Source organism: Halomonas stenophila, assembly GCF_014192275.1.
GTDB classification, from domain to species: Bacteria; Pseudomonadota; Gammaproteobacteria; order Pseudomonadales; family Halomonadaceae; genus Halomonas; species Halomonas stenophila.
Map to the genome: position 1 here is coordinate 56,076 of NZ_JACHXR010000014.1, position 49,597 is coordinate 105,672.

The following is a 49,597-nucleotide window of genomic DNA, read 5'->3' on the forward strand; positions in this document are numbered from 1 at the left end:
TATTGGCGGCCTTGTAGGCCAACGCCAGAGGCGCGCCGCCGAGCAGTGCCCAGAACAGGGGTGCGGTGATGCCATCCACGGTGTTCTCGGCCACGGTCTCCACCGCGCCCCGGGCCAGCTCGGCCTCGTCGAGGTCGGCGGTGTCGCGGCCGACGATCCGGGCCAGCGCCCGCCGGGCCTCGGGCAGGGCGCCGCGGGTCAGGGGAGTGGCCACCGCCCGGGCGGCCTCGGCGAGCCCCCGGCTGGCCAGGGCCGTGGCCAGCAGGCCGAGCTCCACGGCCACCGCCAGCCAGGGGCTGAGCCAGGCGAGAACGGCCAGCAGGCCCGCGCCGAGCGCCCAGGTCCCGCCCACCACCAGCGCCGCCAGCCAGCGGCCGCGACGCCGGCGGGCCGCGGCGGGCCCGTGGTTCCAGGCCCGCTCCAGCCGGGCGATCACCCGACCGATGCCCACCACCGGGTGCGGCAGCCAGGGCGGGTCGCCCAGCACCAGGTCGAGCAGCAGGGCGGCGGCGACCAGGCCCAGCAGCGAAAGGGAGAGGGGCTCAGCCATCTGAAGCGCCGTCGACGCCGGCGTCGGCGAAGGTCGCCATCTCCGCCAGCATGGCCGTGGCCGCCTCGAGCAGCGGGAAGGCCAGGGCGGCGCCGCTGCCCTCGCCCAGGCGCAACCCCATGGCCAGCAGCGGTTCGCCGTCCAGTGCCGCCAGGGCCCGGCCATGGCCGGGCTCATCGGAGCGATGGCCGAAGATCAGGTAGGGGCGCAGGGCCGGATCGAGGCGGCAGGCGGTGAGCGCGGCCACGGTGGCGATAAAGCCGTCCACCAGAAGCGGGATGCGTTTCGATGCCGCGGCCAGGTAGGCCCCCACCATGGCGGCGATCTCCAGGCCGCCCAGCCGGGCGAGCACCTCGAGGGGGTCGGCGGGGTCCGGCGCCCGGGCGACGAGGGCCGCCTCGATGACCGCCCGCTTGTGGGCCAGGGCGTCGCCGGCCACCCCGGTGCCCGGGCCCACCAGCTCGGCCACCGGCGCCCCGGTCAGGGCCGCCAGCATGGCGCTGCTGGCGGTGGTGTTGGCGATGCCCATCTCGCCGACGATCAGGCAGCGACAGCCGGCGGCGACGGCGCGCTCGGCGGCGCGCCGGCCGACCTCGATGGCCGAGCCGGCCTCGTCGCGGGACATGGCATCCTGTCGGGCCAGATTGGCGGTGCCGGGGCGCACCCTGTCGTGCACGACCCCGCTCGCCGGCAGCTCGCCGGCCACCCCCACGTCGACCACCTCCAGCCGCGCGTCGAGACGTCGCGAGAAGACATTGATGGCCGCCCCGCCGGCGACGAAGTTGGCCACCATCTGGGCCGTCACCGCCTGGGGAAAGGCCGAGACGCCCTCCTCGGCCACCCCGTGGTCGGCGGCGAAGACCACCACGCCGGGCGGGGTGACGCGCGGGAAGTCCTCGCCGGTGATGCCGGCCAGGGTCACCGCCAGCGCCTCCAGGCGACCCAGGCTGCCGGGGGGTTTGGTGAGGATGTCGAGATAGCGACGGACCCGCTCGGCGCAGGCCGCGTCCGGCGCGGCGATAGGGGGCAGAAGATCGTTCACGGGGCGTCTCCGGGCATCCTTGTCGAGCCGGACATCCTACCAGAGGGGAGCGGGCGAGGCCTGCCCGCGGATCGCCGATCCGCTGCTAAGCTGATTCAAGCCAACACAATCACAACGATGACCCGGCGGGAGACACGCCAGCCGCCCGGCCGGGCGCGCCAGGAGTCAGCACCATGACCCAGACACCGCCACGCACCCGCGGCCTTCATGAGCTCTATGCCGAGGACCCCGAGGCCGCCGACAGGCTGCTGTGGGATCGTGAAGTGGACCCGGTGACCCGCCGCGGCTTCCTCAAGCGCTCCAGCCTGCTGGCCATGGCCGCGGCCGTGGGGGGCAGCATCCCCTTCGCCCACCAGATGCCCGGCGGCCTGATTCCCGCCGCCCTGGCCCAGAGCGAGGAACCCTTCCGCCTGACCGGCAAGGAGGGGCTGACCGTCCTCAACGACCGCCCCATCAACGCCGAGACGCCCCCCCACCTGCTCGACGACGACGTGACCCCCGGCCGGGTCATGTTCGTGCGCAACAACGGCATCCCCCCGGCGGTGGAGGCCATCGACGTCGAGGCCTGGCAACTCGAGGTCGCCGGGGAGTCCTGCGTGAATCCACAGAGCTTCTCCATCGCCGAGCTCAAGCAGACGTTCGAGCACCATACCTACCAGCTGCAGGTGGAATGCGGCGGCAACGGCCGCAGCGAGTACGTGCCCTCGGCGAGCGGCAACCAGTGGACCACCGGCGCCGTGGCCTGTCCACGCTTCACCGGCGCGCGGCTGCGCGACGTGCTGGAGGCCTGCGGCATCGCCGACGACGCCGTCTATATCGGCTACTACGGCGCCGACAGCCATGTCAGCGGCGACCCCGAGCGGGACCCCATTTCCCGGGGGGTCCCCATGGCGAAGGCGCTGGAGGACGAGTCGCTGATCGCCTGGGCGATGAACGGCGAGGACATTCCCTACCTCAACGGCCACCCCCTGCGCCTGGTCTGCGGCGGCTGGCCGGGGTCGGTCTCGGGCAAGTGGCTGAACCGCATCGTGATCCGCAACCAGAAGCACGACGGCACCAAGATGGGCGCGCCCTCCTACAGCGTGCCCAAGCATCCGGTCGCGCCCGGCACCGAGGTGCCGCTGGAGGACTTCGAGACCATCCAGTCCATGCCGGTGAAGTCGCTGGTGACCTTCCCGAAATCGGGCGTCACGCATTCCCTGGACGAACCGCTGACGGTGCGGGGACACGCCTGGGCCGGGGATCTCGCGGTCGAGGCCGTGCATGTCTCCATCGATTTCGGCGCCACCTGGCAGCCGGCCGAACTCAAGGCGGCGCCCAACCGGCTCGCCTGGCAGCGCTGGACGAGCGCGGTGGAGTTCCCCGAACCCGGTTACTACGAGGTCTGGGCCAGGGCCACCGATAGCCAGGGACGCGCCCAGCCGATGGTGGTACCGGGCTGGAATCCCAAGGGCTATCTCAACAACGCCTGCCACCGCATCGCCGTCCAGGTGGCATAGGGGGTCCCATGACGATCACGCTACCCGTGCGGCCGTTGCTGCTGGCCCTGGCCCTGCTCGTTCCCCCGGGCGCGGCCGCCCAGGAGACCGACCCCGAGAGCGGCCTGGTCAAGGCCGAGGGATGGGAGGTGGTCAAGGCCAACTGCACGGTCTGCCATTCCGCCCAACTGGTCACCCAGAACAGCGGCTCGCGCAACCATTGGGAGAAGCTCATCCGCTGGATGCAGGAGACACAGGGCTTGTGGCAGTTCCGACCCGAGATGGAGGCCACCATCCTCGATTACCTGGCGGAGCATTACGGCCCCAAGGAGGGCGCCCGGCGCCCTCCTCTGCCCCGTCAACTGATGCCGGACAACCCCTACGCGTCAGGCGATGATGCCGGCTGATCCAGCAGGCCAGCCTCCAGCCGCTCGGCCGATGGATCCCGGGGCAATCCGGAACCTCGGCGCACTATCGTCTGTCACCGAAGTCGCCTGTCACTGAACTGGCCAGCCGGCGGTATCGCTCCGGGTGATGTTCATACCCTGAGCCAGATCGGATCGTCGGCGGCTGGTTACCATGGAGTCACGATCCCAGGGACGACCACGATGAATCGACGCGACTTCCTGAGAGCCGGCACCATCCTCGGCGGTGCCTTCCTGCCCCTCTCTCCCCTGCTCGCCGCTACTTCACGGCGAATCCCCACCACCGGCCCCCGCGAGCCCTTCGATCATGCCTGGCTCAAGGGCCTGGCCCGTCGCCTCTCCGAGCAGCCCCCACGGGAGGCCCCTCCCGAGTTGCCGGCGACACTCGAGGACCTGAGCTGGGACCAGTACCAGGCCATCGGCTTTCGTCCCGATCACGCCCTCTGGGCCCAGGACGAGGAGGCCCCCTTTCGGGCCCAGCTGTTTCACCTTGGCCGAAATTTCAAGCAGCCGGTAAGGATCTACACCCTTCGCGACGGCCAGGCTCAGGAGATCGCCTACGACCCGGCGATGTTCGACTTCGGTGCCTCCGGCATCGAGGGCGAGAGACTCGACGAGCGCCTGGGCTTCGCCGGCTTCCGGCTCCACCACCGGGACGACTGGCAACGGGATATCGCCGCCTTCCTCGGTGCCAGCTACTTCCGCGCGGTCAGTGACTCCCTGCAATACGGCTTGTCGGCGCGCGGCCTGGCCATCGACACCGCCATGAACCGCCCCGAGGAATTTCCCGACTTCACCCGCTTCTGGCTGGAGCGACCCGGCGACGGAGAGGCCGTCGATGTCTATGCCCTACTCGAGTCGCCCAGCGTCACCGGCGCCTATCGTTTCCGGATCCGTAACCCGGAAGCCGGCGTGGTCATGGACGTGGACGCCGCCCTCTACCCACGCCAGCGCATCGAGCGCTTGGGCATCGCCCCGCTGACCAGCATGTACCTGGTCGGCGAGAACGACCGCGACGCCGGCTGGGACTGGCGTCCCGAGATCCACGACTCCGACGGCCTGGCGATGCACACCGGCGATGGCGAATGGCTGTGGCGCCCGCTCACCAACCCGCGCCAGTTGCGCTTCAATGCCTACGCCGACACCAACCCCCGCGGTTTCGGCCTGGTCCAGCGTGACCACGACTTCGACCACTACCAGGACGACGGCGTCTTCTACGACCGCCGGCCCAGCCTGTGGGTCGAACCCAAGGGCGACTGGGGCGCCGGCTCGGTGCAGTTGACGGAGATCCCGGCCCTCGACGAGACCTTCGACAACATCGTCGCCTTCTGGCACCCCGAGGCCCCCGCCGAACCCGGCCAGGAGATGCGGTTCGGCTACCGCCTGTACTGGCACGCCTACCCGCCACACCAGCCGCCCCGGGCACGCTGCGTCGCCACCCGCACCGGCCTGGGCGGGGTCGTCGGTCAGCCTCGTGAGTACTTCAGCTGGCGCTTCGTGGTCGACTTCCGGGGCGGCCCCTTCCCCCTCGATGACCGGGCAGACCTCGAGGTCGAGCCGGTCATCGAGACCTCCGCGGGCCGCGTCGAGCTCACCTCGGCCCGCCCCCTGGAGGCGATCCAGGGCTATCGGGCGATGTTCGATGTCATTCCCCCGGACGATGGCACCGAGCCGATCAATCTGCGCCTCTATCTGGAGGGCGACGACCAACCGCTGACCGAGATCTGGATCTACCAGTGGACGCCGCCGCCCGCCGAGGAGCGGAAGCTTCACAACCCCGCCCACCTGTGAGGGCCACGCTTGCCCGACCGGCCGGTAGCGGGGACTCGTGACCTGGCACTGGGGGCTTGCCTTTGGCCCCGGGCGAGCCTTCGGCTTGCAGACAGAGGTGCCGCCTTTATACTGCATATAGATACAGATAATGAGCGACGCCGCCATGGCCATTCGTCATCCCTCGCTGCCGCACAAGGGTCGCGGTGCCACCTATGACCCCGCCAATCGTTTCGCGCCGTCTCACAGCGAGGCGATCGACGACGGCTGGTGGCAGGAGGCCACCCCGCCGCGGCTGGCCACCGAGGTGGCGGAGGAGCGCGCGCGCAGCGCCCTGGCGTGGAACACCTCACCGGACCTGCCCTTCGACCGTTCCCTGAATCCGTACCGCGGCTGCGAACATGGCTGCATCTACTGCTACGCCCGGCCGAGCCACGCCTACTGGGACCTCTCTCCCGGGCTGGACTTCGAGACCCGCCTGATCGCCCGCTCCGGCCTGGTCGAGCGGCTCGAGGAGGAACTCGCCAGGCCGGGCTACGTCTGCCGGTCGATCAACCTCGCCGGCAACACCGATGCCTACCAGCCGCTGGAGGCCGAGCGTGGCACGACCCGCCGGGTACTGGCCTTCCTGCTGGAGTGCCGCCACCCGGTCACCCTGGTCACCAAGAGCGCGCTGATCCTGCGTGACCTCGACCTGCTGTCGGCGCTCGCCGAGCGCCGGCTGGTGCGGGTGATGGTCAGCCTGACCAGCCTCGATCGCGACCTCAAGCGTGCCCTGGAGCCGCGGGCGGCGGCGCCGGAGGCGCGCCTCAAGGTGATCTCGCGGCTGGCCGGCGCCGGCGTGCCGGTGGGGACCCTGGTCGCCCCGGTGATTCCGGGGCTCACCGACCATGAGCTGGAACGGCTGATGACGGCCGCCCGGGAGGCCGGCGCGACCAATGCCGGCTGGATGCTGCTGCGCCTGCCCCGGGAGGTCGCCCCGCTGTTCGAGGCCTGGCTGGCCGAGCATTACCCCGAGCGGGCGGCCAGGGTGATGAGCCTGATCCGCCAGTGCCGGGGCGGACAGGCCTACGACGGCCGCTTCGGGCACCGCATGCGCGGCCAGGGCGTGTTCGCCGAGTTGCTCGAGCAGCGCTTTCGCAAGACCTACCGCCGGCTCGGCTTCCCCGGCGATGCGCCGCTGGATACCACGACCTTCCGGCCGCCACGGCGCCAGGGGGAGCTCTTCGAGTGACCCTGTCCGCTGTCGCGACGCGGCCGGCGAGGGAGTACGTCACTCGCGCTTGCCATCGACCAGGCGGCTCAGGTTGAGGGGATTGTCATCCCGCAGGGCCTCGGGCAGCAGGCCCTCCGGCAGGTTCTGGTAGCACACCGGGCGCAGGAAGCGCCGGATGGCGGCGCTGCCCACCGAGGTGGTGCGGCTGTCGGACGTGGCCGGGAAGGGCCCGCCGTGGACCATGGCATGGCACACCTCCACCCCGGTCGGCCAGCCGTTGACCAGCACCCGGCCGGCGCGGCGCTCGAGGGTCGGCAAGAGGGCGCGGGCGGCCTCCAGGTCGGCGTCGTCCATCTGCAGCGTGATGGTCAGTTGGCCTTCCAGTTGCTCCGCCACGGCACGCATCTCGTCGAGGTCCTCGCACTCGATCACCAGCGACGACGATCCGAAGACCTCGGCCTGCAGCGCCTCGCTGGACAGGAAGTCCGCCGCGCGGGCCGAGAACAGCGCCGACTGGCCCTCATGGGGGCCCACGGCGGGGACACCCCGCGCGATCTCGCGTGCCACGGCGGCCAGCTGACTGACGCCATCCCCGTAGGCGGCGTGAATCCCCGGGGTAAGCATGGTCTGGGCAGGACTCTTCTGCACGACCGCCCCGGCGGCGGCAACGAACGCCTCCAGCGCCTCCCCCTTCACGCCGATCACCAGGCCCGGGTTGGTGCAGAACTGCCCCGCGCCCAGGTTGAGCGAGGCGACGAAGCCGGACGCGATGTCCTGTCCGCGCGCCTTGAGCGCCTCGGGCAGCAGGAACACCGGGTTGATCGAGCTCATCTCGGCATACACCGGGATCGGCTGGGGGCGCGCCTGGGCGGTGGCCATCAGCGCCAGTCCCCCGGCACGCGAGCCGGTGAACCCGACGGCCTGGATGTGCGGGTCGGCGACCAGCGCCTGGCCAATCTCGTTGCCCGCGCCGAACAGCAGCGAGAACACGCCCTCGGGCAGCTCGCACTCGGCCACGGCGGCCTGCACGGCGCGACCGACCAGCTCGGAGGTACCGGGATGGGCGGCATGGGCCTTGACCACCACGGGACAGCCGGCGGCCAGTGCCGACGCCGTATCTCCCCCGGCCACGCTGAAGGCCAGCGGGAAGTTGCTGGCCCCGAAGACCCCCACCGGGCCCAGGGCGACATGGCGCTGGCGGAGGTCGACCCGTGGCATCGGCTGCCGCTCGGGCTGCGCCGGGTCGATCCGCACATCCAGCCACTCGCCGGCCCGTACCACCGAGGCGAACAGGCGCAGCTGGCCGCAGGTGCGTCCCCGCTCGCCTTCCAGGCGCGCCTGGGGCAGGCCGGTCTCGGCCATGCCGCGCTCGATCAAGGCATCGCCCAGCGCCTCGATCTCGGCGGCGATAGTCTCCAGGAAGCTCGCGCGGGCTTCCAGGGAGCTCTCGCGATAGTCATCGAAGGCCTCCCAGGCCAGCCGGCAGGCCCGGGCCACCTCTTCCGGATCGAGACCGGGATAGTCGGGGGCAATGGGGACGCCGGTCGCGGGATCGATGGTGCGGATGACGGCCTGGCCGCCGGTCACGGCCTTCTGGCCGATCAAAGAGGTACCTTGGGGTATCATGCGGGTCTCCCTTGGTTTTCCTGATACTGCTCATACAGGTGCCGGGCATGCTCTCGCTCAGTTGTTCGAAGAACCGATCGAAGAAGGGATTCTGCGTCGCCTGGGCGATGGCTTGATGAAACTCGAAGTCCTCGACTCTCGCCTGGGACTTGGCGGCATGCGCCCCGAGCTGATCGGCGACATGCACGGCCAGGCTGCCCTGGCCTGAGGTGATCCGGGTCACCAGCGACTCCAGCCGGGCGCTGTCCGCCTTCCGGGACGCCTTCTCGCTCACGGCCTTTCTCCTGTCGATCGATACGCATCGCGCATGGTCACTCCCCTTTCTCGAGACGATTCTCGAGACGATTCTCGAGACGATTCTCGAGACGGTCATCGTTGCGTATCAGCCCCCGCGCCACCTCATCACAGCAACATGAGCCAGATGATGAGGCCGGTGGCCACCAGGCCGGCGATCTCCGGCCAGAAGCCGAAGCGGAACTGGTTGACCTCTTCCGGTGAATCGCTGATGGTCAGCTCGTCGTCCTGGCGGGTCAGGTCGTCGTTGCGCATCTTCATGATCGATACCTCCTAGCCGAACATCAGGTTGGGTAGCCACAGCGCCAGTTGCGGGAAGAACAGCACCAGCGCCATGCCGACCACCTGCAGGGCGATGAAGGGCAGCACCGCGCGGAAGATGTGCTGAAGCTCGACGCCCTCGGGCGCCACGCTCTTGAGGAAGAAGCAGGCCGGGCCGAACGGCGGCGAGAGGTAGTAGATCTGGATGTTCATGGCGAACAGCACGCCGAACCACACCGGGTCATAGCCCAGGCCCACCACCACCGGAGCGAAGATCGGCACGGTGATGAAGATGATCGCGATCCACTCGAGGAAGGTCCCCAGCACCATGACGATCAGCATCATGATGGCGATCACGGCCAGCGGCGGCACATCGAGGCCCTGCAGGAAGTTGGTCAGGAAGCTGACGCCCCCGATCAGATTGTAGATGCCCACCAGGCTCACCGCCCCGAGCACCAGCCAGATGATCGAGCCCACGGTCAGCGCCGTCTGGCGCATGGCATCCCGGATCATCCGGTAGGAGAACTGCTTGAGGATCGCGGCAACGATCATCGCCCCCACTGCGCCCATGGCGGCGGCCTCGGTCACCGTGGTGATGCCGGTGTAGATGGCCCCCAGCACGCAGCCGATCAGGATGAACGGCAGGACCGCCCCCTTGAGATACTTGAGGCGCTTGTACAGCGGCAGCGCGGTCTCGGGGATGTCGTTGATCGGTGCCAGCGCCGGATTGAGGCGGCAACGGATCAGGATATAGGTGATGTAGATGGCGGCCAGGACCATGCCCGGCACGGCGCCGGCAGCGAACAGCTTGGTGATCGACACCTGGGCGGCCAGGCCGTAGACGATCATCACCACCGAGGGTGGAATCAGCGTGGCCAGGGCGCCGGCGGCGCAGATGATGCCGATCGACAGGTTGCGGTCGTAGCCCAGGCGCAGCATCTGCGGCAGGGCGATCAGGCCCAGCATGACGATCTCGCCGCCCATGATGCCGCTCATCGCGGCGAGGATCACCGCGACCACGCAGGTCTGCACGGCCACCGAGCCGCGTGCGCGCCCCCCGAGGATCGACATGCTGTCGAACAGCGAGTGGGCGATGCCCGAGCGTTCCAGCACGTTGGCCATGAACACGAAGAACGGCACCGCGACCAGCTCGTACTTCTCGAGCACGTGATAGACGTTGGACGCGACCAGGAAGAGGCCATCCGGGCCGTAGTAGATCAGCGCGGTGACCACCGACACCGTCAGCGTGGTGACCCCCAACGGGATGCCGAAGGCCATCAGCGCCAGCAGGGCCAGCACGATCAACAGGGTGACGGCTTCGATACCCATTATTCGGCCTCTCCCTTGGCCTGGTCCTCGAACCAGTGGACCACGTTGGCGAGCAGCTGCAGGAGATAGAGGAAGGCTCCCACCACTAGGGTCGGCTTGAGGTAGGCCGGCAGCAGCGGGTTGAACGAGCTGCCGCTGCGCTCGCCGCCATGCAGCGCCATCATCGCCGGTTCCCAGGTGGCCCAGATCAGCGCGGACAGGGCGAAGATCGCCACCCCCAACGAGACCAGCTCCATCTTCTTCCACACGTGGGCGGGCACCACCAGCTCCATCATGGTGATGGCGATGTGCCGCTTGCGCTGGGTGACATAGCCGCTGGTCATCACCCAGCCGGTGGCACACAGTGCCATGACCGTCTCGAAGGTCCATTGGGTCGGCGCATCGAAGACATAGCGCATGACCACCTCGAGGGCGGACAGCACGATGCAGGTGAAGAACAGCACGGCACAGGCATAGCCGATGAAGGCACTGATCCGGTCCATGCCCGCCGCCAGTCGGCTGAGTAGTCGCATAGCAGACTCCAGTCAGAAAAAGGACCACGGCAACGCCCGTTGCCGTGGTCCGGAGGGTAAGGTGTCAGTCCTGCTGGTCCTGAGACGCCTCGGCGACGTCCACCTCGGCACCGTCCTCGAGAAGACCTTTCTCTTTCATGTACTCGAGATGAGCCTGGAGGGCCTGCTGCGCCAGCTCGCTCTTCTCGCCGAAGGCCTCCCAGGCGCCGCGGGCGATCTCGCGGAACTGGTCGCGCTCTTCCTGCGCCCAGTCGATGACGGTCATGTCATCCTTCTGCTTGTCGCGGGCCACCAGCTGCTCGTCCTGCTCCTTCACCGCGTCGGCCAGGTCGTGGAAGGCATCGTAGAACCACTGGCTAAGGGCCTGCTGGTCCTCCTCGCTCAGCGACTCCCAGGTTTGCTGGTTGAGGGTGAACTGCTGCGACGACATGCTGTGGATGCCCGGATAGATCGGGTACTTGGCGATGTCGTGAAGGCCCGAGGCGTCGTTGTTGACGTAGGCCGAGGCATCGGCCGCATCGACCACGCCCTGCTGCAGCGAGGTGTAGACCTCGGAGAAGGGGATGTTGACCGGGGTCGCTCCGGCACGCTGGAAGACGGCCGCCGCCAAGCCCTCCGGCGAGCGGATCTTCACGCCCTGAAGATCCTCGACGCTGCGGATGGGGACCGCGGCCACCAGGGCCTCGCGCTTGTAGGGGCCGCAGCCGACCACCTGTACCTTGTCGCCGACCTGGGCGTCGATGGCATTCTGAAGGACCTCTTCACCGCCGCCGTTCTGGCAGAAGTCGAGGAACTGCGAGGGCTCGTCGTAGCCGGCGATCAGGTCGCCCATCAGGGCAAAGGCCGGATCCTTGCCGGTGAAGTAGGCCGGGGCGGTCATGTCACCATCCAACAGGCCCATGGCCACGGCCTCCATGGTCTCCTTGTAGGGCACCACGCTGCCGGTGGGCATCAGGTTGATGGTGACGTCCCCACCGGTCATCTCCTCGAGCTTGGGTACCCAGTTCTCCTGGAGGTACTGGTAGGCGAAGTCCCCCGAGTTGAAGGACGTCTGGACCTTCAATTCCTCTGCGGCCTGGACGGTACCGGCGAACGCCAGGGCGGCAGTTGCCAGGGTGACGGAATGAGCCAAGGTGCGAATCTGCATGTTGGTGTCCTTGTAGCTATTGTCGGTTCAACATCGGAATGCCTCACATGAGGCGTCAGAAGCGAGGTACTTTCCCGGTCCAGCTGGGCTCGTACTTCTGCATCTCCTTCACATCGTTGCGCGAACGAATGCCACACTCCTGAAAGTTGCGCGCCAGTTGTTGCAGGGCGTCTCGATCCAGCTCGACGCCCAGCCCGGGCGCCTCGGGGACGCGCACGCTGCCGTCCTCGAAGGCGATCTTGCCGCCCACGATGACTTCTTCCTCCTGCCAGGGATAATGGGTGTCGCAGGCATAGGTGAGGTTGTTGATCGCCGCGGCGGCATGGGTCATGGCCATCAGGCTGATGCCCAGGTGGGAGTTGGAATGCATGGACAGCCCCAGCCCCCAGGTCTCGCAGACGCGGGCCAGATCCCGGGTCGCCTGGAGCCCGCCCCAGTAGTGGTGGTCGGAGAGGATCACGTCCACGGACTGCTTGGCGATGGCCTCGGGGAAGTCGAAGAAGCCGATCACGCACATGTTGGTGGCCAGCGGCATGGTGGCCGACCGGTGGACCTCGGCCATGCCGTCCTTGCCGGGGGCGGGATCCTCGAGATATTGCAGCAGCCCCTCCATCTGCGGGAGCAGGCGCTTGGTGGTCTCGGGCGTCCAGCCGCCGTTGGGGTCGATGCGCAGCGGATGCTCGGGGAAGGCCTCGCGCAGGGCGCGGATCGCCGCCAGCTCCTGCTCGGGCTCGAACACCCCGCCCTTGAGCTTGATCGACTGGAAGCCGTACTGGTCGATCATCTGCCTGGCCGAGCGCACCACGTCCTCGGGGGTCAACACCTCGCCCCAGGCATCGACCCAGTCGTCCTGGCCGAACCGGTGATGGCCGTACTTGTAGAACAGGTAGGCGCTGTAGGGCACAGCGTCGCGCACCTTGCCACCCAACAGGTCGCAGACGCTGCGCCCGGTGATCTTGCCCATCAGGTCGAGGAAGGCGACCTCGAAGGCAGCGAAGATGCGCGGCACCGTGGTGGCCTGGTTGGTTCCCGGCGCCAGCTCAATGCCACCCTCTTGAGACTTGCGGGAAACGGACTGCTCGACGATGGCCTTCAGCTCGTTGAGATGGAAGACATCGACGCCCTCCAGACGGGAGGCCACCTTCTGCAGTTGTGACAGCGTCTGCTCGTCGCCATAGGACTCGGAGAGGCCATAGCGGCCGTCCTCGGTGATCACCTCGATGATCGAGCGCAGCGCCCAGGGTTCATGGATGCCGCTGACGTTGAGCAGGGGCGGATCGCGGAAGGCGATCGGGGTGACGACGACGGATGCGATGCGGGACATAACCTTCTCCGGGGGAGGCGAGAAATGATGAAACGAGCGGTTACCGGCCTTCGGCCACCTCGATCAGCGAGGCGAGGGTCTCGCGCTCCTCGGCCGTGGGCATGCAAAGTGGCGCGCGCACGCTGCCCGCCGGGCGGCCGATGAGCTCGGCGCCGGTCTTGATCAGGCTGACGGCATACCCAGGCTGCCGATCCCTGAGCTCCACGAAGGGGAGGAAGAAGTCGAGGGTGATTCGCTTGACCGCTTCGCTATTGCCCTTGCGCAGTTCCTTGTAGAAGGTCACCGCCATGTCGGGGACGAAGTTGAACACCGCGGAGGAATAGGTATTCACGCCGATGGACAGGTAGGCCTCGGCGATGATCTCGGCGGTGGGCACACCGCCCACGTACACCAGCCGATCCCCCACGGTCTTGACGATCCTGTTGAGCGCCTGGATGTCGCCCTTGCCGTCCTTCAGGCCGATCAGGTTCGGGCACGCCTCGGCCAAGGCCTGGACGGACTCGGCATTCAGTAAGCCGTTGGCCCGGTTGTAGTAGATGATGTTTAGATCGGTCGAATCGCAGATCCGCCGCGCATACTCGACCAGGCCCTCCTGGGGGCACTCGGTCAGGTAGGGCGGCATCAGCAGGAGGCCGTCGGCGCCGGCCTCCTGAGCGGCGGCGGCGAAGGCCTTGCCGCTCTCGACGCTGAGGCCGGCGCTGGCGATCACCGGCAGCTTGCCGTCCACCGTCTCCACGGCGAGGCGAACGATCTCCCGGAACTCGTCGAGAGCGAGGTTGAAGAACTCCCCGGTGCCACCCGCCACGAACACCGCCGAGATGTCATGGCTGACGAACCATTCCAGCCGCCGCCGGTAGCTCTCCGCGTCGAAGCGGCCCTGATCGTCGAAGTCCGTGATGGGAAACGACAGCAGGCCGTCCCCGATCGCTTGTACCACTGCTTCTCTGGAAAACTTCACGCAACGTCCTCCTGCCTGCCTGGGCCAGGGGTCCCGACCGCCTCAAGATCTAGGCCAACAGCCCTTTTTTGTCATACATCATACAAACACAAAGCTAATCACGGATTCCGAGTCGGGCAAGCCCGATAGCGCAAATTACAACCAAAGTACAAGACGCTCTGCATGAGCCGACATGCGGCCTCGAAGCAACGCTCGATCGCGCCTGAGCTTGGGACAGGTAGCGCGACGTCACCATGGCGGTCCAGATGCCAGACATCCACTTAGAACGCAGGAAAAGGGGCCACCACCCAGGAAACCCGCACTGCCATGCCCAGCGCACCGTGGACAACCCGATCCTGGCCCTGAAGGGCGGGCGCCCGATCAACCCGGTCAACGGACCGGCCAGGCGGCCGACACGACGCGACCGACGGGAGGGGCTTCACCTGACGGCGCCCTCAGGGCACCAGCACGGCGGCGCCGGAGAGCCTGCCGGCGCGCAGATCGTCGAGGGCCCGGTTGGCGTCCGCCAGTGGGTAGGCGCGTGTCTCGGTACGAATCGGCACCGTCGGGGCCAGCGCCAGGAACTCCTCGCCGTCGCGGCGAGTGAGGTTGGCCACCGACGTCAGGTGGCGCTCCTCCCACAGCAGGCGGTAGGGAAAGGACGGGATGTCGGACATGTGGATGCCGCCGGAGACCACCATGCCCCCGGGACGCACCTGGGCCAGGGCGGCGGGCACGAGATCGCCCACCGGCGCGAACAGCAGGGCGGCATCCAGCGGCGCCGGGGGCGTCTCGTCGCTGCCGCCGGCCCAGGCCGCGCCGAGACGCCGGGCGAAGGCCTGGGCCTCGCGGTCGCCGGGCCGGGTGAAGGCATAGACGGTCTGGCCGCGGGCCAGGGCCAGTTGGACGAGGATATGGGCCGCGGCGCCGAAACCGTAGATGCCCAGCCGTCGCGGCGTGTCGCCCCCGGCGAGCCGCCAGGTGCGATAGCCGATCAGCCCGGCACACAGTAGCGGCGCGGCGGCCTGGGCATCCTCGGCCGGCAGCGGGAAGCAGTAGCGGGCATCGGCGACGCAGTACTCCGCGTAGCCGCCGTCCCGGGTGTAGCCGGTGAAGGCGGCCCGCTCGCAGAGGTTCTCGCGGCCGGCCCGGCACTGGGGACACTCGCCGCAGGTCCAGCCCAGCCAGGGCACGCCGACCCGCTGGCCGGCCGTGAGTTCCGAGACGCCCTCGCCCCGGGCATCGACCTCGCCGACGATCTCGTGGCCAGGCACCAGCGGCAGCTTGGGACGCTCGAGCTCGCCGTCCACCACGTGCAGGTCGGTACGACAGACGCCACAGGCCAGCACCCGAACCCGCACCTCGCCGGGGCCGGGCTCGGGGATGGGAATAGACTCGCAACGCAGCGGCTGATTCGAGCCGTGCAGGCGCATGGCGCGCATCTCGCTCATGGGACGCTCTCCCTCTGGAGGATCACGTCCCGAGCATAGTCCACCCCTTGGGCACCAGGTGTTTCTTGCCCACTCGACGAAAGCGATGAGCTTTTCCGGCGCCAAGCCGGGCTTGTCTGGCTGGAACTCCTGAAATGAGCTCTACGCCTCTACCGCCACCTCGTAGCCGGTGAACTTGCGCAGGTTGATCACGCCGCTATCGAGGATCAGGTACTGGCCCTTGATGCCCAGCAGGGTGCCGGCCACCTCGGGCGACTTGTCGAAGTTGTGGGAGACCACCTTGCGGGGGTGTTCGAGCACCGGGTACTCGAAGGCGCGCGGAGGGGCGTCGAGCAGGCGGATGGCATCATCGCCGAAGCGCTCGCGCAGGTTGGCGAGGCCACCGGCCAGGGCGTCGAGCAGGCGGTCGCGCTCGGCGGCCAGGTCCAGCGCCTCGGCCTCGCCCTTGAGCATGGCCCGCCAGTTGGTGCGGTCCGAGACCTGCTCCTTGAACAGCACCTCGACGAAGCCGGACTGCTGGCGGGAGTCCACCTCGAGGATGGGCAGCGCCTGCACCGCGCCCTGGTCGAGCCAGCGGGTCGGCACCTGGGTGGCCCGGGTGATGCCGACCTTCAGCCCCGAGGCATTGGCCAGGTAGACCACATGGGGCTGGAAGCAGTGCCGCTCCCCCCAGTCGGGCTCGCGGCAGGTGCCCTGGAAGAAGTGGCAGAGTTCCGGCTTCATGATGCAGGTATCGCACTGGGCCAGCGTCTTGAAACAGGGATAGCAGTGTCCCTGGCCGAAGCTCTTGCGGGTCGCCCGGCCGCAGTGGGTACAGGCGATGGCACCGGTCCAGGTCAGGCGCAGGGACTGGCCGAGGCGGGCATTGAGATCCAGGCGAGCCTCACCGGCCCGCAGGGTGTAACGGGCCGGCGAGCCCGGCTCCACGGCCATCTTGGTCAGGCAGCCCTGCAGGGTCGTCGTCTCAGTCACGGCTGGCATCCCGGGCCAGGCCGGCCAGCGTCGGCGAGACGTTGGCGCCGCTGCTGTCCGCGCCACAGGTGCGGCGCTCGAGATAGCCGACCCGGGCCGGCTCGGGCACGCCGTTCTCCACCTCGTAGCGCATCACCGCCTCGAGGCACAGCTCGGTCTGCTCGGCCGTCAGGAAGCGGCCATCCGGCCACTTGCGCAGCGAGACCGCCTGCTTGAGGCTCTCGTAGATGGCAGGGGTCATCTGCTGGATCATGCGCTCGAAGGTCATATCGCTCATGGCGGACTCCGGGGATACGGGCTCAACGGGGGGAACGGACACGGCGGGAATGATACCAGCCCAGCACGAGCCCCACGACCAGCCCCCCCACATGGGCCTCGTTGGCCACGTTGCCGAAGCCCACCACGGCGGCCATGTCGGTCATGGTGAAGACCATCCAGCCGAGCATGAACACCACCAGCATCTGCGGCACGAAGAAGCCGTCGCCGGGACGGCGGCGCGACATCAGCCAGACATAGCCGAGCAGCGCGAAATCGACGCCGGACATGCCGCCGAACAGCACGGTGCCGGTGGCGTACTGGGCCAGGTTGCCGCCGATGCCGGCCGCCAGCAGCAGGGTGAGCATGCGCCCGCGGCCATGCAGCGACTCCACCTGGCGGCCGAAGAACCACAGCCACAGCATGTTGAAGATCAGGTGCATCCAGCCGAAGTGCAGGAAGGCCGGTGACAGCAGCCGCCAGACCTGCCCCGAGGCCAGGGTCTCCGCCAGGCTGCCGAAGGCCAGCTGGCCCTTGACCACCCCCACGGGCACGATGGTCAGGGCGGCGATCACCAGGTCCCCGAGCACGCCCATCACGGCGAAGACCGCGAGGCACAGCGCCAGGGCCGTGGCGGTCACCGGCGCCTGGCGAAAGGGGATCCGCCACGCCGGCAGGGCCCGACGGGGCCTATGCCGCGCCTCGGGCATCAGGGACTCGCCCCGCTGCCAGCGCTCCACCAGGCGCTGCATGGCCGCCTGCTGGGCGGGATCGATCAGCCACAGCACCTGGCCCTCGGCCTCCTCGGTGAACAGGTGGCCGATGCGGTGGGCCCAGAGGGCCTGGCGCAGGTCATGGATATCGACGTCATGGGGCAGCAGGATCACCCGGTACATGGTCTCTCCAGCGGTGGACGAAGCGGCTGCGCCGGGCACAAAGAAAAAGTCCGGCGGAGGGGGCCGCCGGACAAGAGCAAGGGATCATTCAAGGGAACACCTACTCAGATAGGGGCGACGGCGGGAAGTTCGGTCCGCGGCGCGAGATTTTCGTAAAGAAATGTATCAATCGAAATCGATCTCCCAGGGCTGGGGGCGGGCCTGTTCCTCCTGCGGCACGCGGATCCACACGAAGTGGTTGGCGTCGAGGCGCGACTCGCCGCTCCAGCGATAGGCCACCAGGCGCCCGAACTTCACCGCACTGTAGTCCAGGCAGGCGATATTGGGCGCCGGCAGGGCCGGGATGCCCTCGCACCAGTAGTGGCCGATGAACAGCGGCGGCTCGTCCGGCCCGTAGAAGCTCAGCCGGGCGCGCTCGACCTCGGTCAGCTCGCGCCCTTCCAGCTCCCCGGGCAGGTTGTCCGGCTGGAACACCACATCGCCCCAGGTCCGGGGGGAGCGCGCCCAGAAATGCGCCCGGAAGCTGCGCCGCGTGAAGCCGTCGCCGGACTGGATCTGGATGCCCTCGGGCAGCGGGATGTGGCTGCCCCGCGTCAGCCGGTCGAGGATACGGAACGCCCGGGTGCCCGGCTGCACGGCGGCGGTCAGGAAATCGATGTCGATCCGGGCATCGGGACGCTCGCTGCGCAGTTCGTCGACCAGCGCCTGATCCCAGCAGGCATGCACCACCCGCAGGCCGTCGCGCTCCAGGCACAGCGGGATGTCCATGAACCAGGCCAGGGCGTCCTCCCACTCCTGGGGATGGTCGCGGTATTGCTCGTGGGTCTCCTTGATGATGCGGTTGTGGCGCGGCGTATGCTCGCGCAGCCACTCCCGGCCGAGGCCCGGCGGGGCTCGGTGGCTGTAGGCCAGGGCATTGACCTCGTGGTTGCCCATGACGATCAGCGCCTCGCCCTCCTCCACCATGCGCCGGGCGATGGTGACCGCCAGGCGGATCCGCGGCCCGCGGTCGATCAGGTCGCCGAGGAAGATCACCTTGCGCCGGGGATGGCGATAGACGCCGCCACGCTGATGATAGCCGAGACGCTCGAGCAGCGACGCCAGGGTCGCGCCACAGCCGTGGACGTCGCCGATCAGATCATAGCCTTCGAAGACGGCTTTGCTCACCTCAGTCTCCCAGGCGGTTGCTCCAGCCCAGCTTGCTGCGCAGGACCTCGTAGAAATTGTGCCCCAGCGGATGCACCAGCTGCACGCGCTGGGGCTTGCGACGGATGACCAGCACATCGTCGGGCTTGGCCACGGCCCGGGTCTGGCCGTCGCAGCTGATATGGGGGTAGGTCTGGTTGGTCTCGCCGATATGGATGCGGATCTCGCTGGCCGCGTCGATGGCGATGGGCCGACTCGACAGGGTATGCGGGAACATCGGCACCAGGGTGATCACCTCGAGCCTGGGGTGCATGATCGGTCCGCCGCCGGAGAGCGCATAGGCCGTGGAGCCGGTCGGCGTGGCGATGATCAGGCCGTCGCTGCGCTGGCTGTGGACGAACTGGCCGTCGATGAACAGCTCGAACTCGATCATGCGCACGGCCTTTCCCGGGTGCAGCACCACCTCGTTGAGGGCGTCGCCGTTGCCCACCAGGGCATCGTCCCGATAGAGCTCGGCATCGAGCAGGAAACGCTCCTCGATCTCGAAGCGCCCCGCGAGCACCTCCCCGACCCGTTCCTCGAGCTCGTCGGGGGAAATGTCGGTGAGAAAGCCCAGTCGCCCGCGATTCACCCCGAGCACCAGGGTGCCGCTGTGGCAGAGGGTGCGGGCGGCGCCCAGCAGGCTGCCATCACCGCCGACCACGATCACCAGGTCACACAGCTCGCCGATCAGGCGACGGCTGGCCTCGGGATGGCCATGGCCCAGCAGCACGGTGGCCGTGCGGTCCTCGATGATCACGTGGTAGCCGGCATCATCGAGGAAGCGGCAGAGCCGCTTGAGGGTCTCGACCACCTTGGCACTGCCCAGGCGGCCGATCAGGCCGATATTCTTGAAGGGTTGCATGCGCGGGTCCTTCGCTTCACGACGGCTCATTATGGCGATACGCCATGAGCCGGGCAAACCGCCCTCAGGCGGCCAGTGGCGCCCGGCGCCGTTGCCACCACTCGTTGAGGGCCAGTGACCCGAGGATGATCGCCCCGCCCAGGGCCAGGCGCGGCAGGTCGGCGTCGCGGTTCCAGATCAACAGGTTGACCAGCAGGCCGGCCGGGACCAGGGCATTGTTCATGATGGCCAGCGCACCGGCATCGACCCGGGTCGCGCCCAGGTTCCACAGGAAATAGCCGAGCCCCGAGGCCACCAGGCCGAGCCAGGCCAGCACCCCCCACTGCACGCCGCTGGTGGGCAGGGCCGTGGCATCGCCCAGCAGCAGGAAGGCCGGGGCGGCCACCGCCAGGGCACCGAGGTAGAACCAGCCGAAGACCGCGAGCCGCGGCAACGCCTCGGGCAGGCCGGCGGAGAGGCGCCGGTAGCCGACCTGGCCCAGGGCGAAGCACAGGTTCGCGCCCTGCACCACCAGAAAGCCCAGCCAGTAGCCGTCGTCGAGCCCGCGGTAGCGGATCACCGCCGCCCCGAGCACCGCCAGCGCGGCGGTGACGAGGTGGAAAGGGGTGAACCGCCGGAACAGGGCGTCGTCGAGCAGGGTGATATAGAGGGGCGTCAGGATGGTGAAGAGCAACACTTCCGGCACCGACAGCAGCAGGAAGGACTGGTAGAAGAAGATGTACATCAGGCCGAGTTGCACGGCGCCCAGCCCCAGCAGTGCCAGCCGCTGACGCCCCCTCAGCAGCGCCGGCCTCAGGAAGGGCAGGAAGACCAGCGCCGCCAGGGCGATGCGGGTCATCACGGCGAAGTAGCTGTCCACCTGGCCGGCCAGGTAGACGCCGATCAGCGAGAACGAAAAGGCCCAGAGGACGGTGATGCCGACGAGGTAGCCCAAGGTCAACTCCAGAGAAAATAAGGGGTTGACGGCGATTATACCCGTGACGTTCGCCCTGCCAAGGATCAGGCCCGACGCAACCAGTGGATCACGTAGACGACCCCGGGCACCCACCCGAGCAGGGTCAGGCCCAGGGCGATGGCCAGGCGACGGGGCCCGCCTCCGGCCAGGCCCATGGCCAGCGGCGGCAACAGGACCGCCAGGGCGACCAGGGCCGCGTAGGGTTCGGGCCGCACCGGGGCCTCGGCGGACGGGGTCACCTCGCTCGGCGCCTCGGCCTCGCCGGGCGTGACGCGGACCCGGTCGCCCGCCCGGGGGGTGAAGTGCTCCACGCCGCCGCCCTCGTGCTCCAGGGCCCGGCGGTGGGCCTCCTGGTCGATCTTCTGCTCCAGGTCCTCGGCGCCCTCGGCGAGGACATCGTGGTAGCGCTCCCAATCTTCCCAGTCATGGGGGGTGCCGGCCCGCGGCCGGTGATCGCTGGCCTCGCGGGCACGGGACCAGGCCTTCTCCTCCAGGGTATTGGGGCGCTCCCGGTCGCGCTCTCCGTCCAGCCCCTTGCGGGCCAGGTATTCGCGGGCATCCATCAGGCGCCTCCATCGGTCGGGGATGCGGCATTGTGGCATATTGGAGTGGATCGTCCGGCACGGGTTCCTGGCTGCAGCACCGTTGGCAGGCCGGCGAGGGTTATCGGGATGGCGACGCTGTCGGTCGGCTATGCTGAACATGAGACACGTCCGGTCCGGCCTCGCGTCGCGCGCCAGCGGGACCACGCGTCACAGGCGACGGGCAACGGGCGAGTCAGGTACCAGCGTTGGCACAAGGAGAACCGCCATGCCCAGCAAGGCTCCCACCATCGTGCGCGAGATCATGTCCCGCGACTGCTACCGGGTCACCGGCAGGACCTCGGTATCCACCCTGGCCGAAGGCCTGGCGCGACACCGCCTGCCCGGCGCTCCGGTGGTCGACGAACACGACAGGCTGATCGGGTTCATCTCCGAGCAGGACGTGCTCGGCAAGGTGCTGGAAAGCTCCTATCTCAACGAGGAGCCCCCGCTGGTGCGGGAACTGATGCGCAACGAGGTACTCGCCGTCTCCCCCACCAAGAGCATCACCGACCTGGCCCAGGAGATGCTCGGCGCCAAGCCCAAGGTCTACCCGGTCACCGAACAGGGCCACCTGGTCGGCATCGTGACCCGCCGTGATGTGCTCAGCGCCATCCTGCGCATGCGCCATTCCTGATCGCCTGCCCCTTTCCGATGCGGCCCCGCCCGCCCCCTTCGCCGGGGGCGGTGTCTGTTCATGCACGGGAGTCACGCAAAGAAAAGCCGCCCCAGCGGGGCTGAGGCGGCAAAGGATCGAATATGCAAGCCAGAACAACAGTGTTAGCGACTGCCATCGCGCTGTTGCCTGCACCTGTTCAGACAGTGTCGGCGGGGAAAGTTCGTCACGCCGAGGAAATTTTTTCACGTTGTACGTCCGGTACGCCGGCACGACCGGGGTTGTAATCATTAACCCACTGGATATACTGGGAAACCTCGCGGGTGTAGCTCAATGGTAGAGCAGAAGCTTCCCAAGCTTAAGACGAGGGTTCGATTCCCTTCACCCGCTCCAGCTCCCCTCGCGCCCTCGGCGTATCCGACCGGTCCACCGCCCCGCTCCCGAGCCCTCCATGGCCCTGTTCCTGACCGTCTTTCTCGTCTGCCTGATCATCTTCGGCGGCATGGTCGCCATCCTGATGCTCTCGCGCACGCCCCGCTACCGCACCGAGCCGGAGCACCTCCTCGAGGTGTTCGACAAGGCGCTGGAGAGCCGGGTCGGCGAGACCGAGTGGAACACCATCGTCGGCTACCCGGTGCGCCACGACGACTACCTGGAGGGCGTGCGACGCCGTGCCCAGCGGCTCATGGACGAACACGGTCGGCATGGCCGAGTCGCCCGCGGCAAGCCGCTGCTGGATGCCGAGGGCCAGGCCGAACTGGCCGCGCTGCGCGATCACCTGGCGGCCCGCACCCGACTCAGGCGCCGACACGCCGACCCGTGAGCGTTGACGCCGTTTCCGGTAGAATGAAGCGGCATGCCCCGACGCCGGAGGCCGACGACGATGGCCAGCGCCATCCGCCAGATTCCCCTCGACACCGCCATCCACCACCATGCCCACGATTTCCACCAGCTCGTGATCGGCCTGCAGGGTCGGGCCGAGTTCGAGATCGAGGGGCTGGGCGGCTCCATCTCGGCGCTCTCCGGCTGCATCGTGCCGGCCAACCACATGCACTACTACGCCGGCACGGGCGACAACCGCCAACTGATCCTCGACCTGCCCCACGACGCCCTGTCGCTGACCGGCCACCACCATGAACTGGCACGGCTGTTCGACGCGCCACGCTTCTTCGACCTGGACGATCCCCTCGAGCGCTACCTGGACTTCCTGCTCCACGAGCTGCGCCTGATGTCGCAGCAGGGATCCCTCCCCGTCGTCCAGCAGGAGCGACTGGCCTCGACCCTGCTGGGCTCGCTGCATGCCCGGCTGGCCGGGGAACCGCCATGCCGGGGACGGAGTCTCGATCTGGCGGCGCTGGACCGGTTCATCGATCGCCATCTCGGCAGTCATCTACGGGTCGCCGACCTGGCCGCGGAGGCCTGCCTGAGCGAGGCTCACTTCACCGAGCGCTTCCGCGCCCAGACCGGCCTGCCGCCCTGGCAGTACGTGATGCGTCGTCGCCTCGAGGCCTCGCGCCGCCTGCTGCACGAGAGCCACCTGCCGCTCTCCGAGATCGCGGCCCTGACCGGCTTCACCAACCAGAGCGCCCTGTCCCGCGCCTTCCGCCGCGCCTTCGGCCAGCCGCCCAGCCAGGTGCGGCGCCGCGGCCGCCAGCGGCTGGCCACTCCCGCCTCCCGGCCCTAGACCAAGGTCGCAGAAAGGTTCCCCCGCCGAGACAACATCCGCGAAATCGACAAATCCCGCCGGGAAATCGACAAGCAGAACCTAATAATCGGCCCTAACCTCATAGGATGCCCTCGGTCCGCGGGCGGCCATGCGCCGGCGGCCGGGACCTTACCCTGTGACGACGGGCTTTCAGCGGGGATTTTCATGCTCAACGCCAACAACATGCTGGATGACGCTACCTGGCGTCAGGATCTCGACACCCTCTTCGCACGGATCAGCGACCACTACGCCGTCGACGAGAACGCCTTCGTCGAGGAACTGATCAAGACCCTCGATGCCGATCGGCAGGACTTCACGCGGATCGCCGACAAGACCGCCGAGCTGGTCCGCGAGATCCGCGAGATGGACACCGCCGTCGACACCATCGACGAGCTGCTCCAGCAATACAGCCTGGACACCCATGAGGGCCTGATGCTGATGTGCCTGGCCGAGGCCATGCTGCGCATCCCCGACAAGGCCACCGCCGACGCCCTGATCGAGGACAAGCTGGGCCCGGCCGACTGGAAGGCCCACGTCGGCAAGAGCGAATCCTGGATGGTCAACGCCTCCACCTGGGGCCTGCTGATGACCGGTCGCGTGGTGACCCTGGACAAGCCCCGGGAGGGCAAGCCCTCGGGCTTCATCAACAAGATGGTCAACCGCATGGGCGAGCCGGTGATCCGCCGCGCCATGGTCGAGGCCATGAAGGTCATGGGCAAGCAGTTCGTGCTGGGGCGTGACATCGACGAGGCCCTCAAGCGCTCCCGGCCCCTGTTCGACAAGGGCTATACCTATTCCTACGACATGCTCGGCGAGGCGGCGCGCACCCGCACCGACGCCCAGCGCTATTTCGACGACTATGCCCGGGCCATCGAGCGGGTCGGCAAGACCAGCCGCTCGCTGTCCGACAGGACGCCGACCCCGTCGATCTCCATCAAGCTCTCCGCGCTGCATCCGCGCTACGAGTTCGGCCGCCGCGAGCAGGTCCTCGAGGAGCTGGTCGGCAGTGTGCGCGAGCTGGCCGGCCTGGCGCGCCGGCTGGGCGTGGCGGTGACCATCGACGCCGAGGAGGTCGATCGCCTGGAGCTGTCGCTGGAGGTGTTCCGCGCCGTCTACGAGAGCGATACCTGCCGCGGCTGGGGCCAGTTCGGTCTGGTGATCCAGGCCTATGCCAAGCGCGCCCTGCCGGTGCTGCACTACCTCAACCGTCTGGCCGAGCGCCAGGGCGACGTGATCCCGCTGCGCCTGGTCAAGGGGGCCTACTGGGATACCGAGATCAAGGAGTCGCAGCAGCTCGGCGTCGACGGCTATCCGGTGTATACCCGCAAGGCCTCCACCGACGTGGCCTACCTGGTCTGCGCACGCTTCCTGCTCTCCGAGGCCACCCGGGGGCGGATCTTCCCGCAGTTCGCCACCCACAACGCCCACACCATCAGCACCATCCTGGAGCAGGCCAACGCGGCGCAGCGCCCGTTCGAGTTCCAGCGCCTGCACGGCATGGGCGAGGCCCTCTACGACGCGGCCCTGAAGCGCGCCCCCGAGGGCACCTACTGCCGCATCTATGCGCCGGTGGGGGCCCACAAGGACCTGCTGCCCTACCTGGTCCGCCGGCTGCTGGAGAACGGCGCCAACTCCTCCTTCGTCCACCAGCTGGTGGACCCCAGGGTGCCGGTGGAATCGCTGTGCGTGCACCCGGTGGAGACGCTGCGCCAGTACGCGACCCTGGCCAACCACCGGATCCCCCTGCCCCGGGACATCTTCGGGCCGAAGCGCCGGAACTCCCGGGGCGTGAACCTGAACATCCGCAGCCAGTACCAGCCGCTGATGGACGCCATGGCCCGGCACATGGACAAGCGCTACGAGGCCCGGCCGCTGCTGGCCTTCGAGGTGGCCACCGACCCGTCACTGGTCCACGAGGTCACCAGCCCCTACGACCGGCGCCAGGCGGTCGGCTCGGTGCTGTGGACCAGCAAGGCGCAGGCCGAGCAGGCCGTGGACGCCGCCTGGGCGGCCTTCCCGCGCTGGGATGCCACCCCCGTGGCCGAGCGCGCCGCCATCCTGCGCCGCTTCGGCGACCTGATGGAAGCGCACATGGCGGAGCTGATGACGCTGTGCTCCCGCGAGGGCGGCAAGCTGCTCACCGACGGCGTCGACGAGATCAAGGAGGCGGTGGACTTCTGCCGCTACTACGCGATGCGCGCGGAGGAGCTGTTCGCCGAGCCGACCCGCCTGCCGGGCCCCACCGGCGAGTCCAACGACCTGATGATGGGCGGCAAGGGCGTGTTCGCGGCGATCAGCCCCTGGAACTTCCCGGTGGCGATCTTCTGCGGCCAGGTGGTGGCCACCGCGGTGGCCGGCAACACCGTGCTGGCCAAGCCCGCCGAGCAGACCTCGATCATCGCCCACCGCGTCATCGAGCTGCTGCACGAGGCCGGCATGCCGCGGGACGTGGTCCAGCTGCTGCCCGGCGACGGCCCCACCGTGGGCAGCGTGCTGACCCGCGACCCGCGCATCACCGGCGTGGTGTTCACCGGCGGCACCGACACCGCCCAGATCATCAACCGCGCCCTGGCCGGCCGCGAGCATGCCCCCCTGCCGACCCTGGTGGCCGAGACCGGCGGCATGAACGCCATGATCGTCGACTCCACCGCCCTGCCCGAGCAGGTGGTGGCCGACGTCATCCAGTCGGCCTTCCAGAGTGCCGGCCAGCGCTGCTCGGCGCTGCGTGTGCTCTATCTCCAGGACGACGTGGCGGACCGGGTCATCGAGATCCTCGAGGGCGCCATGGCCGAGCTGCACATCGGCGATCCCCGCGATCTTGGCACCGACGTGGGCCCGGTCATCGACGAGGATGCCCGCAAGAACCTCCAGGCGCATATCGACAGGCTCAAGGGCGAGGGCCGCCTGCTGGCCGAGACCCGGCTCGATGCAGCCCATACCGCCAACGGCACCTTCATCGCCCCGACGGCGTTCCAGATCGAGGGCATCGATGCCCTGGAGCGGGAGCAGTTCGGTCCGATCCTGCATATCGTGCGCTACCATGCCAGCGATATCGACAAGGTGATCGCCTCGATCAACGGTCGCGGCTACGGGCTGACCTTCGGCGTGCACAGCCGCAACGAATCCTTCGCCGATGAAATAGCGAAGAAAGTCCGCGTTGGTAACGTCTACGTGAACCGCAATATCATCGGGGCCGTCGTCGGGGTCCAGCCCTTCGGTGGGCAGGGCCTCTCCGGCACGGGTCCCAAGGCGGGAGGCCCGAACTACCTGCTGCGGTTTGCCACGGAAAAGACGGTGACCGTCAACACCGCCGCCCTGGGTGGCAACGCGTCACTGCTCGCGCTGGGAGACGAGTGAGCCCCACTCGTCGTCAACGACAACAAACGGAAGGAAGCTTCCCATGATGGAAAACCACGCCAATACGGGCTCGACGTTCCCGCTCTCCCGGATCGTGATGCCACCCAGGGACACGATGGCCGGCATGCGTACCAACAACACGCCGGTTCTACAGCCGGCCGAATAAAAAGGAGACGTTCTCATGGCTATTGGTGTCTGGATCAGTCTTGTTGCTTACTTTGCGCTCATGATCGCCATCGGCTTTTATGCCATGCGCAAATCCACGTCCACGTCTGAGGATTACATGCTGGGTGGCCGAGCCCTCAGTCCACAGGTAGCGGCCCTGTCGGCCGGTGCGTCGGACATGAGCGGCTGGTTGCTGCTGGGTTTGCCCGGGGCACTGTTCGTATCCGGTCTGGGTCAGGCCTGGATCGGTATCGGTCTGCTCGTGGGTGCGTTCTTCAACTGGACGCTGGTCGCACCACGCCTTCGCGAACAGACGGTTCACTATGGTAATGCGATCACCATTCCGGAATTCCTGGCAAACCGCTTCCCGACCCGGGCGATGTCACTGCGAACGGTATCCGCTATCGTCATCGTCGTCTTCTTCGCGGTGTACACGGCGTCAGGCCTGGTGGCGGGCGGCAAGTTGTTCGAAAGCGCGTTTGCCGGAGTCATCAACATTGCTGGCCTGAGTGACTACGCTGCGGGCGTCGTCATCACGCTGGGCGTGGTACTCGCCTATACGGTTGTCGGCGGCTTCCTGGCCGTAAGCATGACGGACTTCGTGCAGGGCTGCATCATGATGCTGGCACTGGTGATCATGCCGGCGGTCGTGCTCTTCGGCGAAGGTGGCGGCGGTTTCGCCCAGGCGTCACAGACCCTGAATGACGTCGATCCCACGCTACTATCGTGGACGGAGGGGCTGACCCTTATCGGCTGGCTGTCTGCGGTGACCTGGGGGCTGGGTTATTTCGGTCAGCCGCACATCATCGTGCGCTTCATGGCCATCCGGACGCTGAAGGATGTTCCCGTTGCCCGTAACATCGGCATGAGCTGGATGCTCATCTCCCTGATCGGTGCGATCTCTCTGGGGGTGTTCGGCCGAGCCTACGCGATCCGCAACGGCATGAATGTCGAAGATCCGGAAACGATCTTTATCATCCTGGCGGATCTGCTGTTCCACCCGCTGATCACCGGTTTCCTCTATGCGGCCCTGCTGGCGGCGATCATGAGCACCATTTCCAGCCAGCTGCTGGTGTCGTCTTCATCCCTGACCGAGGACTTCTACCGCCTGTTCCTGCGTAAGGAGGCGACGGAAAAGGAGACCGTCGGCGTCGGCCGGATCAGTGTCGTACTGGTGGGTCTGGTAGCCGCCGTCATTGCGTCCGATCCTGACTCTCAGGTGCTGGGGCTGGTCAGTAACGCCTGGGCAGGCTTCGGTGCGGCGTTCGGCCCGCTCATCATCCTGTCGCTGATGTGGTCGCGCACGAACGGCGCCGGCGCCATCGCGGGCATGGTGGTGGGTGCCGTCACCGTCATGATCTGGATTTCACTGGGCTGGAACGGAGAGTTCATGGGGGGGCCCGGTGTGTACGAGATCATTCCTGGCTTCATCGCTGCCTTCATTGCCATCCTGGTGGTGAGCAGCGTGACTGCCGATGCCGGTGAATATCAGAAAATCTCTCGCTGAAAGAGCGCGCATAACGCCCTCAAGGTAGTGGAAGGGCTCCTGCGGGAGCCCTTTTTCATGTCCGCTACTACACGGCCAACCGAATCCGTATGGCCGCCGCCCTACCCCCTGTACTGCCCACCCCAGTCGCGCTCCGCCGCGTGATCGCCACCCGGCCTGTGCCGTTGGCGACTCGTGAGTCCGCTGACCGGGTCTCGACGAGAGACGCCGCCTTGGGGCGGCTTCCCTGTTTCCGGCCTCAGCCCCGGACGCCGAGCCCCGCCACCACCAGCGCGAATCCCCACAGGGCCAGGCGACTCCAGCGTGCCCCGGCCTGCCGCCACAGCCAGCCCTCCCCGACCTCGAGCGTCAACGGGCGCACGAAGGCGGCTCCCAGGCCCCAGGCCCCGATGCCGACCAGGGGCCAGCGCCAGGCCGGTGGCAGGGCCTGGAGGGTCTCGGGTCGCAGCAGCAACCAGATGGCGATCCCCGCCGCCAACAGCAGCAGGGTCAGGGGTTGTTCCAGCAGGCCGGGACGCGGCCCGGCGAAGAGAGTCCTGCCACGCATGAGAGGCTCCGCTCGTGTCGTTCCCCCTAAGTGAAGCCGAAACCCGGCCAGCCAGCGAGGCAGGGTGCAGGAAATGTGCAAAAATTGTACAAAACCTGCATCATCGGGCCGGGATGGCGACATGCTCTCATGAATAATGCGCATATGATCCGATAAGCGCCATAGAAAAATTCTACAAGACGTTTAGAAACACTGTTCGCTATGATTGTCATCACTGGTGCGGCGGCGCCGAATGTCTCGGCGTCGGCACCCTGGATGACACAGGGAGGACTCCCATGAAAACGCCCCGTCTTATCACCGCTGCCGCCCTCGCCACGGCCGGCATCCTCGCCACCCAGACCGCCATGGCCTACCAGGCCGGCGACCTCTATGTACGCGGCGGCGTCGCCAAGAGTGAGGTCAAGGATGACAACGGCCAGGCAGCCGGTGGCGACCTGGACATCTCCGACGAGCGCGGCTTCACGTACGGGCTGGGCTACCAGTTCCACGACCAGCTGGGCGTCGAGCTCAACGGCTCCCAGGACATCGAGCACGACCTCACCGTGAGCGGTGTGGACGCCGGCTCGGTCGACCGTCGCCCGGTCAACCTGATGCTCAACTACTACCCGCTGGGTGGCACCGACTCCCGGGTACAGCCCTACGCCGGGGCCGGACTGAACTACACCTACTTCAATGACGAGACCGCCTCGGGCCTCGAGATCGAGGACTCCTATGGTGCCGCCGCCCAGGTGGGCCTGGACTTCGCGGTCACCGACTATCTACTGGTCGGTGCCTTCGCCAACTACGCCGACGTCGACGCCGACGTGGAGGTCAACGGCAGCGATGCCGGCGAGGCCGAGATCGACCCGCTGACCGTGGGCGGCGGCGTGACCTTCCGCTTCTGAGCGAGCACCAGCCCCGACAGACGAAGGCCCGCCGTTCGGCGGGCCTTCCGTCGTGAGGGGTAGCCTAGCGGGGCGTGTGGCGGGACAGCCCCAGCGCGGCCAGGGTGGCATCATCCAGGCCGTGCAACGCCTCCACCCCGGCGAGCCGTGCATGATATTCGCCGCTCAGGAAGGGTTCTCCCGCCAGCAGGTGCTCGAGGTATTCCCGGGCCGGCCTGAGCGCCTCGGCCGTGGTACCGGGGGCGGCGATGTAGACCCAGGCCTCGATGGCCCCGAGCTCGGTATGGATCGGCAGGCGATGCCGGTCATAGTCGTGGGGGTAGCCCTCGAAGGGATCCATCAGGTGGATCTGCTCGGGCGCGACCAGTTCGTAGAGCGCGCCCTCCACCCGCCCCCCGGGAGCGGGCACCACATTGGCATGGCTGATGCCCGCCACCCGGGAGGCCTTGTCGAAGCGCAGCCCGTGATCGGCCAGCATCCCGGGCAGCGCGCGACGGGTCGTGCCGATCCGCGCCTCCACCCGGGCCGGGTTCATGTTGCTGCCATAGGCGAAGTAATAGGACATAGGCGTCTCAGTTCTCGGTGACCAGTCGGTCGATCCGCTCGACCACCTTGCACATCAGCACGCGCTCGCTGGTCCGGGCACCTTCCTGGATCAGGTAGGCGTCCACCGCGGGGGCCACGTCGCAGGTCGACGGCAGCGGTGCGCGCGCCTCCACCAGCGCCTCCAGCCGGGCGATGAACACGAAACGCAGCCACTGGGGCAACGCCATGGTGTCGATGCAGAACGGCTGGGGGCTGTCGAAGGCCTCGGGCTCGGGGCGCTCCATGCGCCACATGTCGGCCGCCTTCATGGTGGACTCGAGTTCGCGCAAAGCCTGATCGAGTTCCTCGTGTACGCTCATGGGATGTCGCTCCGGTCGGTCTGTATTCCCATTATCCCGCCTCGACGCGCCGAGGGCCAACCCGGGTTCAGGAGGGCTGGATGGCGGGCTGGGCGGCCAGGACCTTGCGCAGGAAGTCACGGGTGCGTGGATCCCGGGGCGCATTGAACAGCTGCGACGGTGGTCCCTGCTCGACGATGCGGCCGCCCTCCATGAACACCACCCGGTCGGCCACGTCCCTGGCGAAGCCCATCTCGTGAGTCACCACCAGCATGGTCTGGCGTTCGGCGGCCAGTTGCTTCATCAGCGCCAGGACCTCCTCGACCCACTCCGGGTCCAGCGACGACGTCGGCTCGTCGAACAGGATCACCTCGGCCTGGGCGGCCATGGCCCGGCCGATCCCGACCCGCTGCTGCTGGCCGCCGGACAGCGAGGCCGGATAGGCGTCGGCCTTGTCGGTCAGGCCGATGCGCCGAAGGATCTCCCGGCCCCGGGCATGCGCCTTGGCCTTGGGCCAGCGATTGACCACGATCAGCCCCTCGACGATGTTCTGTAGCGCCGTCTTGTTGGCGAACAGCGCATAGTTCTGGAACACGAAGGCCGTGCGCCGCCGGGCCGCGAGGATGTCGGCACGGGTCGCGCGGGTGACGTCGACGTCCAGGTCGCCGAGGGTCAGCTGGCCGGCATCCGGTCGCTCGAGGAAGTTCAGGCAGCGCAGCAGGGTCGACTTGCCCGTGCCCGAGGGCCCGATCACCACGATGATCTCGCCCTGGTCGATGGCCAGATCGATGCCATCGAGCACGGTGGCGTCGCCGAAGCGCTTGACGAGATTGGCTACCTGGATCATCTGCGATACGCCTCGTTGAGCCGGGTCTCCAGCCGGCGCTGACACCAGGCCAGCAGCTCGACGATGACCCAGTAGAACACCGCCACCGTGATGAAGGCCTCGAAGTACAGGAAGCTGCCGGCCGCCTCCTTCTGGGTCGCCCCCATCAGTTCGGTCACCCCCAGGGTGAAGGCCAGGGAGGTGGCCTTGATCATGTCGATGAAGTAGTTCATCAGGGTGGGCACGGCCACCCGGGTGGCCTGGGGCAGCACGATGCGCCGCATCAGCTGGCCGTTGGTCATGCCGATCGACAGCGCCGCCTCGGTCTGGCTGCGATCCACGCCGACGATGGCGGCGCGGATCGACTCCGCCATGTAGGCGGCGAAGTGCAGGGTCAGCCCCATGATGGTGGCGGTGATGCCGTCGATCTGGGTGAGGAAGGCCAGGACCTGGGGCAGCCCGTAGTAGAAGAGGAACAGCTGGACCAGCAGCGGCGTGCCGCGGAAGAAGGAGATGAACAGCAGGGTCACGCCGTTCAGCCCCGGAATCCCCAGCACCCGGATCACCGCCAGGCCGCAGGCCAGGACCAGGGCCAGCGCCATCCCCGCCGCGGCCATGGCCAGCGTCAGCGGCAGATAGCGCAGCAGGATGGGCACCAGCCCCACCATGTAGTCGAAATCGAGAACGCTCATGTCGGCCGTGGCAGCGGATCAGGGACGGGTGATGTCGTTGCCGAACCAGCGCTCGGAGATCTCGCTCAGGGTGCCCTCCTCGCGCAGCGCGGTGAGGGCCGCATCGACCCGGTCACGCAGGGCACGGTCCGCCTCGGTGTCGCGGAACGGCAGGGCGTTGCGGATCTCGGAGAACGGCTGGCCGGCCAGGGCCAGGGGCAGCGGCTTCTCCTGGATGACCTGGCTGGCGCTGACCCGGTCCATGACGAAGGCATCGACGCGCCCCAGCGCGGTGTCCTGCTCGATGTTGCTCTCGTAGGTGCGGATATCGATCTCGTCGGCATAGGGCAGCTCGCGCAGCAGCTGCTCGTAGTTGGAGCCCAGGTTCACCGCCACGGTCTTGCCGCGCAGGTCCTCGACGCCGCCGATGGCCTCATTGCCTTCCTTGACCACCACCTGGGCGCCGTCGTAGACGTAGGGCTGGGTGAAGACGTATTTCGCCTGGCGCTCCTCGGTGATGGTGATCTGGTTGGCGATGGTATCGATGCGACCGGATTCGAGCATGCCGAACAGCCCGGAGAAGTTGGCGGTCACGAACGCCACCTCGGCGTCCATTTCCTCGGCCACCGCCTCCATGACGTCGACCTCGAAGCCCTTGAGGGTGTCCTGCTCGACGAAGGTGAACGGGAAGTAGCCGCCGGACATGCCGACCTTGAGGGTCTCTTCCTGGGCCTGGGCGCCGCCGGCGATGGCGATGGCGCCGGCGGACAACAGGGGCAGGGCAAGGGAACGTAACATGAGGGAGTCTCCAATGGGACAAGAGCCAGATGGAATAACCGACTAATCTTTATATTCCATATTGACACGCAAGCTAGGAAAAATCCCGGCTCACGGCCAATAGGCATCGATTATGCCTGCTATAGCCGGAGCCCGCAGGACGTTCATTCACAGATACGCTGAACGTCCCTGTGGATAAGCCTTGGAAAGATACCCCATCCGCCGTCGCCACGGGCCCCGCCGGGGACTGGTCAGGAATTGACCAGCCGCCGCCGGACGCCGCCCGTCTCGCGGGCTGACAGGACGCGGGTGCCGCGGTAGAGTGCACGGTCCGAGAGTGGGGAGACAGCATGCAGCCGATCGACAGCCTTCACGACTTCTTCGTTCGCACCGGTGCCGAGGTGAGGCTCTATCACCTGGGCCGGCGCGTCGAACCCTGTCCCCTCGAGGACCTGGCGGCCCTCGAGGCCGGCCAGCGGCCCTGGCCGCAACCCTGGCAGGGCAAGGCCCGCCTGGCCATGGTGTTTCGCGTCGGCGAGCTCGAGGACCCGCTGATCTGGTTCCTGGCCCTGCCGCTGGACGAACAGGGCCAGCTCGACCCGGCCCCGCGGGACGCCTTCCTGCAGCGGCTGCTCGAGACCCTGGGGCGCAACGTCCGGGGCCTGGGCCGCGGGGACGGCGAACAGATCGACAATCTGATGAAGGACAACCCCCTGGCCTTCACGCCCTCGATGCCCTTCCAGGCCGTGCTGCACGCCCGGGCGAGCCTCGACCTGGGCCGCCCGGCGAGCCAGCACCTGGAGCCGGCGGAGGCCTACCTGGAGGGGCAGCAGGCGCTGGACTGGCGCGCCCTGGGGCTGCAGGGCCTGGCCGACTTCGCGGTGCGCATGGACGCCGACCAGGCCAGCCGCCTGGCGGCACGCCTGCCGACCCTGCCCGGCGAGGTCCTCACTGCGCTGTGCTACTGTCTGGAACATGTGGCGATCCCCGAAGGCCTGGCCGCGGTCCTGCGCGCTCGGGGCGAGGCGGCCGCCGAGGCCGGCGATGTCGAGGCCTTCTGCGCCTGCGTGCGAGCCGTCGCCGGTGCCGAGACCCGCCTGGCCGGCGCCTGGTTCGATGCCCTGCTCGACGACGCCGAGGCCTGCGGTCCCGACCTGCTGGCCGCCATGGCGGGACGCGGCTGGCGCCACCTGGAGGACGGCGAGCGGCTGCCGCGTTTCCTGACCCGGCTCGCCGAGGCGCCCCAGGCGGACTTCACCGCCGTGGCCCGGGACCTGGCGCTGATCCCGCGCCTGCGCCTGCCGGTGCTGATGACACTGCGCGAAGCCGCGCCGGATTCCTCCATCGGCCGCCGCCTGGCCGGCCTGTCCCGTTGAGCCGACGCCACGAGGAGTGATGCCATGAAGGAATTGCCCTATCAGGCCAAGGCGGTGATCGGCCGCCGCGAGATGGTCACCCTGCCGGAACTGCACCTGACGCTGTGCGCCAAGGCCGATACCGGCGCCCGCACCTCGTCGCTGCATGCCGAGGACATCGAGTCCTACGAACAGGACGGCCACCTCTGGGTCAGCTTCACCACCCGGGGTGGCGGCCCCGGCAGCCCGGCCCACGTCCACCATATGCACCTGCATGACCGCCGCCGGGTGACCAGCTCCAACGGCCAGGCCGAATGGCGCTACGTGATCCGCACGCTCATGCAGCTCGGCGAACTGGAGTTCCCGGTCGAGCTGACGCTGACCGACCGACGCAACATGCGCCACCCCATGCTGCTGGGACGCCGCGCCCTGCGCCGCCTGCTGGTGGCCCCGGGTGCCGGCTTCCTGCACGGCGAGCCCTGACCCCTTCCCTTTCCAGCCCACGCCACCGGAGACCCGCCATGCACTTCGCGATGCTGTCTCGCAATCGCAACCTCTATTCCACGCGTCGGCTGATCGAGGCCGCCGAGGCCCGGGGGCATACCGCACGGGTGGTCGACACCCTGCGCTGCTACATGAGCATCGCCTCGCACCATCCCTCGATCCACTACAAGGGCGAGGAGCTCGAACACTTCGACGCGGTGATCCCGCGCATCGGCGCCTCCATCACCTTCTATGGTTGTGCGGTGCTGCGCCAGTTCGAGATGATGGGCACCTACGTGCTCAACGACAACGTCTCCATCACCCGCTCGCGGGACAAGCTGCGCTCCCTGCAGCTGCTCTCCCGCAAGGGCATCGGCCTGCCGGTGACGGGCTTCGCCCATTCCCCCGATGACATCCCCGACCTGATCACCATGGTCCGCGGGGCCCCGCTGGTGATCAAGCTGCTGGAAGGCACCCAGGGCATCGGCGTGGTGCTGGCCGAGACCAACCAGGCCGCCGAGTCGGTGATCCAGGCCTTCATGGGCATGAAGGCGAACATCATGGTCCAGGAGTACATCAAGGAAGCCAGGGGCGCCGACATCCGCTGCCTGGTGATCGGCGACAAGGTGGTGGCCTCGATGAAGCGCCAGGCCGCCGAGGGCGAGTTCCGCTCCAACCTGCATCGCGGCGGCAGCGCCAGCGTGATCCGCATCACCCCGGAGGAACGCTCCACGGCGATCCGCGCCGCCAAGGCCATGGGACTGCGGGTCGCGGGGGTCGATCTGCTGCGCTCGAACCATGGCCCGGTGATCATGGAGGTCAACTCCTCGCCGGGCCTGCACGGCATCGAGACGGCCACCGGCAAGGACATCGCCGGGCTGATCATCGAGCACCTGGAGAAGAACGCCGTGCCGCGTCGCAAGACGCCGCCCAAGCCTAAAGGCTAAGCAAATAATTCCCTGGCGGGGGTGGCAAAAGACCGTCGACACCCCCACAATCTGCGTCACCGGAGGAGGTGACCGCCCATGTTTCTCGACAATCGCCAGGTGGCGATGGACAGCGTCCTCGAGGCGCTGGCCGACAGCATCGACTATTTTCAGGACAACCACGAGCGCCTGAAGCCGGACCTGCGCAAGGCCCTGACCCCCTACTTCGAGGCCAGGGACGAGTCGATGCGCGAGTTGCAGGAACTGGCCCGCAAGCACCTCGACCTCCTCCCGCGCGACGCCGATGTGGAGCGCGACGACTACATGTGGCTGTGGAGCCGCCTGAAGAGCTTCGTCGGCGACGACAGCCAGGTGCTGATCAACGAGCTGCTGGAACAGGAACGGGTGCTGATGCAGGCCCTCTCGACCCTGTTCACCCACCCGCTGCCCGAGCCCATCGAGGCGGTCATCGAGGACTGCTGGAAGAACTGTCGCTCGCTGATTCGCGAACTGTATCGGCAACAGAAGCCGCGCCAGCGGCGCTGACCCCCTGCCCCGGCTCGGCGTCCAACGCCTCCTCGCCGGGCACGATGTTCAACGGTTCCCGGGGCCCCAGGAAGTGCGGCTCGCGTCCCCAGAGATAGAGATCCCCCAGGGTCGCCACCCGCGCGACCCATTCGCGTGCCCGCAACTGCAGGGTGCCGTCCGAGGGACGCTCCGGGGCCGCGCAGCCGCGCGCCTCGAGCCCCAGGGCCCGGGCGATGAACAGCGCCCGCGGCAGGTGCCATGACTGGGTGATGAGCAGCGCCCGGCGCACGCCGAAGACGTCCCGGGCCCGGGACAGGGTGTCGAAGGTGCTGAAGCCGGCGTAATCCAGAGTCATGGCCGTATCCGGCACCTGGCGGCCGCGCAGGTCCCGCCACATGGTCACCGGCTCGTTGTAGTAGCGGGTGCTGTTGTCTCCCGAGAGCAGCAGGTGGCTGACCCGGCCGGCCTCGACCAGCCGCGCGGCGGCGAGCATGCGTCCCTCGAAGTGGGGATTGCGGGCGCCGCTGCGCGTCCAGTGGGAGGTGCCGAAGACGATGCCCACCCGCTCGGGCCGGCACTGGGCCAGGGTCGGGTCGATGGCGCCGCGGGTCTCGGCGAGCATCCACAGGTTGGCGCCCACCAACAGCAATGTCGCCAGGAGCGCGAGGGCCCCCAGCGACATCAGCAATCCCCTGAAGCTTTTCCACAGCGTCGCGGACATCGACCTCCCCGGTCAGAACATCCCCAGTTCCAGCTTGGCCTCGTCGCTCATCATCTCACGGCTCCACGGTGGGTCGAAGACGATCTCGGTGTGCACCTGGCGGATCTGGGGCGCGCCGAGGATCTTGTTGCGGGCATCCGCGGCGATGACGTCGCCCATGCCGCAGCCGGGGGCGGTCAGCGTCATGCGGATGGTGACGATGCGCTCGCCGCTGAGCAGCCGCTCGATCCGGCAGCCGTAGACCAGGCCCAGATCGACGATATTGACCGGGATCTCGGGGTCGAAGCAGGTCCGCAGCTGGTCCCAGACGAACTGTTCGATCTCCTCCTCCGAGGCGTCCTCGGCCAGGGTCGGCCGCGGCAGGGCCTCGAGGCCCAGCGCGTCCAGGTTGCTGCCCTCGATGAGATAGAGACGCCCCTCGTGGCCCACGCTGACCGAGCTGCCCTTGGCCTGCATCACGCTGACCTCGCTGTCCTCGGCCAGCGTCACGGTCTTGCCGAAGGGGATGGAGATCGCCTCGACGTCGCGCTGCAGCGGCAGGAGCTGGCCCTTGTGCAGGCCGGCCAACGGGTCGAAATCGCTCATGTGACTCCTTGGTTTCCCTCAGCGCAGCATGCCCACGACCCGCTCGAGGCCCTCGACGAAGACATCGACCTCCTCGGGGGTGTTGTAGGCGGCGAAGGAGGCGCGGCAGGTGGCGTCGACGCCGAACGACGACAGCAGCGGCTGGGCACAGTGGTGGCCGGTGCGGATGGCCACGCCGAGCTGGTCGATCAGCAGGCCGATGTCCTGGGAATGGGCGCCATCGACCACGAAGGACAGCACGCCGGCCTTGTCGGGAGCGGTGCCCAGGATGCGCAGGCCGTCGATGCCGGCCACCCCCTCGGTGGCATGCTGCAGCAGCCGGGCCTCCCAGGCGGTGATCAGCTCCATCCCGATCTCGCCGACCCACTCGAGGGCGCGTCCCAGGGCGATCACCTCGGCGATGGCCGGGGTGCCGGCCTCGAACTTGTGGGGGATGGCGGCGAAGGTGGTGGGCGTCTCGAAGGACACCGTCTTGATCATCTCGCCGCCGCCCTGCCAGGGCGGCATGGCCTCGAGCAGCTCGGCCTTGCCGTACAGCACCCCGACGCCGGTGGGCCCGTAGACCTTGTGACCGGAGAAGGCATAGAAGTCGGCGTCGATGTCGCGCACGTCGACCCGCTGGTGGGGAGCCGCCTGGGCGCCGTCGATCAGGATTCGCGCGCCGTGCTCATGGGCGACTCGCGCCATCTCGGCCACCGGGTTGATGGTCCCGAAAGCGTTGGACACATGGTTGACCGCCACCAGCTTGGTGCGCTCGCCGATCAGGTCGCGATAGGCCGTCTGGTCGAGCACGCCCCGCTCGTCCACCGGGATCACCTTGATCACCACCCCCAGCTCGCTGGCCAGCAGCTGCCAGGGCACGATATTGGAGTGGTGCTCGAGGCGCGAGATCAGCACCTCGTCGCCGGGCCCCAGGTTCGCGCGCCCCCAGCTGTTCGCCACCAGGTTGATGGCCTCGGTGGTGCCGCGGGTGAAGACGATCTCCCGGGCCTCGCCGGCGTTGATGAAGGCCCGCACCGTCTCCCGGGTCCCCTCGAAGGCCGCGGTGGCCTCGTCGGCCAGGGTGTGCAGACCGCGATGGATGTTGGCGTTGTAGCCCCGATAGTAGGCGTCGAAGACCTCGAGCACCTGACGCGGGGTCTGGCTGGTGGCCGCGTTGTCGAGATAGACCAGCGGCTTGCCATGGACCTCCCGATCGAGGATCGGGAAGTCCCGGCGGACCCGGACCACGTCCAGCAGCAGATCGCTGAAATCGGCCATGGACTTATTCCTCGTTCAGGGCCGTGGCGGTTTCCACCAGCCCGGCCAGGTTGAAGCGCTCCGGCAGCTTGCCGGCCACCGTCAGCTCGACCCGCTCGGCGACGGCGTCGAGGTCGACCCGCTCCATGACCTCGCCGGCGAAGGCCAGGGTCAGCAGGCCGCGGGCGGTCTGGGCATCGATGCCGCGGGTACGCAGGGCATAGATGGCCTCCTCGTCGAGCTGGCCGGTGGTCGCGCCGTGGGCGCACTTGACGTCGTCGGCGTAGATCTCGAGCTCGGGCTTGGTGTCGATCTCGGCGCGATCGGAGAGCAGCAGGTTGGCGTTGCTCTGCTCGGCCTCGATCTTCTGGCTGTCGCGCTTGACGATCACCTTGCCGTTGAACACGCCATGGGCCCGGTCGTCGAGAATGCCCTTGTAGTTCTCCCGCGAGGTGGTGTGGGGCGCGTTGTGATTGACCAGGGTGTGGTTGTCCACGTGCTGGCGTCCCTGGCCATAGAAGAGGCCCTGGAACACGGTCTCGGCTCCCTCGCCGTTGAGATCGCTGACCAGGTCGTTGCGCACCAGGCCGCCGCCGAGGTTCAGGTTGAACGAGGTATAGCGGCTGTCGCGGGCCTGTTCCACCTGGATGCTGGCCACGTGACGGTCCTGGCTCGGTGCCTCCTGGAGCTTGTAGTGGGTCAGCATCGCCCCGCGCTCGAGGATGATCTCCTCCACCAGGTTGGTGAAGTTGGCGGCGCCCTCCTCACCCACGTGATGTTCGACGACGGTGGCCTGGCTGCGCCCGCCCGCCTCGATGAGGATACGCGGGTGGCTCATCACCGCCTGCTCCCCGGCCCGGGACAGGAACTGCAGCACGATGGGCTTCGCCACCACGGTACGCGGCGCCAGGCGGACCACGGCGCCCTCCTCCATGAAGGCGGTGTTGAGGGCGGCGAAGGGCGAGAACTCGACCCCGGTCAGCCGGCCCAGCGGCCCGCCGACGGCCTCGTGGTTGTCCTCCAGCGCCTGCGAGAGCGGCATCAGCTGGACGCCGTCGGGTAGATCGCCGAGATCCGACAGGGCCGGGGCGAAGACGCCATCGACGAAGGTCAGGCGGTGGCCGTCGAGCGGCAGGGTCAGGGCCGCCGCCGCGGCCGGCGAAAAGTCGGCATCGCCGGCCAGTGCGAAGTCGTGGCGGGCGATCGCGCGGACGTCGGTGTACTTCCAGTTCTCGATGCGCCGATGCGGAAAGCCCAGGGCCTCGAAGCGGGCCGCGCCGGCCTGGCGGCGGGCGGCGATCCAGGTCGGTTCGGGGCCGCGGGTGGCGTTGCGCTCGGTCAGGCGATCGAGAAAGCGCTGCACATCTTCATTCATGCGGCGGAGCCCTCCAGCAGCCAGTCGTAGCCACGGTCTTCGAGTTCGCGGGCCAGGTCGGCGTCACCGCTCTTGACGATGCGCCCGTCGACCAGCACGTGCACCCGGTCCGGCACGATATAGTCGAGCAGGCGCTGGTAATGGGTCACCAGCAGGATGCCGCGGTCCTCGGCACGCAGCGAGTTGACGCCCTTGGCCACCACCTTCATGGCGTCGATGTCGAGGCCGGAATCGATCTCGTCGAGCATCGCCAGGCGCGGCTGCAGCACCAGCATCTGCAGGATCTCGTTGCGCTTCTTCTCGCCACCGGAGAAGCCCTCGTTGACGGCGCGCTGCAGGAAGCTGGCATCCATCTGCATGAAGGCGATCTTCTCCTTGATCAGCTTCATGAACTCCGGCGCCGGGATCTCGCCCAGCCCCTCGGCCTCGCGCTTGGCGTTGAGGGCCGCCTTGAGCAGGTAGATGTTCTTCACCCCGGGGATCTCCACGGGGTACTGGAAGCCGAGCAACAGGCCTTTGCGTGCCCGCTCCTCGATCTCCATCTCGAGCACGTCGCGGCCCTCGAAGGTGATGGTGCCGTGGGTGACCTCATAGCCGTCCTTGCCGGCGATGACCGCCGAGAGGGTCGACTTGCCGGCCCCATTGGGGCCCATGATGGCGTGGACTTCGCCGGCGCCGATGGTCAGGTTGAGGCCCTTGAGGATCTCGGAACCCTCGACCGTGACATGCAGATCCTTGACTTCGAGCATCTTGACTACCTTTCGATCTTTGGGCCGCCGCGGCGGCTCGCATAAGTTGATTCGTTTCCAGCCCGCACTAGACGCGTCATGGCGCCTTGTCCTGGTGGTGATGAGCTTCCCGGCGCCAAGGTGCCGCGAGGGCGCTGTGAACCCGTCCCTGGGCGCTACCTTTGCCCTCCCTGGCAAAGGACCCTCGCTTCACCTCGTCCCCGGCGCTCATCTCGCCGGTCGCTTGTTTAACCCACAGCGCCTTCGAGGGTGACGTTCAAGAGGGCTTCGGCCTCGACGGCGAACTCCATCGGCAGCTCCTGGAAGACGTCCTTGCAGAAGCCGTTGACGATCATGTTCACCGCATCCTCCTCGGCGATGCCGCGGCTCTGGCAGTAGAAGAGCTGGTCCTCGCCGATCTTGGAGGTGGTCGCCTCGTGCTCCACCGTGGCGGTGCTGTTGCCGATCTCCTGGTAGGGGAAGGTGTGGGCCCCGCAGGTGTCGCCGATCAGCAGCGAGTCGCACTGGGTGTAGTTGCGCGCGCCCTTGGCCCGCGGTCCGACCTTGACCAGGCCGCGATAGGACTGGTCGGAGCGACCCGCGGAGATGCCCTTGGAGACGATGGTGGAGCGGGTGCCCTCGCCGATATGGATCATCTTGGTGCCGGTATCGGCCTGCTGGCGACCGTTGGTCACCGCCACGGAGTAGAACTCGCCGATGCTGTCGCGGCCGCGCAGCACGCATGACGGGTACTTCCAGGTGATGGCCGAGCCGGTCTCCACCTGGGTCCAGCTGATGTGGGAGCGGTCGCCGCGGCAGTCGCCGCGCTTGGTGACGAAGTTGTAGATGCCGCCCTTGCCGTCCTCGTCACCCGGGTACCAGTTCTGCACCGTGGAGTACTTGATGGAGGCGTCTTCCAGGGCCACCAGCTCGACCACCGCCGCGTGCAGCTGGTTCTCGTCGCGCTGGGGCGCGGTGCAACCCTCCAGGTAGGAGACCTGGGCACGGCTCTCGCAGACGATCAGGGTCCGCTCGAACTGCCCGGTGTTGGCGGCGTTGATGCGGAAGTAGGTGGACAGCTCCATGGGGCAGGTCACGCCTTCCGGCACGAACACGAAGGAGCCGTCGGTGAAGACCGCCGAGTTGAGCGCCGCGAAATAGTTGTCGCCCTGGGGCACCACGCTGCCCAGGTACTGGCGGACCAGCTCCGGGTAGTCGCGGATCGCCTCGGAGATGGAACAGAAGATCACCCCGGCCTCGTGGAGCTTCTCCTTGAAGGTGGTGGTCACCGACACCGAGTCGAAGACCGCGTCCACCGCCACGCCGGCCAGCGCCGCCCGCTCGTGCAGCGGGATGCCCAGCTTCTCGTAGGTCTCGAGCAGCTTGGGATCGACCTCGTCGAGGCTCTGGGGACGATCCTCGGGGCGCTTGGGCGCGCTGTAGTAGGAGATCGCCTGGTAGTCGATCGGCGGATAGTCGAGATGCGCCCAGGACGGCGGCGTCATCTTCAGCCACTGGTGATAGGCCTTGAGACGCCACTCCAGCATCCACTCCGGCTCGCCCTTCTTGTTGGAGATGAAGGCGATGGTGTTCTCGTCCAGCCCCGGCGGTACCGTATCGCTTTCGATGTCGGTCACGAAGCCTTCCTTGTATTCGCGACGGACAAGCTGTTCCATTTCCTGACTTGCCATGATGTGTCCCCTCCCGGGCGGTTGGGTCGGCGAGCGGGGCTCGCCTCGGGTGGTGATTCCGATGGTGATCAGGCCTCGGCGGCCAGGCTCACGCTCTGTATGGGCAGCTGCACCGGCAGCTTGATCGGGGTGGTGTCGGCCAGGTGGGCCAGGGTCACGCTGTCGAGCAGGGTACGCACCGCCAGCGAGACGCGCTGCCAGTTGTCGGACACCCCGCAGGTCGCGACCAGCTCACAGTCGCCCTCGGCCTGGCTGCATTCGGTCATCGCCACGGGCCCCTCGATGGCCGTGATGATGTCGCTGGCGGTGATCTTGGATGCCGGCCGGGCCAGGGAGTAGCCCCCCTGGGCGCCACGGCGCGACTCCAGCAGGCCGGCCTTGACCAGCATCTTCAGCGTCTTGCTGACCGTGGGATGCGGCAGCTGCACCGCCTCGGCGAGCTCTGCCGCGGCATGCGGCTGCTCGGGATGGCGGGCGATCTGCGCCATCACCACGGCCGCGTAGTCGGTCAGTCTGGACAGCTTGAGCAATGCCTGACTCCCCGGGGACAGCCCCCTCAAGATCGATTGCGGACCATTTTAGTCCTGTATGATTTCGATGTGAAGCCTTCCGCCCCTTTCCCGCCCGGTCCCCGGAGGTTCGCGGCACGTTCAGTGCCGTTACCATCAAAAACATCAATCATTCTCATTAACCGGGACGATCGCCGCCGGCCCGCGCCTGGGCATGCATCAGAGCCCTGAATTCCTGCCATTGCGTATCGTCATGCTCGGAAAAACAAATAGATAGGAAGCCTTGGTAGGCTAGGCCGTCTCGGCATGCGGCCCCGCGCCTTTCCCCGTGCCGCCGCCAACCAGGCGCAAGCGGCTATGCTTCCTCGGGACAGCCTGCAAGGAGATAGGACGTTGGAACTGATTCGGTACGCACTGGACAACCTCGACCTGCTGACGTCGCGAACCATCGAGCATATCGCCCTGGTCGGGGTCGCCGTGGGCCTCGCCACCCTCACCGGGGTGCCCATCGGCATCGCCATCACCAAGAACGAGAGAGTCGCCAGGGCCGTCCTCTACGTGGCATCGATCATCGTCACGGTGCCCTCCATCGCCCTGTTCGGGATCATGATCCCGGTGCTCTCGCTGATCGGCCAGGGCATCGGCTACCTGCCGGCGGTGATCGCGGTGCTGCTCTACTCGCAGCTGCCGATCATCCGCAACACCTACACCGCCATCCACAACGTCGACCCCGCCCTGCGCGAGGCGGCCCGCGGCATCGGCATGAGCCAGAACCAGCGCCTGCGCATGGTCGAGATCCCGTTGGCGGTCCCGGTGATCATGGCCGGGGTGCGCACCGCGGTGGTGCTCAACATCGGCGTGATGGCCATCGCCGCCTATATCGGGGCCGGCGGCCTCGGCACCTTCATCAGCCGCGGCATCTCCCAGTCCGACCCCCGCCAGCTGATCGTCGGCGCCGTCGCGGTCAGCCTGCTGGCGATCATCGTCGACTACTCGCTGCTGGCCATCCAGAAACGCCTGACCCCCAGGGGCATGGAGCGCGCCGCCGAAACGGCGTGAGCGCCCCGCGCCGGCTGCGACACGGCTAATCGACAAGGACCCCCGGCATGATTCGACTGGATAACCTGACCAAGGTCTTCGACACTCCCAAGGGCCCCGTCACCGCCGCCGACCACATCACCATGGAGGTCCCGAGCGGCGAGATCTGCATCCTGCTCGGCCCCTCCGGCTGCGGCAAGACCACCACCCTGAAGATGGTCAACCGGATCATCCGTCCCACCTCCGGCAAGGTGTTCATCAACGGCGAGGACACCACCGGCCTGGACACCCAGGACCTGCGCCGCAGCATCGGCTACGTGATCCAGCAGATCGGCCTGTTTCCCAACATGACCATCGAGGAGAACATCACGGTGGTGCCCAGGCTGCTGGGCTGGGACAAGGCCAGGTACCAGGAGCGCGCCCGGGAGCTGATGCGCATGATCGCGCTGGAGCCGGACGCCTTCCTCAAGCGCTACCCCAGCGAGCTCTCCGGCGGCCAGCAGCAGCGCATCGGCGTGGCCCGGGCGCTCGCCGCCGACCCGCCCGTGATGCTGATGGACGAGCCGTTCGGGGCCATCGACCCGATCAACCGGGCGGTGATCCAGGACGAGTTCCTCAAGATGCAGCAGGCGCTCAAGAAGACCATCATGTTCGTCAGCCACGACATCGACGAGGCAATCAAGATGGGCGACCGGGTGGCGGTGTTCCGCGAGGGGCGCCTGGTGCAGTACTCCACGCCCGACGACCTGCTCGCCGCCCCCAGGAACGCCTTCGTCGAGTCCTTCCTCGGCGAGGACCGCGCCCTCAAGCGTCTCAACCTGGTCAAGGTGCGCGAGGTGGTGAGCGACGAGATCGGTACCGTGCGTCCCGGCGATACCCTGGAACAGGCGCTCGCCAGGATCGACGACTTCGGCTACCAGAACTCCATCCTGATGGTCAACGACAAGCACCAGCCGGTGGGCCTGATCACCCGGGCCCTGGCGCGGACCACCAAGGGCTATTGCCGCGACCACTTCCAGAACGTGCCGGCCACGGTGACCCTGGAGGACGACCTGCGCAAGGTGGCCTCGCTGATGTTCGCCCAGGACACCACCTGGCTGCCCTGCGTCGACGACGAGGGCCGCGTCTGTGGGCAGATCACCCAGCGCGCCATGACGCACCACCTGGGCTCGCGGTTCCGCCCCACCCAGGAAGACGACACCCCGATCCCCGACGCGGCAACCAGGGAGTGAGCCGATGCCCATTCAGCGTCTGAAAGGGGTCCTGCGCATCCTGCTGCTCATCGCCGTCTTCCTCGGCGGGGTGTGGAGCCAGTCCAGCGGGGTCATCGACGACTTCCGCTTCTACCTGCCCGACGTGCAGTACCTGACCGTCCAGCACCTGTGGCTGACCGCGGTCTCCGGCGGCCTGGCCATCCTGGTGGCCATCCCGCTGGGCATCGCACTGTCCCGGCCGAGCATGGTCCGCTTCGCCGAGTCGGCCATGCAGGTACTCAACGTCGGCACCACCATCCCCACCCTGGCGGTGCTGGCACTGTCCATGAGCTTCCTCGGCATCGGCACGGTGCCGGCGGTGTTCGGGCTGTTCGTGGCCACCCTGCTGCCGATCGCCCGCAACACCTATGCCGGCCTCAAGGGCGTATCGCCGGCCCTGATGGAGGCCGCCGCGGGTATCGGCATGTCGCCGACCCAGCGCCTGCTCAAGGTGGAGCTGCCCAACGCCCTCTACGTGATCTTCGCCGGCATCCGCACGGCACTGACCATCAACGTGGGCACCGTGCCGCTGGCTTTCCTGATCGGCGCCGGCGGCCTCGGCGAGCTGATCTTCACCGGCATCGACCTCTACGACCCGGTGATGATGCTGGCCGGCGCCATCCCCACGGCGCTGCTGGCGATCGTGGTGGACGCCCTGGTCTCCACCACCGCCTTCGTGGTGGTGCCCCGCGGGGTGAACCCGTCCCGCGCCTGACACCATCGACAGCGGTTCCCAAGGCTGCCCCCGGCAGAGCCGTTAACTGCAACAAGAAGGAGAAGCATCCATGAAACGCTTGATGACAACCCTGTCCGGCCTGGTCCTGGTCGGGTCCATGGCCACCGCCCAGGCCGAGGAGATCGTGGTCGGCGGCAAGAACTTCACCGAGCAGCAGCTACTGGCCAGCATGACCACCCAGTACCTCGAGGGCCTGGGCTACGATGTCGAGAGCCGCGCCGGCATGGGCTCCGCCGTGCTGCGTCAGGCCCAGGAGAACGGCCAGATCGACCTCTACTGGGAATACACCGGCACCTCGCTGATCAACTACAACGACGTCACCGAGTCGCTCTCCCCGGAGGAGACCTACCAGCGGGTCAAGGAACTCGACGGCGAGAAGGGCCTGGTGTGGCTGGAGCCGTCCGAGGCCAACAACACCTATGCCCTGGCCATGCGCGAGGAGACCGTCGAGGAGACCGGCATCGACAACCTCTCGAAGCTGGCCGAGGCGGTCAATGACGGCGATGAAGAGCTGACGTTCGCCCTGAATGCCGAGTTCTATGCCCGCGAGGACGGCTGGCGGCCGCTGCAGCAGGCCTATGACTTCCGGGTCAGCCGCGGCAACGTCAAGCGCATGGACTCCGGCCTGGTCTACCAGGCACTGCGCGACGGCCAGGTCGACGTGGGCCTGGTGTTCGCCACCGATGGTCGCATCCCGGCCTTCGACTTCCAGGTGCTGGCAGACGACCAGAACTTCTTCCCCGCCTACGCCCTGACCCCGGTGGTCCGCGAGGAGACCCTGGAGGCTCACCCGAAGCTGGCCGAGCAGATGAATGCCCTCTCCAGCCTGCTCGACGACCAGACCATGGCCGACCTCAACGCCCGGGTCGACGTCGAGCGCGAGACCATCGAGGACGTGGCCCAGAGCTTCCTCGAGGAAAACGACCTGCTGTAACGGCAGGCCGTTGCCGGCACCCCACACGAAGGCCGCCCACGGGCGGCCTTCGCCGTCCCTCCCTGGCACAGGGCCTGACAGGACGGCACCCGCCACCACCGCCCACTGCTACCGTCACGAGAGCCTCGATCATGCACTATCAGGATTCGCTCCATGTCGCCGCCGCCCAGATCAACGCCCGCCTCGGCGAGGTCGACGCCAACCTCGAGCGACACCTCGAGGTCATCGCCGAGGCCCAGGAACAGGCGGTCGAGCTGCTGGTCTTCCCCGAGCTCTCGCTGACCGGCTACGGCCTCGGCGGCGAGGTCATGCAGGTTGCCATGCCCGTGGAGGACCCGCGGCTCGAGCGCCTGGCCCGCGCCGCCGGCGACATGCAGCTCGTGGTGGGCTTCGTCGAGGAGGCCAGCCCCGGCGAGTACTACAACGCCCTGGCCATCCTCCAGGACGGCGGGATCGTCGCCGTGCATCGCAAGCTCAACCTGCCGACCTACGGCGGGCTCGAGGAGGGCAAGTGGTTCACCCATGGCAGTGAGCTGACCCAGGCCCAGGTGCGCCCCGGCTGGTCGGCCACCCAGCTGATCTGCGCCGACCTGTGGAACCCGGCCCTGGTCCATGCGGCCCTGCTGCCCCGCCCCACGGTGCTCTGCGCGCCGATCAATTCGGCCTCGGGCATCGTCAGCGACGACTTCTCCAACGAGCAGAACTGGCTGCTCAACGTGCGCTTCTACGCCATGACCTACGGCACCCCGGTGATCATGGCCAACCGCTACGGCCCCGAGGGCGACAGCCATTTCTGGGGCGGCTCGCGGATCCTCGGCCCCCGTGGCGAGGTGCTCGCCGAGGCCGAGGACCGGGAAATGCTGATCACCGCCACCCTCTCGCGGACGCCGATCGCCCGCGCCCGTTTCGAGCTGCCCACCCACCGCGATGCCGATACTCCCCTGGTGCGCGAGCTGATGGCCGGCTACCGCTGAGCGACGACGCCTGCCCATGCGTAAGGCGTGACCTTTCGACCGGGAACCCCTCTACCTTTGCAAGAAAAATGCTAGAATCATGGTCATCCAATGGACGCCAATACAAAGAAGATTCTCGCATGCATACCGACGCGAAAAGCATTCTCGTCATGGGGGTTTCCGGCTCGGGAAAGTCTCATATAGGCCGACAGGTGGCCGCGGCCATCGATGCCACCTTCATCGACGGGGATGACCATCACAGTGCCGCCAACATCACCAAGATGGCCCGGGGTGAACCCCTCACCGACGACGACCGTACCGCCTGGCTGCAGACCCTGGCCGACCTCTACCGACGCTACCGCGCCGAGGGGCAGTCGCTGGTCATCGGCTGCTCGGCCCTCAAGCGCCGCTACCGTGACCGCCTTCGCCAAGGCGCTCCCGACCTGAAGATCCTCTATCTTCACGGCAGCCGCGAGCTGCTGCTGACGCGGCTCGATACCCGGGACGATCACTTCTTCGCCGGCGCACACATGCTCGACAGCCAGCTCGCGACCCTCGAGGTCCCCGACGAGACGGAGGCCTTTCGCTGCAACATCCGTTCGACACCCCGGGACATCGTCGATGCCTTCACGACACGACTCCGCTCCAACTGAGCCGATTTACCGGCCCTGAAACGACAGAAAGCGGCGCCTTTGCGCCGCTTTCTTTATGGCCACATCGGTCATGGCCTATCGGGAAAAAACCTCTTTCCATCACGGTCGAATATCACACCAGCCACATGGCCATGTCGGGCCAGAACAGCAACGCGAACAGCACGCAGAGTTGCAGGGCGATGAACGGCAGCAGCGAGACGAAGATGTCCTTGAGGCTGACCTCGGGTGGGGCCACGCCCTTGAGGTAGAAGGCCGCCGGGCCGAAGGGCGGCGACAGGAAGGACACCTGCATGTTCACGGCGAACAGGATGCCGAACCAGATCGGGCTGTAGCCCAGCTGCTCGACGATCGGCACGAAGATCGGCAGCGTCAGCATGGCCACGCCGATCCAGTCGAGGAACATGCCCAGCACCAGCAGGATCGCCATCATCACCAGGATGATCACGATGGGCGCCACGTCCAGGCCCATGATCATGCCCGAGATGAAGCGGTTGCCGCCCATCAGGTTGTAGACCCCGACCAGCGCCGCCGCGCCGATGCCGATCCAGATGATCATGCCGCAGGTGATCAGCGTCTGGCCCAGGCTCTCGTGCATGGTCCTCAGCGAGAACTCGCCGCGGGCGACCACCGCCAGCAGCACGCCGAACACGCCCATGGCCGCCGCCTCGGTCACCGAGGCCACGCCGCCGTAGATCGAGCCCAGCACCAGTACCGCGATCAGCCCGGGCACGACGATCGCCTTGAGGGCCTGCCAGCGGTTGGCGAAGCCCTCGGTGCGATCGGCCTCGGTCATCGGCGGGCCCATGGCGGGGTTGCGCAGGCAGCGCACCAGCACGTAGCCGATGTAGGAGAGCATCAGGATCACCGCCGGGGTGATCGC

Annotated in this window: 54 protein-coding genes and 1 tRNA gene (1 of these 55 running past the window's edge); 23 read left to right on the forward strand and 32 right to left on the reverse strand. The window is 67.7% G+C overall.

Going from position 1 to position 49,597, the window contains the following annotated elements; translation table 11 throughout:
- Together cbiB and cobT are read right to left on the reverse strand one after the other, a co-directional pair.
- Nucleotides 1-550, reverse strand: partial view of an adenosylcobinamide-phosphate synthase CbiB gene (gene cbiB, locus FHR97_RS17515; protein WP_183385086.1) — the 5' portion only. The gene continues 428 nt to the left of window position 1, outside the view; only the first 550 of its 978 coding nucleotides appear in the window; its start codon is at nt 548-550; its stop codon lies off the left edge, out of view.
- Nucleotides 543-1,592, reverse strand: coding sequence for a nicotinate-nucleotide--dimethylbenzimidazole phosphoribosyltransferase (gene cobT, locus FHR97_RS17520; protein ID WP_183385087.1), 1,050 nt, complete (start codon nt 1,590-1,592; stop codon nt 543-545). The genes cbiB and cobT overlap by 8 nt, the downstream gene beginning before the upstream one ends.
- Before the next feature lie 173 nt (nt 1,593-1,765).
- Between cobT and FHR97_RS17525 the strand changes: the two genes are divergently transcribed.
- The 4 genes from FHR97_RS17525 to FHR97_RS17540 all read left to right on the forward strand — a co-directional run bounded on the left by FHR97_RS17525 (nt 1,766) and on the right by FHR97_RS17540 (nt 6,499).
- On the forward strand, nt 1,766-3,091 hold the full coding sequence (locus FHR97_RS17525) for a sulfite oxidase (RefSeq protein ID WP_183385088.1): 1,326 nt from the start codon (nt 1,766-1,768) through the stop codon (nt 3,089-3,091).
- Nucleotides 3,092-3,099: 8 nt separating this feature from the next.
- Complete coding sequence (locus tag FHR97_RS17530) at nt 3,100-3,477, forward strand: hypothetical protein (protein ID WP_221187851.1); 378 nt, start codon at nt 3,100-3,102, stop codon at nt 3,475-3,477.
- 201 nt (nt 3,478-3,678) lie between these two features.
- Nucleotides 3,679-5,286 carry an OpgD/OpgG family glucan biosynthesis protein gene (locus FHR97_RS17535; RefSeq protein ID WP_183385089.1) on the forward strand — a complete coding sequence of 536 codons (1,608 nt, stop codon included), beginning with the start codon at nt 3,679-3,681 and terminating at the stop codon, nt 5,284-5,286.
- Nucleotides 5,287-5,416: 130 nt separating this feature from the next.
- Nucleotides 5,417-6,499 carry a PA0069 family radical SAM protein gene (locus tag FHR97_RS17540; protein WP_246404118.1) on the forward strand — a complete coding sequence of 361 codons (1,083 nt, stop codon included), beginning with the start codon at nt 5,417-5,419 and terminating at the stop codon, nt 6,497-6,499.
- A 39-nt stretch (nt 6,500-6,538) separates the two neighbouring features.
- On the opposite strand, the gene FHR97_RS17545 is transcribed toward FHR97_RS17540, so the two are convergent.
- Together FHR97_RS17545 and FHR97_RS20645 are read right to left on the reverse strand one after the other, a co-directional pair.
- A complete protein-coding gene (locus FHR97_RS17545; protein WP_343065624.1) occupies nt 6,539-8,047 on the reverse strand; it encodes an aldehyde dehydrogenase (NADP(+)) in 1,509 nt (502 codons plus the stop codon).
- The gene (locus FHR97_RS20645; RefSeq protein WP_343065622.1) at nt 7,938-8,381 is read right to left on the reverse strand and encodes an FCD domain-containing protein; all 444 of its coding nucleotides are present in this window, start codon (nt 8,379-8,381) and stop codon (nt 7,938-7,940) included. Before FHR97_RS20645 ends, FHR97_RS17545 begins: the two co-directional genes overlap by 110 nt.
- Between FHR97_RS20645 and FHR97_RS20650 the strand changes: the two genes are divergently transcribed.
- A complete protein-coding gene (locus FHR97_RS20650; RefSeq protein ID WP_343065625.1) occupies nt 8,317-8,523 on the forward strand; it encodes a hypothetical protein in 207 nt (68 codons plus the stop codon). The genes FHR97_RS20645 and FHR97_RS20650 overlap by 65 nt on opposite strands.
- On the opposite strand, the gene FHR97_RS17555 is transcribed toward FHR97_RS20650, so the two are convergent.
- The 14 genes from FHR97_RS17555 to FHR97_RS17620 form a co-directional block, all read right to left on the reverse strand.
- Nucleotides 8,510-8,662: a hypothetical protein gene (locus tag FHR97_RS17555; protein WP_183385091.1), complete on the reverse strand. Its 153-nt coding sequence runs from the start codon at nt 8,660-8,662 to the stop codon at nt 8,510-8,512. The two genes, FHR97_RS20650 and FHR97_RS17555, sit on opposite strands and share 14 nt — an antisense overlap.
- Nucleotides 8,663-8,674: 12 nt before the next feature.
- Nucleotides 8,675-9,991, reverse strand: coding sequence for a TRAP transporter large permease (locus tag FHR97_RS17560; RefSeq protein WP_183385092.1), 1,317 nt, complete (start codon nt 9,989-9,991; stop codon nt 8,675-8,677).
- On the reverse strand, nt 9,991-10,503 hold the full coding sequence (locus FHR97_RS17565; RefSeq protein ID WP_183385093.1) for a TRAP transporter small permease subunit: 513 nt from the start codon (nt 10,501-10,503) through the stop codon (nt 9,991-9,993). Before FHR97_RS17565 ends, FHR97_RS17560 begins: the two co-directional genes overlap by 1 nt.
- A 64-nt stretch (nt 10,504-10,567) precedes the next feature.
- On the reverse strand, nt 10,568-11,650 hold the full coding sequence (locus FHR97_RS17570) for a TRAP transporter substrate-binding protein (protein ID WP_183385094.1): 1,083 nt from the start codon (nt 11,648-11,650) through the stop codon (nt 10,568-10,570).
- A gap of 55 nt (nt 11,651-11,705) precedes the next feature.
- Nucleotides 11,706-12,974 (reverse strand): glucarate dehydratase family protein, encoded by a 1,269-nt coding sequence (locus tag FHR97_RS17575; protein WP_183385095.1) that lies wholly within the window; start codon nt 12,972-12,974, stop codon nt 11,706-11,708.
- A gap of 40 nt (nt 12,975-13,014) precedes the next feature.
- Nucleotides 13,015-13,932: a 5-dehydro-4-deoxyglucarate dehydratase gene (gene kdgD / locus FHR97_RS17580; RefSeq protein WP_183385096.1), complete on the reverse strand. Its 918-nt coding sequence runs from the start codon at nt 13,930-13,932 to the stop codon at nt 13,015-13,017.
- Between the two features lie 434 nt (nt 13,933-14,366).
- Nucleotides 14,367-15,362 (reverse strand): zinc-dependent alcohol dehydrogenase family protein, encoded by a 996-nt coding sequence (locus FHR97_RS17585; RefSeq protein ID WP_183385097.1) that lies wholly within the window; start codon nt 15,360-15,362, stop codon nt 14,367-14,369.
- A gap of 141 nt (nt 15,363-15,503) precedes the next feature.
- A complete protein-coding gene (locus FHR97_RS17590) occupies nt 15,504-16,343 on the reverse strand; it encodes a DUF2797 domain-containing protein (RefSeq protein WP_183385098.1) in 840 nt (279 codons plus the stop codon).
- On the reverse strand, nt 16,327-16,611 hold the full coding sequence (locus FHR97_RS17595; protein ID WP_183385099.1) for a YeaC family protein: 285 nt from the start codon (nt 16,609-16,611) through the stop codon (nt 16,327-16,329). Before FHR97_RS17595 ends, FHR97_RS17590 begins: the two co-directional genes overlap by 17 nt.
- A 22-nt stretch (nt 16,612-16,633) precedes the next feature.
- Nucleotides 16,634-17,485: a rhomboid family intramembrane serine protease gene (locus FHR97_RS17600; protein ID WP_183385100.1), complete on the reverse strand. Its 852-nt coding sequence runs from the start codon at nt 17,483-17,485 to the stop codon at nt 16,634-16,636.
- Nucleotides 17,486-17,650: 165 nt separating this feature from the next.
- Entirely contained in the window at nt 17,651-18,652 is a 1,002-nt protein-coding gene (locus FHR97_RS17605) for a metallophosphoesterase (protein WP_343065623.1), read from the reverse strand.
- Nucleotide 18,653: 1 nt separating this feature from the next.
- Nucleotides 18,654-19,535, reverse strand: coding sequence for an NAD(+) kinase (locus tag FHR97_RS17610; RefSeq protein WP_183385102.1), 882 nt, complete (start codon nt 19,533-19,535; stop codon nt 18,654-18,656).
- A gap of 64 nt (nt 19,536-19,599) precedes the next feature.
- A complete protein-coding gene (locus FHR97_RS17615) occupies nt 19,600-20,469 on the reverse strand; it encodes a carboxylate/amino acid/amine transporter (RefSeq protein WP_183385103.1) in 870 nt (289 codons plus the stop codon).
- 65 nt (nt 20,470-20,534) lie between these two features.
- The gene (locus FHR97_RS17620) at nt 20,535-21,053 is read right to left on the reverse strand and encodes a YqaE/Pmp3 family membrane protein (RefSeq protein WP_183385104.1); all 519 of its coding nucleotides are present in this window, start codon (nt 21,051-21,053) and stop codon (nt 20,535-20,537) included.
- 247 nt (nt 21,054-21,300) lie between these two features.
- Here FHR97_RS17620 and FHR97_RS17625 point away from each other — a divergent pair, with 247 nt between their 5' ends.
- The 7 genes from FHR97_RS17625 (at nt 21,301) to putP (ending at nt 28,421) form a co-directional block, all read left to right on the forward strand.
- Nucleotides 21,301-21,708, forward strand: coding sequence for a CBS domain-containing protein (locus tag FHR97_RS17625; protein WP_183385105.1), 408 nt, complete (start codon nt 21,301-21,303; stop codon nt 21,706-21,708).
- Between the two features lie 298 nt (nt 21,709-22,006).
- A tRNA-Gly gene (locus FHR97_RS17630) sits at nt 22,007-22,080 on the forward strand.
- A gap of 58 nt (nt 22,081-22,138) precedes the next feature.
- On the forward strand, nt 22,139-22,510 hold the full coding sequence (locus FHR97_RS17635) for a hypothetical protein (RefSeq protein WP_183385106.1): 372 nt from the start codon (nt 22,139-22,141) through the stop codon (nt 22,508-22,510).
- Between the two features lie 60 nt (nt 22,511-22,570).
- Nucleotides 22,571-23,371, forward strand: coding sequence for an AraC family transcriptional regulator (locus FHR97_RS17640; RefSeq protein ID WP_183385107.1), 801 nt, complete (start codon nt 22,571-22,573; stop codon nt 23,369-23,371).
- Between the two features lie 186 nt (nt 23,372-23,557).
- Nucleotides 23,558-26,749, forward strand: a complete 3,192-nt coding sequence (gene putA, locus FHR97_RS17645; protein WP_183385108.1) for a bifunctional proline dehydrogenase/L-glutamate gamma-semialdehyde dehydrogenase PutA — start codon at nt 23,558-23,560, stop codon at nt 26,747-26,749.
- 43 nt (nt 26,750-26,792) lie between these two features.
- Complete coding sequence (locus tag FHR97_RS20550; RefSeq protein WP_281380505.1) at nt 26,793-26,915, forward strand: hypothetical protein; 123 nt, start codon at nt 26,793-26,795, stop codon at nt 26,913-26,915.
- A 15-nt stretch (nt 26,916-26,930) separates the two neighbouring features.
- Nucleotides 26,931-28,421: a sodium/proline symporter PutP gene (putP, locus tag FHR97_RS17650; protein WP_183385109.1), complete on the forward strand. Its 1,491-nt coding sequence runs from the start codon at nt 26,931-26,933 to the stop codon at nt 28,419-28,421.
- Between the two features lie 238 nt (nt 28,422-28,659).
- Here the strand turns inward: putP and FHR97_RS17655 are convergent, their stop codons facing one another.
- Nucleotides 28,660-28,968 (reverse strand): hypothetical protein, encoded by a 309-nt coding sequence (locus tag FHR97_RS17655; RefSeq protein ID WP_183385110.1) that lies wholly within the window; start codon nt 28,966-28,968, stop codon nt 28,660-28,662.
- A gap of 275 nt (nt 28,969-29,243) precedes the next feature.
- On the opposite strand from FHR97_RS17655, the gene FHR97_RS17660 reads away from it, so the two are divergent.
- The gene (locus FHR97_RS17660) at nt 29,244-29,852 is read left to right on the forward strand and encodes an OmpW/AlkL family protein (RefSeq protein ID WP_183385111.1); all 609 of its coding nucleotides are present in this window, start codon (nt 29,244-29,246) and stop codon (nt 29,850-29,852) included.
- Between the two features lie 64 nt (nt 29,853-29,916).
- Here FHR97_RS17660 and FHR97_RS17665 read toward each other — a convergent pair whose 3' ends face one another.
- The 5 genes from FHR97_RS17665 to FHR97_RS17685 all read right to left on the reverse strand — a co-directional run bounded on the left by FHR97_RS17665 (nt 29,917) and on the right by FHR97_RS17685 (nt 33,031).
- Nucleotides 29,917-30,417, reverse strand: coding sequence for a gamma-glutamylcyclotransferase family protein (locus tag FHR97_RS17665; RefSeq protein ID WP_183385112.1), 501 nt, complete (start codon nt 30,415-30,417; stop codon nt 29,917-29,919).
- A 7-nt stretch (nt 30,418-30,424) separates the two neighbouring features.
- A complete protein-coding gene (locus tag FHR97_RS17670; RefSeq protein ID WP_183385113.1) occupies nt 30,425-30,757 on the reverse strand; it encodes a YqcC family protein in 333 nt (110 codons plus the stop codon).
- Nucleotides 30,758-30,824: 67 nt separating this feature from the next.
- Entirely contained in the window at nt 30,825-31,583 is a 759-nt protein-coding gene (locus FHR97_RS17675; protein WP_183385114.1) for an amino acid ABC transporter ATP-binding protein, read from the reverse strand.
- A complete protein-coding gene (locus tag FHR97_RS17680; RefSeq protein WP_183385115.1) occupies nt 31,580-32,254 on the reverse strand; it encodes an amino acid ABC transporter permease in 675 nt (224 codons plus the stop codon). The genes FHR97_RS17675 and FHR97_RS17680 overlap by 4 nt, the downstream gene beginning before the upstream one ends.
- 18 nt (nt 32,255-32,272) lie before the next feature.
- Nucleotides 32,273-33,031, reverse strand: a complete 759-nt coding sequence (locus FHR97_RS17685) for an amino acid ABC transporter substrate-binding protein (protein ID WP_183385116.1) — start codon at nt 33,029-33,031, stop codon at nt 32,273-32,275.
- A 329-nt stretch (nt 33,032-33,360) separates the two neighbouring features.
- Between FHR97_RS17685 and FHR97_RS17690 the strand changes: the two genes are divergently transcribed.
- The 4 genes from FHR97_RS17690 (at nt 33,361) to FHR97_RS17705 (ending at nt 36,320) form a co-directional block, all read left to right on the forward strand.
- The gene (locus tag FHR97_RS17690; protein WP_183385117.1) at nt 33,361-34,386 is read left to right on the forward strand and encodes a DUF3549 family protein; all 1,026 of its coding nucleotides are present in this window, start codon (nt 33,361-33,363) and stop codon (nt 34,384-34,386) included.
- A gap of 24 nt (nt 34,387-34,410) precedes the next feature.
- On the forward strand, nt 34,411-34,848 hold the full coding sequence (locus FHR97_RS17695) for an ATP-dependent zinc protease family protein (protein ID WP_183385118.1): 438 nt from the start codon (nt 34,411-34,413) through the stop codon (nt 34,846-34,848).
- A 38-nt stretch (nt 34,849-34,886) separates the two neighbouring features.
- The gene (rimK, locus tag FHR97_RS17700) at nt 34,887-35,795 is read left to right on the forward strand and encodes a 30S ribosomal protein S6--L-glutamate ligase (RefSeq protein WP_183385119.1); all 909 of its coding nucleotides are present in this window, start codon (nt 34,887-34,889) and stop codon (nt 35,793-35,795) included.
- Between the two features lie 78 nt (nt 35,796-35,873).
- Entirely contained in the window at nt 35,874-36,320 is a 447-nt protein-coding gene (locus FHR97_RS17705; protein ID WP_183385120.1) for a hypothetical protein, read from the forward strand.
- Here FHR97_RS17705 and FHR97_RS17710 read toward each other — a convergent pair.
- The 7 genes from FHR97_RS17710 to FHR97_RS17740 all read right to left on the reverse strand — a co-directional run bounded on the left by FHR97_RS17710 (nt 36,241) and on the right by FHR97_RS17740 (nt 43,171).
- Nucleotides 36,241-37,023 (reverse strand): SanA/YdcF family protein, encoded by a 783-nt coding sequence (locus FHR97_RS17710; RefSeq protein ID WP_183385121.1) that lies wholly within the window; start codon nt 37,021-37,023, stop codon nt 36,241-36,243. The two genes, FHR97_RS17705 and FHR97_RS17710, sit on opposite strands and share 80 nt — an antisense overlap.
- 12 nt (nt 37,024-37,035) lie before the next feature.
- Nucleotides 37,036-37,608: a putative Fe-S cluster assembly protein SufT gene (gene sufT, locus FHR97_RS17715; protein ID WP_183385122.1), complete on the reverse strand. Its 573-nt coding sequence runs from the start codon at nt 37,606-37,608 to the stop codon at nt 37,036-37,038.
- 18 nt (nt 37,609-37,626) lie between these two features.
- Nucleotides 37,627-38,868, reverse strand: a complete 1,242-nt coding sequence (locus FHR97_RS17720; protein ID WP_281380506.1) for a cysteine desulfurase — start codon at nt 38,866-38,868, stop codon at nt 37,627-37,629.
- Nucleotides 38,869-38,872: 4 nt separating this feature from the next.
- The gene (gene sufD / locus FHR97_RS17725) at nt 38,873-40,222 is read right to left on the reverse strand and encodes a Fe-S cluster assembly protein SufD (RefSeq protein ID WP_183385123.1); all 1,350 of its coding nucleotides are present in this window, start codon (nt 40,220-40,222) and stop codon (nt 38,873-38,875) included.
- Nucleotides 40,219-40,971 (reverse strand): Fe-S cluster assembly ATPase SufC, encoded by a 753-nt coding sequence (sufC, locus tag FHR97_RS17730; RefSeq protein WP_183385124.1) that lies wholly within the window; start codon nt 40,969-40,971, stop codon nt 40,219-40,221. Before sufC ends, sufD begins: the two co-directional genes overlap by 4 nt.
- Nucleotides 40,972-41,198: 227 nt before the next feature.
- Complete coding sequence (gene sufB / locus FHR97_RS17735; RefSeq protein ID WP_183385125.1) at nt 41,199-42,641, reverse strand: Fe-S cluster assembly protein SufB; 1,443 nt, start codon at nt 42,639-42,641, stop codon at nt 41,199-41,201.
- A 68-nt stretch (nt 42,642-42,709) separates the two neighbouring features.
- Nucleotides 42,710-43,171 (reverse strand): SUF system Fe-S cluster assembly regulator, encoded by a 462-nt coding sequence (locus FHR97_RS17740; protein WP_183385126.1) that lies wholly within the window; start codon nt 43,169-43,171, stop codon nt 42,710-42,712.
- 372 nt (nt 43,172-43,543) lie between these two features.
- Between FHR97_RS17740 and FHR97_RS17745 the strand changes: the two genes are divergently transcribed.
- From FHR97_RS17745 to FHR97_RS17770, 6 genes are all read left to right on the forward strand, one after another.
- Complete coding sequence (locus tag FHR97_RS17745; RefSeq protein ID WP_183385127.1) at nt 43,544-44,209, forward strand: ABC transporter permease; 666 nt, start codon at nt 43,544-43,546, stop codon at nt 44,207-44,209.
- Between the two features lie 47 nt (nt 44,210-44,256).
- On the forward strand, nt 44,257-45,420 hold the full coding sequence (locus FHR97_RS17750) for an ABC transporter ATP-binding protein (RefSeq protein ID WP_183385128.1): 1,164 nt from the start codon (nt 44,257-44,259) through the stop codon (nt 45,418-45,420).
- 4 nt (nt 45,421-45,424) lie between these two features.
- The gene (locus FHR97_RS17755; RefSeq protein WP_183385129.1) at nt 45,425-46,156 is read left to right on the forward strand and encodes an ABC transporter permease; all 732 of its coding nucleotides are present in this window, start codon (nt 45,425-45,427) and stop codon (nt 46,154-46,156) included.
- A gap of 70 nt (nt 46,157-46,226) precedes the next feature.
- The gene (locus FHR97_RS17760; protein ID WP_183385130.1) at nt 46,227-47,111 is read left to right on the forward strand and encodes a glycine betaine ABC transporter substrate-binding protein; all 885 of its coding nucleotides are present in this window, start codon (nt 46,227-46,229) and stop codon (nt 47,109-47,111) included.
- A gap of 131 nt (nt 47,112-47,242) precedes the next feature.
- Nucleotides 47,243-48,085, forward strand: coding sequence for a nitrilase-related carbon-nitrogen hydrolase (locus FHR97_RS17765; protein WP_183385131.1), 843 nt, complete (start codon nt 47,243-47,245; stop codon nt 48,083-48,085).
- Nucleotides 48,086-48,204: 119 nt separating this feature from the next.
- The gene (locus tag FHR97_RS17770; RefSeq protein ID WP_183385132.1) at nt 48,205-48,717 is read left to right on the forward strand and encodes a gluconokinase; all 513 of its coding nucleotides are present in this window, start codon (nt 48,205-48,207) and stop codon (nt 48,715-48,717) included.
- Between the two features lie 112 nt (nt 48,718-48,829).
- Here FHR97_RS17770 and FHR97_RS17775 read toward each other — a convergent pair.
- The coding region (locus FHR97_RS17775; protein ID WP_183385133.1) for a TRAP transporter large permease subunit at nt 48,830-49,597 on the reverse strand (768 nt) is incomplete at its 5' end.

Bases quoted from the DNA above. Each gene is read 5' to 3' on its own strand.
- FHR97_RS17525 (WP_183385088.1), top strand. From the start codon at position 1,766: ATGACCCAGACACCGCCACGCACCCGCGGCCTTCATGAGCTCTATGCC.
- FHR97_RS17530 (WP_221187851.1), top strand. From the start codon at position 3,100: ATGACGATCACGCTACCCGTGCGGCCGTTGCTGCTGGCCCTGGCCCTG.
- FHR97_RS17535 (WP_183385089.1), top strand. From the start codon at position 3,679: ATGAATCGACGCGACTTCCTGAGAGCCGGCACCATCCTCGGCGGTGCC.
- FHR97_RS17540 (WP_246404118.1), top strand. From the start codon at position 5,417: ATGAGCGACGCCGCCATGGCCATTCGTCATCCCTCGCTGCCGCACAAG.
- FHR97_RS17555 (WP_183385091.1), bottom strand. From the start codon at position 8,662: ATGAAGATGCGCAACGACGACCTGACCCGCCAGGACGACGAGCTGACC.
- FHR97_RS17560 (WP_183385092.1), bottom strand. From the start codon at position 9,991: ATGGGTATCGAAGCCGTCACCCTGTTGATCGTGCTGGCCCTGCTGGCG.
- FHR97_RS17565 (WP_183385093.1), bottom strand. From the start codon at position 10,503: ATGCGACTACTCAGCCGACTGGCGGCGGGCATGGACCGGATCAGTGCC.
- FHR97_RS17570 (WP_183385094.1), bottom strand. From the start codon at position 11,650: ATGCAGATTCGCACCTTGGCTCATTCCGTCACCCTGGCAACTGCCGCC.
- FHR97_RS17575 (WP_183385095.1), bottom strand. From the start codon at position 12,974: ATGTCCCGCATCGCATCCGTCGTCGTCACCCCGATCGCCTTCCGCGAT.
- FHR97_RS17585 (WP_183385097.1), bottom strand. From the start codon at position 15,362: ATGAGCGAGATGCGCGCCATGCGCCTGCACGGCTCGAATCAGCCGCTG.
- FHR97_RS17590 (WP_183385098.1), bottom strand. From the start codon at position 16,343: ATGCCAGCCGTGACTGAGACGACGACCCTGCAGGGCTGCCTGACCAAG.
- FHR97_RS17595 (WP_183385099.1), bottom strand. From the start codon at position 16,611: ATGAGCGATATGACCTTCGAGCGCATGATCCAGCAGATGACCCCTGCC.
- FHR97_RS17600 (WP_183385100.1), bottom strand. From the start codon at position 17,485: ATGTACCGGGTGATCCTGCTGCCCCATGACGTCGATATCCATGACCTG.
- FHR97_RS17610 (WP_183385102.1), bottom strand. From the start codon at position 19,535: ATGCAACCCTTCAAGAATATCGGCCTGATCGGCCGCCTGGGCAGTGCC.
- FHR97_RS17620 (WP_183385104.1), bottom strand. From the start codon at position 21,053: ATGGATGCCCGCGAATACCTGGCCCGCAAGGGGCTGGACGGAGAGCGC.
- FHR97_RS17625 (WP_183385105.1), top strand. From the start codon at position 21,301: ATGCCCAGCAAGGCTCCCACCATCGTGCGCGAGATCATGTCCCGCGAC.
- FHR97_RS17635 (WP_183385106.1), top strand. From the start codon at position 22,139: ATGGCCCTGTTCCTGACCGTCTTTCTCGTCTGCCTGATCATCTTCGGC.
- FHR97_RS17640 (WP_183385107.1), top strand. From the start codon at position 22,571: ATGGCCAGCGCCATCCGCCAGATTCCCCTCGACACCGCCATCCACCAC.
- putA (WP_183385108.1), top strand. From the start codon at position 23,558: ATGCTCAACGCCAACAACATGCTGGATGACGCTACCTGGCGTCAGGAT.
- FHR97_RS20550 (WP_281380505.1), top strand. From the start codon at position 26,793: ATGATGGAAAACCACGCCAATACGGGCTCGACGTTCCCGCTCTCCCGG.
- putP (WP_183385109.1), top strand. From the start codon at position 26,931: ATGGCTATTGGTGTCTGGATCAGTCTTGTTGCTTACTTTGCGCTCATG.
- FHR97_RS17655 (WP_183385110.1), bottom strand. From the start codon at position 28,968: ATGCGTGGCAGGACTCTCTTCGCCGGGCCGCGTCCCGGCCTGCTGGAA.
- FHR97_RS17660 (WP_183385111.1), top strand. From the start codon at position 29,244: ATGAAAACGCCCCGTCTTATCACCGCTGCCGCCCTCGCCACGGCCGGC.
- FHR97_RS17665 (WP_183385112.1), bottom strand. From the start codon at position 30,417: ATGTCCTATTACTTCGCCTATGGCAGCAACATGAACCCGGCCCGGGTG.
- FHR97_RS17670 (WP_183385113.1), bottom strand. From the start codon at position 30,757: ATGAGCGTACACGAGGAACTCGATCAGGCTTTGCGCGAACTCGAGTCC.
- FHR97_RS17675 (WP_183385114.1), bottom strand. From the start codon at position 31,583: ATGATCCAGGTAGCCAATCTCGTCAAGCGCTTCGGCGACGCCACCGTG.
- FHR97_RS17680 (WP_183385115.1), bottom strand. From the start codon at position 32,254: ATGAGCGTTCTCGATTTCGACTACATGGTGGGGCTGGTGCCCATCCTG.
- FHR97_RS17685 (WP_183385116.1), bottom strand. From the start codon at position 33,031: ATGTTACGTTCCCTTGCCCTGCCCCTGTTGTCCGCCGGCGCCATCGCC.
- FHR97_RS17690 (WP_183385117.1), top strand. From the start codon at position 33,361: ATGCAGCCGATCGACAGCCTTCACGACTTCTTCGTTCGCACCGGTGCC.
- FHR97_RS17695 (WP_183385118.1), top strand. From the start codon at position 34,411: ATGAAGGAATTGCCCTATCAGGCCAAGGCGGTGATCGGCCGCCGCGAG.
- rimK (WP_183385119.1), top strand. From the start codon at position 34,887: ATGCACTTCGCGATGCTGTCTCGCAATCGCAACCTCTATTCCACGCGT.
- FHR97_RS17705 (WP_183385120.1), top strand. From the start codon at position 35,874: ATGTTTCTCGACAATCGCCAGGTGGCGATGGACAGCGTCCTCGAGGCG.
- FHR97_RS17710 (WP_183385121.1), bottom strand. From the start codon at position 37,023: ATGTCCGCGACGCTGTGGAAAAGCTTCAGGGGATTGCTGATGTCGCTG.
- sufT (WP_183385122.1), bottom strand. From the start codon at position 37,608: ATGAGCGATTTCGACCCGTTGGCCGGCCTGCACAAGGGCCAGCTCCTG.
- FHR97_RS17720 (WP_281380506.1), bottom strand. From the start codon at position 38,868: ATGGCCGATTTCAGCGATCTGCTGCTGGACGTGGTCCGGGTCCGCCGG.
- sufD (WP_183385123.1), bottom strand. From the start codon at position 40,222: ATGAATGAAGATGTGCAGCGCTTTCTCGATCGCCTGACCGAGCGCAAC.
- sufC (WP_183385124.1), bottom strand. From the start codon at position 40,971: ATGCTCGAAGTCAAGGATCTGCATGTCACGGTCGAGGGTTCCGAGATC.
- sufB (WP_183385125.1), bottom strand. From the start codon at position 42,641: ATGGCAAGTCAGGAAATGGAACAGCTTGTCCGTCGCGAATACAAGGAA.
- FHR97_RS17750 (WP_183385128.1), top strand. From the start codon at position 44,257: ATGATTCGACTGGATAACCTGACCAAGGTCTTCGACACTCCCAAGGGC.
- FHR97_RS17755 (WP_183385129.1), top strand. From the start codon at position 45,425: ATGCCCATTCAGCGTCTGAAAGGGGTCCTGCGCATCCTGCTGCTCATC.
- FHR97_RS17760 (WP_183385130.1), top strand. From the start codon at position 46,227: ATGAAACGCTTGATGACAACCCTGTCCGGCCTGGTCCTGGTCGGGTCC.
- FHR97_RS17765 (WP_183385131.1), top strand. From the start codon at position 47,243: ATGCACTATCAGGATTCGCTCCATGTCGCCGCCGCCCAGATCAACGCC.
- FHR97_RS17770 (WP_183385132.1), top strand. From the start codon at position 48,205: ATGCATACCGACGCGAAAAGCATTCTCGTCATGGGGGTTTCCGGCTCG.